The organism is Paenibacillus sp. FSL A5-0031 (assembly GCF_001956295.1).
GTDB lineage: Bacteria > Bacillota > Bacilli > Paenibacillales > Paenibacillaceae > Pristimantibacillus.
In genome coordinates this window covers 115,343-173,013 of sequence record NZ_MRTD01000005.1, presented here as the reverse complement: position 1 = coordinate 173,013, position 57,671 = coordinate 115,343, and the positions used below count along the sequence as shown (strand labels likewise).

General features: G+C 44.7%; 58 protein-coding genes (2 of these 58 running past the window's edge). 12 read left to right on the top strand and 46 right to left on the bottom strand.

Annotation, left to right across the window (positions count from 1 at the left end; translation table 11 throughout):
• Positions 1-510: the start of an NAD(P)/FAD-dependent oxidoreductase gene (locus tag BK120_RS11135; RefSeq protein ID WP_076267566.1), read on the bottom strand. The gene continues 684 nt to the left of window position 1, outside the view; 510 of the gene's 1,194 nt are visible here — the first part of the coding sequence; it begins with the start codon at positions 508-510; the stop codon falls past the left edge of the window.
• Positions 511-843: 333 nt separating this feature from the next.
• Between BK120_RS11135 and BK120_RS11130 the strand changes: the two genes are divergently transcribed.
• Both BK120_RS11130 and BK120_RS11125 read left to right on the top strand, forming a co-directional pair.
• Complete coding sequence (locus BK120_RS11130; protein WP_076267565.1) at positions 844-1,845, top strand: NAD(P)/FAD-dependent oxidoreductase; 1,002 nt, start codon at positions 844-846, stop codon at positions 1,843-1,845.
• Positions 1,846-1,962: 117 nt separating this feature from the next.
• Positions 1,963-2,202, top strand: coding sequence for a hypothetical protein (locus tag BK120_RS11125; protein WP_076267564.1), 240 nt, complete (start codon positions 1,963-1,965; stop codon positions 2,200-2,202).
• A gap of 31 nt (positions 2,203-2,233) precedes the next feature.
• Here BK120_RS11125 and sda read toward each other — a convergent pair whose 3' ends face one another.
• The 7 genes from sda to BK120_RS11090 form a co-directional block, all read right to left on the bottom strand.
• Positions 2,234-2,377, bottom strand: coding sequence for a sporulation histidine kinase inhibitor Sda (gene sda, locus BK120_RS11120; RefSeq protein ID WP_076267563.1), 144 nt, complete (start codon positions 2,375-2,377; stop codon positions 2,234-2,236).
• A gap of 429 nt (positions 2,378-2,806) precedes the next feature.
• Positions 2,807-3,637: a metallophosphoesterase family protein gene (locus BK120_RS11115; protein ID WP_076267562.1), complete on the bottom strand. Its 831-nt coding sequence runs from the start codon at positions 3,635-3,637 to the stop codon at positions 2,807-2,809.
• Positions 3,638-3,664: 27 nt separating this feature from the next.
• Entirely contained in the window at positions 3,665-4,006 is a 342-nt protein-coding gene (locus BK120_RS34875) for a DMT family transporter (protein ID WP_076267561.1), read from the bottom strand.
• Entirely contained in the window at positions 3,996-4,790 is a 795-nt protein-coding gene (locus tag BK120_RS11105) for an HAD family hydrolase (RefSeq protein ID WP_076267560.1), read from the bottom strand. The genes BK120_RS34875 and BK120_RS11105 overlap by 11 nt, the downstream gene beginning before the upstream one ends.
• A gap of 14 nt (positions 4,791-4,804) precedes the next feature.
• The gene (locus BK120_RS11100; protein WP_076267559.1) at positions 4,805-6,151 is read right to left on the bottom strand and encodes an extracellular solute-binding protein; all 1,347 of its coding nucleotides are present in this window, start codon (positions 6,149-6,151) and stop codon (positions 4,805-4,807) included.
• Positions 6,152-6,204: 53 nt separating this feature from the next.
• A complete protein-coding gene (locus BK120_RS11095) occupies positions 6,205-7,047 on the bottom strand; it encodes a carbohydrate ABC transporter permease (RefSeq protein ID WP_076267558.1) in 843 nt (280 codons plus the stop codon).
• A gap of 32 nt (positions 7,048-7,079) precedes the next feature.
• A complete protein-coding gene (locus BK120_RS11090; protein ID WP_256710854.1) occupies positions 7,080-7,949 on the bottom strand; it encodes a carbohydrate ABC transporter permease in 870 nt (289 codons plus the stop codon).
• A 248-nt stretch (positions 7,950-8,197) separates the two neighbouring features.
• On the opposite strand from BK120_RS11090, the gene BK120_RS11085 reads away from it, so the two are divergent.
• On the top strand, positions 8,198-8,764 hold the full coding sequence (locus BK120_RS11085) for a GbsR/MarR family transcriptional regulator (RefSeq protein ID WP_076267557.1): 567 nt from the start codon (positions 8,198-8,200) through the stop codon (positions 8,762-8,764).
• 160 nt (positions 8,765-8,924) lie between these two features.
• On the opposite strand, the gene BK120_RS11080 is transcribed toward BK120_RS11085, so the two are convergent.
• The 4 genes from BK120_RS11080 to BK120_RS11065 form a co-directional block, all read right to left on the bottom strand.
• Positions 8,925-9,596 carry a YheC/YheD family protein gene (locus BK120_RS11080; protein ID WP_076267556.1) on the bottom strand — a complete coding sequence of 224 codons (672 nt, stop codon included), beginning with the start codon at positions 9,594-9,596 and terminating at the stop codon, positions 8,925-8,927.
• Positions 9,597-9,675: 79 nt separating this feature from the next.
• Positions 9,676-10,263 (bottom strand): NAD(P)H-dependent oxidoreductase, encoded by a 588-nt coding sequence (locus tag BK120_RS11075; RefSeq protein ID WP_076267555.1) that lies wholly within the window; start codon positions 10,261-10,263, stop codon positions 9,676-9,678.
• Positions 10,264-10,349: 86 nt separating this feature from the next.
• Positions 10,350-10,961 carry a TetR/AcrR family transcriptional regulator gene (locus BK120_RS11070; protein ID WP_076267554.1) on the bottom strand — a complete coding sequence of 204 codons (612 nt, stop codon included), beginning with the start codon at positions 10,959-10,961 and terminating at the stop codon, positions 10,350-10,352.
• A 203-nt stretch (positions 10,962-11,164) separates the two neighbouring features.
• Positions 11,165-13,330: a DNA topoisomerase III gene (locus BK120_RS11065; protein ID WP_076267553.1), complete on the bottom strand. Its 2,166-nt coding sequence runs from the start codon at positions 13,328-13,330 to the stop codon at positions 11,165-11,167.
• Positions 13,331-13,607: 277 nt separating this feature from the next.
• Between BK120_RS11065 and BK120_RS11060 the strand changes: the two genes are divergently transcribed.
• The gene (locus BK120_RS11060) at positions 13,608-14,756 is read left to right on the top strand and encodes a metallophosphoesterase (RefSeq protein WP_076267552.1); all 1,149 of its coding nucleotides are present in this window, start codon (positions 13,608-13,610) and stop codon (positions 14,754-14,756) included.
• Between the two features lie 159 nt (positions 14,757-14,915).
• Here BK120_RS11060 and BK120_RS11055 read toward each other — a convergent pair whose 3' ends face one another.
• Positions 14,916-15,806, bottom strand: a complete 891-nt coding sequence (locus BK120_RS11055; RefSeq protein ID WP_076267551.1) for a YhfM domain-containing protein — start codon at positions 15,804-15,806, stop codon at positions 14,916-14,918.
• Positions 15,807-15,827: 21 nt separating this feature from the next.
• Positions 15,828-16,190: an iron chelate uptake ABC transporter family permease subunit gene (locus BK120_RS11050; protein ID WP_076267550.1), complete on the bottom strand. Its 363-nt coding sequence runs from the start codon at positions 16,188-16,190 to the stop codon at positions 15,828-15,830.
• A gap of 370 nt (positions 16,191-16,560) precedes the next feature.
• Here BK120_RS11050 and BK120_RS11045 point away from each other — a divergent pair, with 370 nt between their 5' ends.
• On the top strand, positions 16,561-17,310 hold the full coding sequence (locus tag BK120_RS11045; protein ID WP_076267549.1) for an MBL fold metallo-hydrolase: 750 nt from the start codon (positions 16,561-16,563) through the stop codon (positions 17,308-17,310).
• A 54-nt stretch (positions 17,311-17,364) separates the two neighbouring features.
• Here the strand turns inward: BK120_RS11045 and uvrA are convergent, their stop codons facing one another.
• The gene (gene uvrA, locus BK120_RS11040; RefSeq protein ID WP_076267548.1) at positions 17,365-19,878 is read right to left on the bottom strand and encodes an excinuclease ABC subunit UvrA; all 2,514 of its coding nucleotides are present in this window, start codon (positions 19,876-19,878) and stop codon (positions 17,365-17,367) included.
• A gap of 206 nt (positions 19,879-20,084) precedes the next feature.
• Here uvrA and BK120_RS11035 point away from each other — a divergent pair, with 206 nt between their 5' ends.
• Positions 20,085-20,786 (top strand): MerR family transcriptional regulator, encoded by a 702-nt coding sequence (locus BK120_RS11035; protein WP_256710868.1) that lies wholly within the window; start codon positions 20,085-20,087, stop codon positions 20,784-20,786.
• A 3-nt stretch (positions 20,787-20,789) separates the two neighbouring features.
• Here BK120_RS11035 and BK120_RS11030 read toward each other — a convergent pair whose 3' ends face one another.
• The 3 genes from BK120_RS11030 to BK120_RS11020 form a co-directional block, all read right to left on the bottom strand.
• Entirely contained in the window at positions 20,790-21,119 is a 330-nt protein-coding gene (locus BK120_RS11030; RefSeq protein WP_076267747.1) for a low molecular weight protein tyrosine phosphatase family protein, read from the bottom strand.
• Positions 21,120-21,148: 29 nt separating this feature from the next.
• Complete coding sequence (locus BK120_RS11025; protein ID WP_076267546.1) at positions 21,149-22,258, bottom strand: hypothetical protein; 1,110 nt, start codon at positions 22,256-22,258, stop codon at positions 21,149-21,151.
• 84 nt (positions 22,259-22,342) lie between these two features.
• Positions 22,343-23,530, bottom strand: a complete 1,188-nt coding sequence (locus tag BK120_RS11020; protein WP_256710853.1) for a saccharopine dehydrogenase family protein — start codon at positions 23,528-23,530, stop codon at positions 22,343-22,345.
• Between the two features lie 115 nt (positions 23,531-23,645).
• On the opposite strand from BK120_RS11020, the gene BK120_RS11015 reads away from it, so the two are divergent.
• The gene (locus BK120_RS11015) at positions 23,646-24,716 is read left to right on the top strand and encodes a helix-turn-helix transcriptional regulator (RefSeq protein ID WP_076267545.1); all 1,071 of its coding nucleotides are present in this window, start codon (positions 23,646-23,648) and stop codon (positions 24,714-24,716) included.
• A gap of 469 nt (positions 24,717-25,185) precedes the next feature.
• Here the strand turns inward: BK120_RS11015 and BK120_RS11010 are convergent, their stop codons facing one another.
• The 9 genes from BK120_RS11010 to BK120_RS10970 form a co-directional block, all read right to left on the bottom strand.
• Entirely contained in the window at positions 25,186-25,602 is a 417-nt protein-coding gene (locus tag BK120_RS11010; RefSeq protein ID WP_076267544.1) for a VOC family protein, read from the bottom strand.
• Positions 25,603-25,747: 145 nt separating this feature from the next.
• Positions 25,748-26,032, bottom strand: a complete 285-nt coding sequence (locus BK120_RS11005) for a DUF7667 family protein (RefSeq protein WP_256710852.1) — start codon at positions 26,030-26,032, stop codon at positions 25,748-25,750.
• A 178-nt stretch (positions 26,033-26,210) separates the two neighbouring features.
• Positions 26,211-28,289 (bottom strand): glycoside hydrolase family 43 protein, encoded by a 2,079-nt coding sequence (locus tag BK120_RS11000; protein WP_076267543.1) that lies wholly within the window; start codon positions 28,287-28,289, stop codon positions 26,211-26,213.
• 39 nt (positions 28,290-28,328) lie between these two features.
• Entirely contained in the window at positions 28,329-29,135 is an 807-nt protein-coding gene (locus tag BK120_RS10995; RefSeq protein WP_076267542.1) for a carbohydrate ABC transporter permease, read from the bottom strand.
• Between the two features lie 19 nt (positions 29,136-29,154).
• Positions 29,155-30,045, bottom strand: coding sequence for a carbohydrate ABC transporter permease (locus BK120_RS10990; protein ID WP_076267541.1), 891 nt, complete (start codon positions 30,043-30,045; stop codon positions 29,155-29,157).
• A gap of 125 nt (positions 30,046-30,170) precedes the next feature.
• Entirely contained in the window at positions 30,171-31,520 is a 1,350-nt protein-coding gene (locus tag BK120_RS10985) for an ABC transporter substrate-binding protein (protein WP_076267540.1), read from the bottom strand.
• Positions 31,521-31,645: 125 nt separating this feature from the next.
• Entirely contained in the window at positions 31,646-33,277 is a 1,632-nt protein-coding gene (locus BK120_RS10980) for a response regulator transcription factor (protein WP_076267539.1), read from the bottom strand.
• Entirely contained in the window at positions 33,270-35,051 is a 1,782-nt protein-coding gene (locus BK120_RS10975; protein ID WP_076267538.1) for a sensor histidine kinase, read from the bottom strand. Before BK120_RS10975 ends, BK120_RS10980 begins: the two co-directional genes overlap by 8 nt.
• A gap of 128 nt (positions 35,052-35,179) precedes the next feature.
• Positions 35,180-35,767, bottom strand: a complete 588-nt coding sequence (locus BK120_RS10970; protein WP_076267537.1) for an NAD(P)H-dependent oxidoreductase — start codon at positions 35,765-35,767, stop codon at positions 35,180-35,182.
• A 210-nt stretch (positions 35,768-35,977) separates the two neighbouring features.
• Between BK120_RS10970 and BK120_RS10965 the strand changes: the two genes are divergently transcribed.
• Together BK120_RS10965 and BK120_RS10955 are read left to right on the top strand one after the other, a co-directional pair.
• Positions 35,978-36,742: a spore coat protein gene (locus BK120_RS10965; protein ID WP_076267536.1), complete on the top strand. Its 765-nt coding sequence runs from the start codon at positions 35,978-35,980 to the stop codon at positions 36,740-36,742.
• Positions 36,743-36,842: 100 nt separating this feature from the next.
• Positions 36,843-37,226, top strand: coding sequence for a transporter (locus tag BK120_RS10955; RefSeq protein WP_083681866.1), 384 nt, complete (start codon positions 36,843-36,845; stop codon positions 37,224-37,226).
• Positions 37,227-37,296: 70 nt separating this feature from the next.
• On the opposite strand, the gene BK120_RS10950 is transcribed toward BK120_RS10955, so the two are convergent.
• The 9 genes from BK120_RS10950 to BK120_RS10910 all read right to left on the bottom strand — a co-directional run bounded on the left by BK120_RS10950 (position 37,297) and on the right by BK120_RS10910 (position 45,655).
• Positions 37,297-39,240, bottom strand: a complete 1,944-nt coding sequence (locus tag BK120_RS10950) for an ABC transporter permease (RefSeq protein ID WP_076267535.1) — start codon at positions 39,238-39,240, stop codon at positions 37,297-37,299.
• Positions 39,215-39,991: an ABC transporter ATP-binding protein gene (locus tag BK120_RS10945; protein WP_076267534.1), complete on the bottom strand. Its 777-nt coding sequence runs from the start codon at positions 39,989-39,991 to the stop codon at positions 39,215-39,217. Before BK120_RS10945 ends, BK120_RS10950 begins: the two co-directional genes overlap by 26 nt.
• Before the next feature lie 124 nt (positions 39,992-40,115).
• The gene (locus tag BK120_RS10940) at positions 40,116-41,213 is read right to left on the bottom strand and encodes a sensor histidine kinase (protein WP_076267533.1); all 1,098 of its coding nucleotides are present in this window, start codon (positions 41,211-41,213) and stop codon (positions 40,116-40,118) included.
• Positions 41,210-41,950 (bottom strand): response regulator transcription factor, encoded by a 741-nt coding sequence (locus tag BK120_RS10935; protein WP_076267532.1) that lies wholly within the window; start codon positions 41,948-41,950, stop codon positions 41,210-41,212. The genes BK120_RS10940 and BK120_RS10935 overlap by 4 nt, the downstream gene beginning before the upstream one ends.
• A 10-nt stretch (positions 41,951-41,960) precedes the next feature.
• Positions 41,961-43,067, bottom strand: a complete 1,107-nt coding sequence (locus BK120_RS10930; RefSeq protein ID WP_076267743.1) for a PAS domain-containing sensor histidine kinase — start codon at positions 43,065-43,067, stop codon at positions 41,961-41,963.
• A gap of 25 nt (positions 43,068-43,092) precedes the next feature.
• On the bottom strand, positions 43,093-43,749 hold the full coding sequence (locus BK120_RS10925) for a response regulator transcription factor (RefSeq protein ID WP_076267531.1): 657 nt from the start codon (positions 43,747-43,749) through the stop codon (positions 43,093-43,095).
• 119 nt (positions 43,750-43,868) lie between these two features.
• Positions 43,869-44,300 carry a GAF domain-containing protein gene (locus BK120_RS10920; RefSeq protein WP_076267530.1) on the bottom strand — a complete coding sequence of 144 codons (432 nt, stop codon included), beginning with the start codon at positions 44,298-44,300 and terminating at the stop codon, positions 43,869-43,871.
• 478 nt (positions 44,301-44,778) lie between these two features.
• Positions 44,779-45,171 (bottom strand): hypothetical protein, encoded by a 393-nt coding sequence (locus BK120_RS10915; protein WP_076267529.1) that lies wholly within the window; start codon positions 45,169-45,171, stop codon positions 44,779-44,781.
• A gap of 121 nt (positions 45,172-45,292) precedes the next feature.
• A complete protein-coding gene (locus BK120_RS10910; protein ID WP_076267528.1) occupies positions 45,293-45,655 on the bottom strand; it encodes a HesB/IscA family protein in 363 nt (120 codons plus the stop codon).
• Positions 45,656-45,905: 250 nt separating this feature from the next.
• Between BK120_RS10910 and mqnE the strand changes: the two genes are divergently transcribed.
• Positions 45,906-47,009: an aminofutalosine synthase MqnE gene (gene mqnE, locus BK120_RS10905; RefSeq protein ID WP_076267527.1), complete on the top strand. Its 1,104-nt coding sequence runs from the start codon at positions 45,906-45,908 to the stop codon at positions 47,007-47,009.
• A gap of 62 nt (positions 47,010-47,071) precedes the next feature.
• On the top strand, positions 47,072-48,139 hold the full coding sequence (locus BK120_RS10900) for an NAD(P)/FAD-dependent oxidoreductase (RefSeq protein ID WP_076267526.1): 1,068 nt from the start codon (positions 47,072-47,074) through the stop codon (positions 48,137-48,139).
• A gap of 9 nt (positions 48,140-48,148) precedes the next feature.
• Here the strand turns inward: BK120_RS10900 and BK120_RS10895 are convergent, their stop codons facing one another.
• Positions 48,149-48,421 (bottom strand): YuzB family protein, encoded by a 273-nt coding sequence (locus BK120_RS10895; RefSeq protein ID WP_076267525.1) that lies wholly within the window; start codon positions 48,419-48,421, stop codon positions 48,149-48,151.
• Positions 48,422-48,507: 86 nt separating this feature from the next.
• Here BK120_RS10895 and BK120_RS10890 point away from each other — a divergent pair, with 86 nt between their 5' ends.
• The gene (locus tag BK120_RS10890; protein ID WP_054026871.1) at positions 48,508-48,753 is read left to right on the top strand and encodes a NifU family protein; all 246 of its coding nucleotides are present in this window, start codon (positions 48,508-48,510) and stop codon (positions 48,751-48,753) included.
• A gap of 120 nt (positions 48,754-48,873) precedes the next feature.
• Here the strand turns inward: BK120_RS10890 and BK120_RS10885 are convergent, their stop codons facing one another.
• The 9 genes from BK120_RS10885 to BK120_RS10845 all read right to left on the bottom strand — a co-directional run.
• Positions 48,874-49,656: an SDR family oxidoreductase gene (locus BK120_RS10885; RefSeq protein WP_076267524.1), complete on the bottom strand. Its 783-nt coding sequence runs from the start codon at positions 49,654-49,656 to the stop codon at positions 48,874-48,876.
• A gap of 19 nt (positions 49,657-49,675) precedes the next feature.
• The gene (locus tag BK120_RS10880) at positions 49,676-50,392 is read right to left on the bottom strand and encodes a Cthe_2314 family HEPN domain-containing protein (RefSeq protein WP_256710851.1); all 717 of its coding nucleotides are present in this window, start codon (positions 50,390-50,392) and stop codon (positions 49,676-49,678) included.
• A 61-nt stretch (positions 50,393-50,453) separates the two neighbouring features.
• Complete coding sequence (locus tag BK120_RS10875) at positions 50,454-51,383, bottom strand: COX15/CtaA family protein (RefSeq protein WP_076267523.1); 930 nt, start codon at positions 51,381-51,383, stop codon at positions 50,454-50,456.
• Positions 51,384-51,539: 156 nt separating this feature from the next.
• Positions 51,540-51,887 carry a thioredoxin family protein gene (locus BK120_RS10870; protein WP_076267522.1) on the bottom strand — a complete coding sequence of 116 codons (348 nt, stop codon included), beginning with the start codon at positions 51,885-51,887 and terminating at the stop codon, positions 51,540-51,542.
• Positions 51,888-51,932: 45 nt separating this feature from the next.
• Positions 51,933-53,552, bottom strand: a complete 1,620-nt coding sequence (locus BK120_RS10865) for a copper amine oxidase N-terminal domain-containing protein (protein ID WP_076267521.1) — start codon at positions 53,550-53,552, stop codon at positions 51,933-51,935.
• A gap of 144 nt (positions 53,553-53,696) precedes the next feature.
• On the bottom strand, positions 53,697-54,878 hold the full coding sequence (locus BK120_RS10860) for a polysaccharide deacetylase family protein (protein WP_076267520.1): 1,182 nt from the start codon (positions 54,876-54,878) through the stop codon (positions 53,697-53,699).
• A gap of 96 nt (positions 54,879-54,974) precedes the next feature.
• Positions 54,975-56,318, bottom strand: coding sequence for a sensor histidine kinase (locus tag BK120_RS10855; RefSeq protein WP_256710850.1), 1,344 nt, complete (start codon positions 56,316-56,318; stop codon positions 54,975-54,977).
• Positions 56,319-56,384: 66 nt separating this feature from the next.
• Entirely contained in the window at positions 56,385-57,083 is a 699-nt protein-coding gene (locus tag BK120_RS10850; RefSeq protein WP_076267519.1) for a response regulator transcription factor, read from the bottom strand.
• A 156-nt stretch (positions 57,084-57,239) separates the two neighbouring features.
• Positions 57,240-57,671, bottom strand: partial view of an ABC transporter substrate-binding protein gene (locus BK120_RS10845; RefSeq protein WP_076267518.1) — the end only. 999 nt of this gene lie beyond the right edge of the window; only the last 432 of its 1,431 coding nucleotides appear in the window; its start codon lies beyond the right edge, outside the window; the stop codon is at positions 57,240-57,242.

Genomic DNA, 57,671 nt, shown 5'->3' with positions numbered 1-57,671 from the left:
TTCGATTCCCGTAAAGCCTGCACCGCCAACAACAAACGTCAAATAATCCGTACGATGCGGCTCACGTTTGAAGCGCGCGAATTGGTACTCGATATGCTCGCGAATCAAACGAACAGAGTTGATGCTGCGAATATTCATTGCATGTTCGCCTAAGCCTGGAATTCCGAAAGTCTCAGGCTCGCCTCCAAGACCAATGACCAAATAATCATAAGACAAAGTACCGTCTTCAAGAATCACTTTTTTATCTTGCGGACGAATTTGAACGACCGTTGATTTCACGAAGTCGATTTTAAATTCATCGATCAATTTCGAAATGCTCACCCGTGCATTTTCCGGATTATCCGTGCCTGCCGCTGGCATATGAAGATGTGTTGTAATATAGTGGTAATCATGTTTATTAACTAACGTAACGTCAGCTTCATTGTAATTTAATTCTTTTTGCAGTCGAAGTGCGGTCAAAATGCCGCCGTACCCTGCGCCAAGAATAACGATTTTAGGTATGTTACTCATCGTTTAATCCCATCCATTCCTTATTTATCTTTGTATTTATACTTTGTGAAAAATTACACATGCTAAACCGAATATTTATAATGATGAGTTCAGTGTGTTCTAATTAAAGTGCTTTTATCAATGAGCCTATGGCATTAAACCGACAACTTTCGACGTTTTATGCAACCACTCCCATGCATAACATACATCAGAAATTCTACAGAGTTTTCGGGCAAAGTTCAAGGGCAAAATATACGAAATTGTTTAGAACTCTATACAAATTAAATATTTCCTTCTTATATCTGGAAAGTTTATAATTGAAGTCGTAAAGCTTATAACGTGGAGGTGGCTACAATGTCAAACCCTGAATCAGCAGTAGATCCCGTCGATATTTTAATCATCGGAGGCGGGCCTGCAGGAATGTTTGCTGCTTTCTATGGCGGTATGCGCCAAGCTTCAGTTAAGCTCATCGAAAGCATGCCCCAGCTAGGCGGTCAGCTTGCAGCGCTTTATCCTGAAAAATACATTTATGATGTTGCTGGATTTCCTAAGGTAACGGCACAAGAACTAGTTGACCGTCTAAGAGAGCAGCTTACTCATTTTCAGCAGGAAATCTGCCTTGAGGAAAAGGTATTAAACGTAAACAAGCTTGATGAACGTCTCTTTGAAATTATAACAGACAAAACAAAACATTATGCTAAAGCGGTCATTATTACTGCCGGTGTTGGTGCATTTGAGCCGCGGAGGCTTGAATTGCCTGAGGCCGCTGGATTTGAGAAGAAAAACCTTCATTATTTTGTGGGTGATTTGCAGCGTTTTCAGGGGAAAAAGGTGTTGATAAGCGGCGGCGGCGACTCAGCTGTTGACTGGTCGCTCATGCTGGAGCCCATTGCTGAGAGCGTTACGCTAATTCATCGTCGTGACAAATTCAGAGCGCATGAGCATAGCGTTGAGAATTTAATGAATTCGAAAGTTAACATCCTTACACCAAAAGAAATTACAGCGCTTCATGGTGAGGAGAGCATTACGAAAGTCACGTTATCCGACGTCAAAACATTAGAAACAATTGAACTTGAAGTCGATGCCGTCATCGTCAACTTTGGTTTTATTTCCTCACTCGGTCCGATTGCTGATTGGGGTATTCAAATTCAAGGCGGGTCGATTATCGTTGATACCCGTATGGAAACGAATATTGCTGGAATCTTTGCTGCCGGCGATGTGACTACTTATCCCGGTAAGCTTAAGCTGATCGCTGTTGGTTTCGGAGAAGCCCCTACTGCTATTAACAACGCTAAGGTTTATGTTGATCCCGGAGCAAAGCTGTCCCCAGGACATAGCAGCAACATGAAGCTTTAGCGCATTTATATTGATCATAACGGTAAAAAAATAAACATAAGGGTATCCTAACCTTGGCTTAGCTCATTCATACACCTATTGCATTCATATGCACGGTGAGCCTAGGAGGATACCCTTATGTTTTGTCCTGTTTGTAATGGTTTTCAATATTTGCATGTTCGCTGCTCCTCTTGCGATAGCGCAGTTATCGATTGCGGTCGTGTATCTGATCTTACGAGCCCTTACGCTCCCTATGAACAGATCGAAGACGAGCCGCTCATAAATAGTGTGCATGTGCAAAACTCTTTATCTTGCAAGCATCTTGTATATTGTCAGGCCTGCAAGCATACTGCCGAGGTTTGGGTGAAGGAAATGTAGTCGCTTTGCTATCTTGAAGAATCGCGACTTTTTATGCTGTAATTTTGATGTTTTCTGGTTTGAGTCGTCTGCGTGTCATTTCGATGGCTAACATTCGAATAAACTCGGGTTCCAATTCAAACTGCACAGCTGCATAATAAGTGTCTACTAACATTTCGTCAGACAGTAGCTCCATACTACACACCCTTTCTTCCATACTTTGGTTACTACTTTTTCATAGTAGCATGGCACTATTAGAAGGACAACAGTCCCGGTTATACACAAGATGTTGTGGATACGATGTGAATAGCATGTGTATATACGTCGAATTTTTAGCATTATCAAGGTGGATAATGTGGATAGAGTTATCCACAGGTCTTTTTTACATCCTCTCAATAAAAAACTTTAATCGCTTTATATGAATCTATTAATGGAATATATTGAAACCTCTCCCTATTTCCTACACTAGCCTATATACAATCACACAAGCAAAAACGACTTCGGCGTCCTCTGGATGCTGAAGCAGCTTTGACGGAGAAATATAACCCCTTTATAAGCTAACAAACTTATAAATTCTTATATTTAAAAAAAAGCCCCAATAGGGGCTCATATGAGAAATGATTCCTTACCAATTCAATTCATACTGCTCATTTTCGATCCATGAGGAAGTCGTATAGTCTCTGCCGCGCACAATAATCTTATTTGCGTACACGTCAACCTGATAACCTTGGCTGCCCTCTTTGTACTCATCCTCATTTGTCCATAAATAAGCGACCGAAGCCGTATTAAATATGGTCGCCGTTTCACCTTTTCCTTCAAAGCAGGTATGCCCCGCTTCCAGCTCCCAATGCGTATGTCCGTTAAACATGATTGTCTGAGGATGCTTTTTCAGTATTGCTTTCAATTCTTTGTCCTGAGTTACACCATACCAACCCTGCTCCTCGAGCGAACCGGCAACCGTATCCTTCAGCGGCTGATGCAGGAACAAAAATACCGGCTTTGATGCTGATGCCTGCTCACCAAGACGCTCATCAAGCCAGTCAAGCTGCTCTGTACTCAAATAGGCGAAATCCTTTAATCCTTGCTCCGAGCCTAGAAAAATAAAATGATAGCCCTCCAGCCATTTATCATAATATGGACCTTTCATGCCGGTGCTAGATTCATAGAGTTTAAGCTGATTGCTCCATTCACCTAAAAAAATATCATGATTGCCATACGTAAGCAGCATCTCTGGCAGTCCTGCTTTGTTTGCTTCCCAAATACGGGCAAACTCCTCATATTCAGGTCTGAGTCCATGATCCGTCACGTCTCCAACATGCATTATGCCTATACTGTTAGAGGCATGTGCCGCAATATCAAGAAGCGCTTGCTCGAAATGCTTATTGTGAATATGCTCCCGGTCATTCGTAACATGGGTGTCCGTAATGACTTGAAAACTAATAATTGGAGACAGCATTTTATTCCTCTCCCTTTCTGCTTGCGTTTAATGGTTTTTTACACTCATATTCAAGCCCACTACTCCAACAACGATAACAGCGATCCAGAGCAATGAGGTAATAGGCAGCTTTTCATGAAAAATCGTAACGCTGACAATCGTAATGAGAATAATGCCAATACCTGACCAGATCGCATAGGCAACGCTCACATTCATATAAGATAGAGCGAAGTTTAGCATCGTGAAGCTGACACCATAAAATAAAAACATGAGTACAGAGGGCCAAAATCGTGAAAAGCCCGCTGAATATTTCATAGAAACGGTTCCCGACAGCTCTAATACGATAGCGAGAAGAAGAAATGTCCATCCCCAGCCCATTTCACTCTTCATTCACTCGTCTCCTAATCGTTAGTTCGCTATAAGAAGCAATAACTTCATCTGCATTAGGAAGCGCCTTGTGGACGCGAGAGCCGTCGGCAACATCTGCGATACCAACTTTTACACAAGCTCCAGACGCAAGTCCCATCCGCATATCTCCATTAGTGTCGCCTATAATCGCAGCCTCCGAACAATCAATTCCAAGCTTCTGGCAGGCCAGCTGCATCATATCCGGAAACGGCTTGCCTCGCTGAGCCAAATCAGTGCCGATTACGACATCAAAATAATTGCGAATTCCAAGCCACTCCAAATGTTTATTTGCAGCCTCCGTTTCATCAGCAGTGACAACGCCAAGCCTAATGCCATGCTCTCTGCAGCTATCCAGAAAATCAATGCTTCCAGGCAGCGGGAGAGCTGGGCGCGAGAGCTCCAGCTCAATATCCGCTTGCTTCTTGCAATGCTGAACAAGCTCCATCGCTTCGGCCCACGATACGCCCTGGCTGTACAACTGCCAAGCAATCACTGCATACAAGTCATTCATCGTGCCCATAGCAAGCGGGCCATTTCGATCATAATCGATGATCTTGTTGTCAGCATCATGTTTCGTGCCCCAAAGGCTAGGAATCAGGTCAAGCTGAAAGGGAATTCCACGGTGCTCTAACTGATTCTTTAGCTCAATGAATATGAACTCGCTCCAGCTACCCCACATCCCGATGAAATCCAGCAGCGTACCATCCTTGTCAAACAAGATGCCTGACACCTTGTATGCTCGATTATTTATTATTAAGTCAGGCATATTCGCCATTCCTCCTATTTTAATCTGTCGAGCTCCTTCTGTGCTGCTTCCTTCGCTTCCTTGAGCGCTTTCTCAGCAGAAACATTCCCGATTTGCACTTTATCAGCTGCAATTTTAAGCGCATCGTTTATTTTGCCGCCTGTCGGGTCCTGGAATGGCGCAGATGCATGAGCTGCTTGCATAAGCGGCACTTTAATTTGAGGGTTTTTCTCGCTGAATGCTTTGTATTCCTCGTCCTCAAGTGCGGATGAGCGAACTGCGATATAGCCCGTACCAATCGACCATGATGCGGTATTTTTCGTTTCAGAGAAGAACGTAAGCCATTTGTATGCCGCCTCTTTTTGTTCTTCACTAACGCCAGCTGGAATGCCTGCCATAATTGCACTTGCAACAGGTTTGCCTGCACCTATGCCGTCCCAGCCCGGTTGCTCCATTGCCCCAACGATATTGAAATCAAGATCACCTTGATCGCCGCTTGAGCCCGTATAGCCTGCAGCTTGTCCCTTCATAACATCGTCGATCGTTTTGTACCAATATTCCCACCCTTGGCCGCCGGAGTGGATCGTCATCACTTTATCTTCATGAATCCATTTGCGGAACATCTCCCATGTCTCAACCCATTCCGGAGAGTCAATCAACACGGTTTTGCCATCATCACTTAGAACAGATCCGCCTTTGCCTAATACTGCATCCATCATATTTTCCATGCCCCACATCGGCTCCCAGCCGTAGAAGCTTGTTTTTCCATTCGCTTTAACCGCCATCTTCGATGCCGAAGCAGCTAGGCTTTCCCATGTCTTAAAATCTTCAGTTGTAAGTCCGCTCTTCTCAAGTGCGTCCTTGCGATAATACATGACCTGCGTCGTGCCATACATCGGAAGGAAATATTGTTTGCCGTCCAGCTGTCCTTGCTCAAGAAAGGTTTGTACAAAGTCTTCTTTATTGAAAGAAGAGTCAGCACCAATTAATTCGCTCATGTCAGCGAATAACCCTTTTTTTGCCCAGTTCATATTAGAGGAAAGAACGGCAGCAGGCGCTTGCTTCGCTGCAATCGCAGCTTGAAGCTTCTGCTCGGTTTCGGAGTAATCCGCTTGGGCAATGCCTTTCACGATTACCTCCTGCTGCGAGTTGTTGAATAAGTCGATTTTTTCCTTCATCGTTTCGCCAAGCTTGCCGCCAAGCCCATACCAGAACTCAATCGTAACTGGCTCTTTAGGAGCAGGTGCTTCGCTTGCCTCATTGGTTGGATCTACAGTAGCTCCATTATTCGTTTTCGTATTTCCTGCTGTTTGTCCACATGCTGCCAGTACCGCAAAACTGGTTACCATCATCAGAGCTAAACCTTGCTTCATTTTCAACATTGTAATTGATTCCTCCACTCGATTTGTATAAAACAACAAGCAATGCCTATTTTCTACCCTTTGTTCACGCCAACTGACATATTGAAGCTTTTCATAATCGTCTTCTGCGCAAAAAGAAACAGCACAAGCAGCGGGATAATCGTAAAGGAACTTGCCGCCATAATAAGCGGCCACTTCAAGCCATAGGCTCCTCCTTCCACAAAGAAGCTTCTAAGGCCGGCCGAGACTAGCTGCAGATTCGGATTTTTCGTGATCAGCATCGGCCAAAAATAGTTATTATAATGTTCAATGAACGTAATAAGAGCGAGCACAATGAAGGAGGAACGCGTCACCGGAATAAGAATCGACCATAAAATCCGCATTGATGACGCACCATCGATTTGTCCTGCTTCTACCAGTTCATGCGACACCTGTAAAAAAGCTTGTCTGATCAAAAAAATGGAAAAGACGCTGACGCAGTTGGATAAAATGAGGCCAGCATAGGAATCGAGCAGGTGGAGCTTGGCCAAAATCATATAGCTCGGCAAGTAAACCGCTGTGCTAGGAATCATATAACCAAGCATTATGATTGCAGTGATGGCTTTCTTCAAACGAAATCGCATATGCGTCAAAGCATAAGCCATCATTGCAGAATTCAGTGCCTGCAGCAGAACAATAACTGAAGCTACGAGAATGCTATTCGTTAAATACCGCCAGAAAGGCGCTTCTAGCCAAGCCGCCAAAAAATTGCTCCACTGAGGAGAACTTGGCCAAAAGGTGGGCGGGAATTGCCATATTTCATCATTTGTTTTGAGCGCGCTTGTAATCATCCAATAGAATGGAAAGGCCATAACGGCACTGAAGAGCAGCAATAGCAAATGCCTGATCGTACGTCGAAAAACATTTTGAGCTTGCATAACAATCTTTCTCCTCCCCATGCGGTTGACGATTATGAGCTGTAATGAACGGTTTTACGGCTGATGGCAAAGGATACGATCGACAGCACCATACAGATAGCTACGAGCACAACCGCCACAGAGGAAGCTTCCCCGATATCAAACGACTCAAAAGCCGATTGATAATACATATATAGAAGCGTTCTTGTTGAACCGGCCGGGCCACCCTGCGTTAACACGTTAATTTGGTCATAAGCTTGCAGCGCCGATATCGTTTGTACAATAAAAAGAAAAAAAGTCGTTGGCGATATGAGCGGAATCGTAATATATCGAAGCTTGCTCCATCTTCCCGCCCCGTCCAGCTCTCCAGCCTGCAATAGCTCTCGCGGCAAATTTTGCAAGGCGACTAAGAAAAACACCATCGACCAGCCCATCAGCTTCCAGATGGTAACGATCAGCACCCCTGCAAGCGCCCATCTCGTATCTTGAAGCCAGCCAATTCCGTCAAAGCCGAACCATCTCAGCACCGTATTGGCCATTCCTACCTTAGGTTCGAATATCCAAGACCATACAATAGATACAGCAACCGTTGGTGTAACCCAAGGAGAGAACAATAACGTCCGGTAAATAACCGAGCCCTTCATCTTCCGGTTTAGCAACAACGCAAGCGCAAGTCCAAAAGCCATCACCGGAAGCACACTTCCAAGGCAAAAGAGGAGGGTTACGCCAAGGGATTGATAGAATGCTGAATTATTGAACAAATAAATATAGTTTTCAAAACCTACAAATGTTTTAACGGGACTCATAAAATCCCAATCCGTAAAGCTCAAATAAAAAATAGTTCCCAGCGGGATCAACCAAAATACAATCAATGGAATCATAGCCGGCAGCGTGAACAATAGAGCCTTCCATTCCTTAGCCATATCGCGTTTTATCATCTCCTGTTTATCGTACAATTTTTTCTTAATGTTTGCTATAATTATCATTAATAACTCGTTTTCACCTCTATTGTTCAAAAATTATTGTACACTCAGTTTAGAACAGCCACATTATCTGAACGTTAACGTCTGATAAAGATCTTGTAAAAGAGTTGTTTTCCTGAAAGATTCACTTTCAACTAATATTGTTGCTGTATAATGAATCATAAAATCTTAATCTTGTAGGTGATGTTGTGAAAAGAGCTTCCACCAGCGATCAGAATAGTTTGCCCACGACTCAGGAGCAAATAAGAGGAAAAATAATAGACGCTATTGCCCAGACGATGGATTTATATGGTGCTAATTATTCATTCGGGCAGCTTTACGGCATCATGTTTTTTGAAGATAAACCGATGACACTTGAAGAAATGAAACAGCAAATGAATATGAGCAAAAGCAATATGAGCTATGCCGTTCGATCCTTGATGGATTCAAAGATGATAATGAAATTGGATGAAAAACTGGAACGAAAAGACTTATATGTAGCGGAGACTGACTTTTTCCAAGCCTTCCAAAACTTCTTTGCTGCTAAGCTGCAGCGCGAGATCGATGTCATGCTCGGGGCAATAAATGAGGTTATACCTCCGTTATCTGAAATCATCTTAGATATTGATACGGAGGCTGAGGAGCGGCTCCTATGCCTAAAGGACTTGAACAAACTGCGACATGGGATTGAGTATTACAGCTGGCTTCAGCAATTCGTCGATGGGCTTCGTAACGGAGAGTTTTTTCGTCAAAATGAGACCAAGGCCGATCTCTAGCCTATGAATCAAGCAAAAACGGCTTCGGCGCCCTCTGGATGCTGAAGCCGCTTTGACGGAGAAAAATAAGATAAGGATGAGAAAATGATCTTCTTTCTTCTATTGAACAAAAGGATGCTAAGAAGTGATTTCCACTTCTACGCATCCTTTTGTTTGCCCGTTATTGCGGCCTAGTATTCACTTCAAATATCCATATTTTACCTTGTTTATCGATGCCGTAATCAAACCCTAGCTGGCCAATTCCGGGGTATTTGGCTTCAAGCACATTTGTCGATAATACGGTAAGCTCACGCATCTTCCGCTTCTTTTCCCCTACCTGTGCTGAAGATAGGGATCTGCTAATCCCGTCTGCTGCTGAAACCAATGTGCCGCCTCGGCATAAATTAGTTACGAACAGCCCTTTTCTAGCAATTCGCCCTACAATTGCACGATAGACCCAGCCGCTATCCGTCTTCACATATTTTACTCGGTAATCAATAGGCCTACCGTCCACCGTGGCTAAATATATCCCTTTTTGAATAATATAAGCACGGCCTTTACGTTGATTGTTAAGCGATCCTACTAAAGCCGCAAAACTAGCGAATCGTTTCGTCTGCGAATAATAAGTATAGGTATACCCATCGCCGTCTCGCGTAACCTTAATAACGCCGTGTCCGCCAGCACCGACTACTGGCTTAACAACAACCATTTGATGTGTATCCAACATGCTTCTGAGGTTATTGGCCGTAAATCTCCTAGTTGGAGGAATATGCGGTGCGATGCTGGAATGAGAAAGCAGTATTGCCGTCTTAGCCCATTTGCTAGCTAATTGCCTACCCTGATTATCACCCAATGAAATCTATCCCCTTTCCTACCTCTTCATCCATAGCATATGACAGAACACTATCTTTCTCTTGGATGAATGACATAGGTTAGGAGCCTTTATTACCAAGCTTACCAACAATCGCTAGCCATTTGCCTCTTTTCGTATCCGTAGAACCTTTTACTGGACCAATATTCGTAATCCGTACTGGTTTAATTCCACAAAATTGAAGTGTCGCATTCTTCATTGCGCGATGCCCTGGCTGACCGTATACAAAGCGGTTGTACCATACTGGCGTATCCAGTGTAACGATCAAGCGAGCTGTTTTGCCAGACAACAGCTTATCCCACAATATAGAGCCTTCGCGATATTTAAAAGCAAAGCCTGGCAGCAGCACCCGATCCAAAAAACCTTTGAGCAAAGCCGGCTGCGTCCCCCACCAAGTCGGATAAATGAAGACAAGATGATCCGCCCACTTGATCGATGCTTGGGCTTCTAGCAAATCCGGTTCAAGCTCTGTACGCTTCGCATAGCCGAAGGCAAGATTAGGATTAAAGCTTAGCTCATGCAGAAGTATGATTCGAACCTCTGCGCCGCCCTGCACCGCGCCGTCAGCATAAGCCTTGGCCAAAGAGCTGCAATAGCTGGTAGGGTTGGGATTTCCTTGAATGATAAGTATTTTTTTGTTTGAGCTCACTTTGGCTCCACCACCGTTTCTGTTACTAAAATAATTGTAAGAAATCTACTCATCGGTACTTATCCTTGTCGCGATTCTCTTTGACACTATTCAGAAGTTCCGTCTTGTAATATGAGCAGCATAAATTGATAAAAATCTTCTTTCTCGAATGCACGAGCTGGTGATGAAAGCGTGTCGGCTAACATAATGTTCCGAACGCACATGCCGTATGACAGCATTACGCCTTGCTCTGCTGCTTTACGCGCATCCACGGTTTGAGCAATGAGACCCTCTTTTTGTCCGCTTTCTATCCACTCGAGCAAGGTCGCTGTTGAACGCTCGTGAAATTGCTGCAGCACATTTGCAATACCTGGCTTATCCTTCTGACTAAGCAGATATGTTAAGATTTGATTAGCCACACTATCCTTCTGCTGAAGCCGATCAAGCCCCTCAGTAATAGCAAGCAATGGAGCTGCAAGACTGCAGCTTTTCTCTATCGTTAGCAGGAAGGAATCATTAATGAGCTCCACTTGCGAAGCCAATATAAGTCCAAAAAGCTCTTCTTTGCTTTTTACATAATGATAGATGGCACCTTTGGACAATCCGGTACTAAGCATAATTTGCTGCAATGTGGTATTTCGGCAGCCTTTTTCCTGAATGAGCTGCTCTGCTGTTTCCAACAATAATTTATAGCTCGCATTTGCAGTGTAATCTACCATAAGCAGCCTCCTTTATTATTAATTGTTTAATATGAGTTGCAATCGACGATAATTTATACAAAACAATTGCAGACCGTCGGTCGGTTTGTTGATGTCTTTATAATACAGACCGCCGGTCGGTTTGTAAAGTGGCATTCTATTTTTTTTCACAAAAAAAAACCAGCAAGCAGCCCTTAAAGGGTTGGTTGCCGGTTTTCTCTAATTTATTTGCCTGATTGTTTCTCAAGTGCTGCCTTAAGCTTATCTGCCAAGCTATTGGACATCGACGTATTGTCGCTATACTGTTCAATCAGTTTCTGGTTTTGCTTGCGATTCACTTTGCCGCTTTGCTTATCGCCAAGCATTTCGATGACATTGCATGGTTTGCATTGTGCAAATTTCCCTGCTTTGCCGTCTTTAATCTCCATTTTCTTATGGCATTGCGGGCAGCGCTTATTGGAGAGCATTGGCTCTGCTGAACGGCGATAGCCGCATTCACGATCTGAGCAGACGAGCGATTTGCCTCGTTTTCCGTTAATTTCGAGCAAAGGCTTCTCGCATTCAGGACAGCGTGAATGGGTCAAATTATGCGGTTTATATTCCTTCGTCTCAGCAATAACCTCAGAAACCCATTTCGATGCCTGCTGTCTGACATTTTTCATAAAGGCAGCCGGGTCGCCTTTACCTTTCGCAATGCGCTCCAGCTCCTGCTCCCACTTCGCTGTTAAATCAGGACTTCTAAGCTCGTTTACTACAAGTTCAATCAGCTGCTTTCCTTTACCCGTTGGCATCAGCTTGTTTTGCGTCCGAGTTATCGTATCTGTTCCGAGCAGCTTTTCAATAATATCAGCTCTTGTTGCCGGTGTTCCAAGACTGTGCTTCTCCATGCGAGTAAGCAATGTCGCTTCTGTATAGCGTGCTGGCGGCATTGTGCGAAGCTCGCGTACCTTTTCCTGCTTTACGGGGAGAGATTGTCCGATGGATAGCGGTGGAAGCAGCTGAGCAGGCTGTCCGTCGGACTTCCCTTGACCTGAGCCCGCTCCGTCGTCGTCGTCCTCATCTTGAACGGAAGAATAAGCATCTGATTGATAAATTTCCTTCCAGCCCTTTTCTTTCTCGATCTTCCCTTTTGCATATAAATTATCCTTGCCTACAGCAAGCACGACACTCGTCTCATCGTAGCGATAAGGTCCATAAAATAATGAAATAAACCGTTTTACGATTAAATCGTATAATCGGCGCTCATCATTGCTTAGAGCAGACAAATTCACGAATTGTTCTGTAGGAATAATAGCATGATGATCTGTTACTTTACTGTCGTCTACAATCCGCTTCGTTATCGGAAGCTGCATTCTGACAAGCTTGCGAGCCAGCTGTGTGTAGGGGCCAACAGCGATGCTCTCTAAACGTCCCTTTAAGGTTGGAACCATATCGCTCGACAAATATCTGGAATCTGTACGCGGATACGTAACCAGCTTATGCTGCTCGTAAAGCTTCTGAAGCACGTTGGACGTTTGTTTGGCTGAGAAGCCCAGACGTTTATTGGCATCTCGCTGCAGCTCCGTAAGGTCATAGGCCTGAGGATGCGGCTCCGATTTCTCCAAGGTGCGAAGCTTGCTTACCTTTGCAGTTCCCTGCTTGATACGAGCGGCGATCGCATCTGCATCAGCGCGGCTCCATACTCTTCCATCCTGTGCATCCTGCTCCCGCCAATGCGCAGAGAATGAGCCAAAATCAGCGGACACATTCCAATATGGCTGCGATTGAAACGATTGTATTTCTTGTTCCCGCTCCATCAGCATGGCAAGCGTTGGCGTTTGCACGCGTCCAGCTGCTAGCTGTGCATTGTATTTGGTCGTTAATGCTCTCGTCACGTTTAATCCAATCAACCAATCCGCTTCTGCTCGGCAAACGGCCGAAGCATACAAATTGTTATAGTCCTTGCCTGGCTTCAAGGTGTTGAAGCCGTCCTTTATCGCTTTGTCCGTCTGAGATGAAATCCAAAGACGCTTAAACGGCTTGCGCCAATGAACAAGCTCCATAATCCAACGAGCGACTAACTCGCCTTCTCGGCCAGCATCCGTAGCGATAATAAGCTCACTGATATCTTGCCGTTTACAAAGCTGAGCTACTGTACGATATTGCTGTGATGTTTCCTTCATAATTTTTAAGTTCATTTTTGGCGGAAGCAGCGGTAAATCTTCCAAATTCCAAGTTTTATATTTCGGATCGTAATCCTCAGGTTCAGCCAGTGTCACCAAATGTCCCAGCGCCCAAGTTACAACATATTTAGGGCCTTCCATGTAGCCTTTATGTTTCTGTCCGCAGCCGAGTACACGGGCTATTTCCTTCGCCACACTCGGTTTTTCTGCCAGTACAAGCGATTTCATTCGGGTTATTCGCTCCATTCCATTTAGATGCCTCATTCGCATCAATCATTATGACGAAACGATACCATAGGCTCGCAGCCTGCGCAACGCCTGCAGCCTTAACTCCCAGCATGCTGTAAAACGTTTATGCATCGATTTCGCATCCTTCCTATCGTATTGAAACACTTGGCGATTATCTATTCCTGCTATTCTTGTGAATTTTACTGCTATATTCTCGGTGTGATATAGTAGGTTCAGCTTATAAGAAAGCAGATTAAGAGCTAGGGAGCGTTGATGGATGAAGCTGCGTGTTGTTGCTATTGTTTTTGGTGTTTTGCTCTTATACAGCGGCATTTCCTTCTATATTGGCTGGAATGGGTGGCTGTTCTTATCTCATTTATTTCATTTGGAAAATGCGACAGTGTATACGATCATTGCTAGTATCATTGCATTTTCGTACATTATCGGCCGGCTCGCTTACCGTGCGCCTTTTAAACCGGTTGCCGAGGTACTGAAGCTGATTGGTTCCTACTGGTTTGCCGTATTGGAATACGCCGTAATCATTTTGCCGCCTGCCAATGTTGTTGCCCTTATCTTAAAAGCAGCTGGCGCTGAAAAATCAATCTATATTGTCGGTGTAGGCGGGTTAGCCTTGCTTATTATGGCTGTACTCCTTATCCGCGGTTCATGGAATGCATGGAGCCCAATTGTTCGAACCTATCATGTTCAAGTGCCAAAACCTGCTGGAAAATTGAAAAAGCTGCGCATCGCCATGGCTTCTGATCTTCATTTGGGTACAATCGTAGGCAATCGGCATTTAGTTAGGCTGGTGAACAAGGTTAAAGAAATTAAGCCGGATCTTATCCTGCTTCCTGGCGATATTCTTGATGATGATATTGAGCCTTTTCTTCGCAAAAACATGTCAACTGAGCTTGGCAAGCTTAAAGCGCCACTAGGCGTTTACGCCGTAACTGGAAATCACGAATACATTGGCCGGAAAGTGCCGGAATTTATTGCGGCAATGGATGCAATCGGCATTCGTGTCCTTATGGACGAAACGGCGCTCATTGCTGACAGCTTCTATGTCATCGGTCGTAAAGATAAGGCGGCTGCGGGATTCAGCGGCAAAGGAAGGCTCCCTATTCAGGAGCTTGTCGCTCCTCTAGATCAATCTAGACCGCTAATCATGCTCGATCATCAGCCTTCTGACATCGCAAGCGCAGCGGATAACGGCATCGACATCTCCGTATCTGGCCACACCCATCGCGGCCAGATGATGCCTAATCATCTGATTACGAGAAAGCTGTTTGAGCTCGATTGGGGTTATTTAAAAAAAGGCGGACTGCATGCCATCGTATCATCAGGCTTCGGAACTTGGGGACCGCCGGTACGAATTGGCAGCCGGTCTGAGGTTATTCATATCGAGGTAGAATTCACAACCGTCTAAAAGGTTGACGAAAATAGCGGCAGCAATGATGTAAACCACTCTCATTTCCGGCTATCCAGCCTATGACGAGGGTATAAACACATTTGCTGCCGCTATTTTTATATCTTTATTGTAGACTCTGTGTTGCGTCTATAACGGTGTGAATCCGCTAATTAACGATTAATCTACATCAGCTATACGCCATTCAGCACCCTTTTCCTTGCTCTTATGGAACACATACACTGAGCTTCCACCGCTGTCTTCATTGTTCCTGATCTCCGAAACCTGAACGACAGCCTCAAACAACGACTTTTGCTCTTTAATAGCTATTGGTTGTTCGACCTTTATGCTTGTAATGGTGAATCCGGTAAAGCCGCTTGAATCTTCGCGTGACTTGCGTGCACTTTCCGTGTATAAGCTTAAAAAATCATCCCATTTTTTCTCATGCAAATACTTTATTCGCAAATTAATTAGCTCGATAAGCGGCTTCTCTTCTTCCGTGAAAGCTGAGCTTTCCAAATACGCTGGCTCGAGTGCTTCGTTATTCGGCGACTCGGACGACTGTATAGGAATGGGAGTTGGAGACTCGATTATAGGTGATGGCGACATGCTCTGCGTAATCTGCTGTTCACCTTCTACTAGCTCGTCTGCTCCTTCTTTGCTAGAACCACTCACCGAATACGCATCTTCCAGCAAAGTCCAAATCTTCTTCGTGAATGATTTCCCTAATCGATAAAGCGTCCCCGTGTCACCCGGCTTCATGAAATTACCATGCTCGCTGCTCTCCGATATCCAAAGCAGGTAACGCGAGTCCCCTAAGATTACAGAATAGGGTGGTGCCGCGATATCGACCTTTCCCTTCATTTGCTTCCCAAATCGGAACGCATATTCGAATGCTCGAATGGACTCTCGATCCTCCCACACTACTTGCGAGGTCGGCTCTGCCTGCTCGAAATCAAGCATGCGCTGGACGGTAACCTGATTCTCATTTACTCGGAACAAAAACATCAAAATTGCAGCAGCCACAACTACGACGCCAACCAGAATGATGTAGCCACGCTTCAAATGCACACTTCCTTTCTCCAAAAAATTTCACCCGTTGCTACCTGTTATTTCGTGTCCGATATAGTAAATAGATAAATCGAGTGCGATAACCATTATGACGAAGGTCCATGGTAAAAGGTTCCATACATAGGTCCAGCTTGTTCCATAAACTGTTCCGGTCATCCAAATATAGGAGGATCCGGAATAATAGGCAGGAATAAACACAAGCATAAATGTAGTCATCGCCGACAATAAGAAAGCCACACCTATGCCGACTAATACGAGGGAAAAGGAATTTACACCTTTTTTCCAAGCAATCAAATAAATCATCATTCGGCAAATGATCATGGCCGAGCAGGACGCAAGAAAAAAGCTTGCTTCGGTTACAAAACAAGGAAAATGGGTAATCATAAGACTGCTGCCAATTAATTGTCGCCTTTATGGAAATAGTGAACATACCTTTACGTAGTATTCTACTATCGCTTGCAGTTCCAATGTGATGAGCGTATCAACATCCCATTAGTAAAAACAATGCACTTAAGCACATTATCCCGATTCTAGAGAATGGGACCCTTGGGGCCCCATTGGGCGTGAACATATGATTCGTGAGATGAAACGTTTTTTCATCAAAAACGCTACGAATGCATATTGACAAATAATTATTTTTATGTTATAATATAATATTTTACTATTTACATACATTTTAACTACTGGTACGATGTTACTTGAAATGAGCAACTCACCTACAGCAAAAACTTCTAAACAGTAGCGGAGGGTTAAAATGAACATTGCAAGCGGAGTTAATATGATGCCGATATCAGCGGTCATGATGGGGCGAATGGAAACGATTTATCCCACTTTAATTTGGGATAACGACACCGTGATCTTAGTGGATACTGGCTATCCGGGGCAGCTGCCATTAATAAAGGAGCAAATGGAGCGTGCTGGACTTGCGTTTGAGCGTCTTAACAAAATCATTATTACCCATCAAGACCTTGACCACATTGGAAGCTTGCCTGCGATTTTGCAGGAATTGCCTCATAAGGCGGAGGTGCTTGCGGACAAAGTAGAAGCTCCTTACATTCAAGGTGAAGCACATTTGCTCAAAGTTACACCAGAATCGATTGAGCAAGCTGTCAAAGCCTTGCCAGCTGAGGTGCCTGAGGAATGGCGAGCCGCATTCAGGAAGACGCTGGAAAATCCGCCTAAAGCGAATGTCGATGTTATCATTACGGATGGGCAACAATTGCCGTATTGCGGAGGCATTATCGTCATTGGCACTCCTGGGCATACGCCCGGACATCTTAGCCTTTATCATACCGCTAGCAAAACTTTAATTGCAGCTGATGCCCTGATCGTTGAAAACGACCAGCTGCTAGGTCCGACACCACATTATTGTCTCGACCCGGATACCGCAAAAAAATCCATCAAAAAATTAACGCAATACGACATAAACACAGTCATCTGCTACCATGGCGGGTTATATTCTGATCATGTGAATGAGCGGATTTTAGAGCTCGCTGCCGAATAGCGAATAAGGGAGCTGCCAACGCAATCGACGTTGACAGCTCCCCTTTATATATTTCTACAATCCGCCAGCCAGCGCTTTTTTCAAAAACTGTCCTGTATAGGAAGCAGCAATACCCGCTACTTGCTCTGGCGTTCCTGCTGCGACAAGATTGCCGCCTTCAGCACCGCCTTCGGGCCCTATATCGATGACCCAATCGGATTCCCGGATAAGTTCCAAGCTATGCTCAACCAGAATGACCGTATTGCCGGCATCCACTAATTTATTGAGTAGAGCAAGCAGCTGTTCAACATCTGTTGGATGCAAGCCCGTTGTTGGCTCATCCAGCAAATAAAGGGTATGCTTGTTCGATCTCTTGTTCAGTTCCTTAGCCAGCTTAATTCGCTGACCTTCTCCGCCTGACAACGTTTTTACCGACTGTCCCCACTGCAGATAACCTAACCCCACTTCACACAGCAGCTCGGTCATGCTGGCAATTTTTGCTTTATTTTTAAACACAGCTCGGCTCTCTTGGACCGTCATATCAAGCAAATCCGATATCGAATAACCCTCGTAGGTGACTCGCAGCACTTCATCTTTAAATCGTTTTCCTTTGCAAGCCGTGCAGCGAATTTCGAGATTAGGGAGAAAACTCATGTCTACCGATAATACGCCAAGTCCTTGGCAAGTCTCGCAGCGTCCCCCTGGTGTATTGAATGAAAAATGCTTCGAGGTAAGCTGATTGCGCTTCGCCTCTGGCAGCCCTGCATATAAATTTCGCAGCTGTGTAAATACTTCTGTATAAGTTGCAATATTTGAGCGCTGCATACGACCTAATGGTGACTGATCGACCGTAATTTGATTTCCGATATGCTCAAAGCCCGTAATGCTGTCGCAACCCGCAATACGTGGTTTCCCCTGCCCTCCCTCCGCAAGCAAATCAAATAACAAGGTCGATTTGCCTGAGCCAGACACTCCCGTCACCGAGATGAGACAGCCAAGTGGAAAAGCAACGTCAAACCCTTTCAAATTACGAGCATGTGCATGGACGATCGACAGCTGTTTACCGTCGCCTGACCTTCTTGTCCGTACTGCCGCTGGCAAGCTTTCCTGACGTAAATAAGAACCTGTAACGGAACTCTCACTTGCGATCAGCTCCTCCAAGCTGCCTTCACCAACGACAGTCCCACCTAAATATCCTGCTCCTGGACCGATATCAATAATATGATCTGCAGCTCTCATGACCTCAATATCATGCTCAATAACGAGTACCGTGTTGCCCAAATCACGCAGCTGCAGGAGAACGCGAAGCAAACCTGCTGTATCGCGCGGATGTAGACCTGTTGTTGGCTCATCCAATATATAGAGCACACCAGTAAGTCCAGACCCAAGGAGTGACGCTAATCGCAGACGCTGAGCTTCCCCGCCTGACAGGGAGACGGTCTGTCGATCCAGAGATAAATAACTAAGGCCAACATCGATGATTCTCTCTATACGTATCGGCATATCGGTCATGACAGGCGCAAGCAGCGGCCGTCCCTGAGGAGGCACAGCATCCTGAAGCTGCTTGGTCCAAATAAGCAAATCCTCCAATGACCAAGTGGATACTTCTGATATCGAAGCTCCTGCCACTAAAGCTGACCGGCTTTCTTTTTTTAGACGCATGCCCTTGCAATCCGTACACCCATCTTGCTTAAAATAATCGTTTTCCTTTTCTGCTGCCCCTTGCTCGCTTTCCTTCTCTTTATACCTTCTCCACATACCAGTTACAATGCCTTCAAACTTGCCTTTTCCGACTGTTTTTGGCGGTACGGCAAGAGGAAAATGCCTCATGAATGCATCGCTCTCCACGCCGTAATAAAGCAGATCACGCTGGATTTCCGTATAATTCTTTAATGGCAGGTCGAGATCAAATGTAAATCCATAATGGTCTCCTGCAGCCTTTAAAATGACAGCATAATATTCGAGTTGTACTTCGTACAGGTAAGTCACACAGCCGCCGCGGAAACTCAGCTCTTGATTGAATACCGCTTCTAAGTCAAGCGTAGCAACATGTCCTAACCCACTGCAGGTCTCGCAGGCTCCCTCCGGCTTATTGAAAGAAAAATGAGCCATTCCGAGCTTCTCATGTTCCTTCTTGCAGCCCGGGCATACGATCGTCTGGCATCCCTCCTCTTCCTCTGCAGCTGCGATATCATTCTCTTCATCGAATACAGGCGGTATAGTTGTACCGCAGCTGCTGCATACACGGCTGCTAAGCCTGGAGTAGACAAAACGCAAATACGTATAAATATCTGTAACCGTACCAACCGTAGAACGCGGATTGCGATTGGTGACGTGCTGACCGATGCTGATGGAAGGAGAAAGTCCAGCTATCGATTCCACCTTCGGCTTGCTTATGGAATCCGATACCATCCCCATTGACTCCATATACTGCCTCTGACATTCCCTTTGCAGCGTGTCCATGGCAAGCGTTGATTTGCCGGAGCCTGAAGGTCCTGTCAACACAACCAATTTGTATTTGGGGATTGAGAGTGAAATGTTTTTCAAGTTATTTTCGCACGCTCCTGTAATGACTATCGTATCGTTCATGCATGTCCTCCTCATTGACAATAAATTTTTGGGGTAAGCAACGCTTCGCCTATTTAGAGCTCTTTTCCAGCATTTATTCCAGCATACTACATTGATGCAAGTGAGAAAGTTACGCAAATAAATACCCTATTTAACCCGTTTCGTTGACAAAAAGGTTCTCTTGGTTGTTTAATGTTTTTAGAAAATGTTCGGAGGTGTTTTTTGTGATGATTCGGCCGATTGATATTGCCAGGAGATTAAATATTAGTACTAACGCGTTGAGGCACTACGAGGATTGGGGCATCATTCCACCGGTTAAACGAGGGACAAACGGTTATCGCATATATACAGCAGAACACGTCGCTTACTTTGAGTGCATAAGAGCGATGAATGAAGGTTTTGGAATGACGCTTACCAAAGAAGTGATGATTAAACTGATCGATGGCGAGATTGATGAGGCGTTATGGCTTGTAAACAGTGCACAGGCAGAGCTTCACCGTGACAAAACGATCGCCGATAAAACGATTCTTGCGCTGGAGACCGATGAAATTCATTTGCTGCATAAAGCAAGGAAAAGAAATGGGATGACCATTGGGGAAGTATCCGAGGCAACAACCATACCTAGCTCCGCTATTCGTCACTGGGAGAAGATGGGTCTCCTTATTGTTAATCGCAACAAGGAAAATGGTTACCGCATCTTCAGTCCAGCAAATCTGCGTCAAATCTTAATTATTCGCACCTTCAAGGCGGCGGTATGGTCGCTTGAGATCATTCAGCAGGTGCTGAAAGAGGTTAACGATAACCAGGTAGAAAATGCGATAAAAATAGCGCGTGAATCGATGCAATTTCTAAATCGAGTCAATAGAAACCAACTGCTCGGAGCCCATTCTTTGTATAAGCTTCTGCTCGTCATCGAACAAAAACATTAATCATTATGCCAGATCGCTGACATAGGAAGCTGCACTTGATCGAAGCAGATCGATTAAATCTTCGTTCATATATTCGAATTCATCTGGTACATGAAGACAGATTAACTTCTTGCCCGAAAGCTCATGGCCAAACTTGCTTTGCAGCCTTCGAATATGTTTTTTCTCCATTGCAAAAATATAATCAGCCCAGCCAATATGACCTGCTGTCACCTTAATCCGAGCATTCTCTTCCGTACCAGCAGACCTCACCTCATGGCCGCCAACACCTTGAAAAATCGTTTCCGCAGTCAAGCTTCGCCACTTGTTTCTGCTGCATACAAATAATAGATTTATCGAGAACACACTCCTCATTGATATATAATTTATTGGTCAACCAGTTCAAGCAAATTACTCAGCTCATGATATAACTCCAGCTCCGACAATACGCGCTTGCAGCGTCTGAGCATCCGTCTGTCTTCCAAAATTAACTTCTTGTGCTGCGCATCACGAAGGAAAGCAAGCTTTCTCTCTGCGCTCGCATCTTCAACAATAGCATCGAGCGCCCGCCTATCATTCCAATTAATAGAAAGCGGCCCCTCAGCGGTATAATCAGCCTGACCCGAAAGCGGTACAACGCCAATCGAATCCAGCGTTTGCATACAAATTGCTTGCGCCCTTTCCTCACGTACACTTTGGATATACTGTTCCAAGTCAGTAATTTCACGCAGTCCAAAAAGCTCTTTCAGCCTTTGCAGCGCCGCTGACTGCTCCTCCGCCAAGCTTTCATTTTTCTGCTCTCGCATCTTTTTAAAGAAATCATCAAATGACGCAGGATTATTATACAGTAGACTTCTATCCGTAATAATAAGACGAAGGAAATCCTTAATATTTTTGGCAACAAGCCATATTTCCGAGTCAAAATCCATTGGCGATACGACAGCTATATAAGCTTGCTCCAAATCTTTGACAGCTCCAAAATCCGTTACAAAACAATAATGAATGCCATCACTACCAGAGCTGGCGAAAGGAATAAAATCGGGCGGCGTACATGGATAGCGAAAGTCATATTTTTGCATAATAAGCCCCAGCTCTAGATCCATTGCTCTTCCGAGCTCAGTCTCCAGCTCGTACAGCTGATTAATCGCCTGCGGCACCTCGTAGTTGCCATATTGCCGATGAATACGCGGCTTATCCCATTTTTGTTCAGTTTCAATGATAGGCCCAAACGATATTTTCGATGGCAAATTCGCCCTATCGATGCTGGCATAAGCTTGAATAATATCCGGTACGTATTCACGAGTCATTTTATGGCCGGATAGAATTTGGTACAGCTGCGTAAGGTCATCTTCTTCCCACGTCGACAAGCTCTCCAACGATATACCGCCCTTATGACCGGATAAACGCAAAATAATCGCATCAAACTGTGCGCGGTTATCCTCCTTTACGAACGCATATTCTTCCAAAATGAAAGCAATCATCGATTGTTTATCCATGCTCAGCTCCATCTCCCTATCTTAAATCCGATTCAGTATTTTAGGCATTTAATGCTAATTATACCAAATGAATCATCTGAAAAACTACATATTCATCCTAGTCCAGCTCTCGATATTCGAGATGGCAGCGATTGAAAGCTTGTTCTCGTCCTCTTTTAAACGCAGCTCAAGCTTTGTTTCATACAGATCGAGCTCAAATAATTGCTCAATATGAAAAACTCCTTTTGGCAGATTCGAGCTGTATACAGCCATGGTTACCGCAATTGCCGTTTGTGCTGTAATTTCTGCCTCCTCTGTACCCTGCAGTCCAAATTCGATTAACGTCTCTGCTCCTGATTTAACACCGTAACCTGTTATTTTTACCGCGTAACGAGCAGAACCGACTCGAAGCTTACCAAGCAGTTGAATCGCCAAACTTCTCATCGGTTTTAATCGCAGCAGACGATCGAATCCTAATCCCTTAAAGAGTGCTATCGCACTGGTGACGATCCGCGAATCAAAGCATAACCTCGTAGATACTGATGGTACGCCTAATGTATGAGGTAGTGTTTCTTGGTCGGAAAATGGGAAGCGATAGGCTGTTCGGACTTTTAAATCAGCGCCAAAATCTGTTTTAAGCCCTTCCGTAAAGCTGCTGACTCTTCGTGCGCTGCCTGATTCCGTAATATGAAATGACCGTGAGAGACTATCGACTGTCCATTCGATTGCCGCTTTGCCGTGCGCATCTCCGAGTCCCAGCATAATGCCGATATCAATCCGTTGCACTTCATCCATCGACTGCACGGCTTTAAGTGCCAGCAGATTCGTCAGGCCTGGCGCCAGCCCGACGCTTAATACAGCAGTACCTTGCTGATCGTTCACTCTTTTATTCAATTGCTCCATCGCTGCAAAAAAAGCACCATTCGCCGATACGTCTACATAGTCCGCGCCAGCGAGCAAACAAGCTTCCGCAAAGGCAGTATCCATCTGATCCAAACACATCACAACAAGCTTTACTCGTTCAAGCTGTTGTTTCTTAAGCGGTTCTTCCACTGAAATGCGAAGCGGCTTTACCTTCCCGCCACCGCTCTGGCAAAATTGCTCAGCTCGCGCTAAACTTCTGCCTGCCGCATACACGTTGCCTGGATAATGAATCGCAAGCTGATTGCATATTTTCCCGCCCACATGGCCGTAGCCGCCTACTACAATGATGTCTGTTTTCATAGCTGTCCCCTTATCCTCTCTTAAATCAACATAGCCGTCTACTATATAAGCAGCAGCAAAGCTGTTCATCGTCTCATCCATTATGTAAAATGAATTAAGAATTATTCTCAATTATAGTGGAGATAAAATAAACGACCATCCCATAAATGTGGGATTCCGAATACAGAAATGAAGGAGACTGCGTATGTCTTTAACTATAGATACGGTCAAGCAGCGATTAAATAAGTTGTCCGTTGCTTCAATAACATCACAGGCTTATCGCGAAGCGGCCTTATCCATCATCAGAGAAGCCGTGCCTTATGCAGGAGCCTGCTGCACCTCTGTTGATCCGATGACTCTGCTCTCAATCGGGGCGACTACAAATGAGTCCGTTGAGGCAATTCATCATCATTTATTTGAATATGAATATTTGCATGAGGATTACAACAGCTATGAGCAGTTAGCTCAGGCAGAAATGGCAGCAGCCTCCTTAAGCGAAGCCACTGAGGGCCACTTGGGGCGCAGCGGTCGTTACCAAGAGGTTCTACTGCCTGCTGGATTCGGAGACGAGCTGCGTGCTGCTTTGCTCTGTGAGGGTTCATGCTGGGGATATTTGACGTTGTTCCGTAAGTCAGGGGAGCCTTTTTTCCTTGAGTCGGAAATTTTGTTTATCGTCGCTGTCGCTCCGATTTTAGCCAAAACATTAAAGAAATACGCTTTGGAGCTTCCGTCGACCGAGGGCGTTGCAGGCTTAGAGGAGCCTGGCTTCTTGGTGCTGTCCGAGCAGCTTCAATTAAATTCCTCCAATCAGGTTGCCCGCCGCTGGCTTTCCGCCTTAAGAGGCTTAGAGCAAATAGAAGACGATACACTGCCAAGACCAATCAGAGCCATTTGCTCTCGGGCGCTGGCGAAGCCAGCCTCTTCATCGGGTGAATCAAAGTTAGCAAAAGTATGTATTCGGATGCCGAGCGGTCATTATTTATCCTTGCATGCGAGCAGGCTGGATGGGACAAATGGTTTGACCCAGCTTGCGGTCTTTATCGAGCCGGCTAAACCATCCGATATTGTTCCGCTCATATCAGAGGCATACGCCCTCTCTTCTCGCGAGAAGGAGGTTATAGAGCGGATCATCAAAGCATTTTCTACTAAAGAAATTGCTAAGTCTCTTCATATTTCTGCCTATACCGTTCAAGACCATTTAAAGTCGATTTTCACAAAAACCGGCGTAAACAGCAGGCGTGAGCTTTTATGGGAACTGTTTTCACGTCATAACTAATAACCAGAGGTTGATGTCATCTTCAAGGGGTCTTATTCTTACAAACTGGGAACGAGATGCTGGCTAATCCTCCCCAGATCACAACTCTAACGAACTGAATCATGCTTATTGTGAACAAAATCCCATGTTTTGAATACTAACGAACCTTATTGACGTTATCGCATGTTTTATAGGATGTTCTGCGCTGTTTTTCTCGAAATAAGGACGCTGGAGTTCGCTACATTTATAATTCAATACAAATGGTTTAAATAAGAGCTGCTGGGTTCGTTAACTGAAAATAGTGGTGCAATCCAGATGGTAGTGAGTAGTGAGTAGTGAGTAGTGAGTAGTGAGTAGTGAGTAGTGAGCGCATCGCCGGCAGAGCAACGCTTAGGGATTCACGCAGTCTAAGCTCCATTAACAAAACAAAGCAGGGGCTGTCCAAAACGCACATAAATCTACGTTTAAGACAGCCCCTGCATTATTCCGCTTACCCTTGTTCAATCACACTTGGGTCCATATACACTAGTTCCCATAGATGATTATTTATATCTTGAAAGCTCCAGTTATACATAAATCCATGGTCTATTGGATCTTTAGCAGGTTTACCGCCAGCTTCCAAAGCCTTATTCACAATCTCATCCACTTGCTCTTTGCTTTCGGCGGATAATGTCAATATGACCTCAGCTGTTTTTGATGGATCTGCAATTTCTTTATCAATAAACGTTTGGAAGTATTGCTCAACCAGCAGCATAGCAAAAATATTAGGTCCGATGATCATACAGGTAGCTTTCTCATCCGTAAATTGGGGGTTGAACTCAAACCCTAATTTAGTAAAAAAATCGACTGTCTTATTCAAATCTTTAATCGGTAAATTCACAAAGATGTTTGCGGACTGAAAAGCCATAACCTATCACCTCTTAATTAGAATGCCCTACATGTAAATCATCACTATCATAATAACCTATATTCTAGCTTTATTACTAGTGAATGATCGTTTGACGATTTCTTTTTTCATACCAATACACGCTCATTAATAAGCCGTTTCTTGCTTACTTTTCCGTTTTGCCTTCAAAAAACAAAGGACGCTTGCATTCATGAGTTCTCTCCAGCTTGTCAATTTCGACTGCGATTTCCTGAAGCCAAACCTCATCACCTGTCATGCTCGCCATATAGCCAAAATTATATTGTTCGGCAAGTCTTTGTGCATACTTGGCATTCAATTTCATGCAGGCGTTTAGCTCTGAGCTTTCTTGCTCCGTTAAGCTCCGTTTCTCCTGCAGCAGCCACAGCTCAGCAAGGCGCCAATGAACATTCATCATATCGATCATTCCCATCGTTCTATTAATGACCTTCTCCTCTATTCTTTCCCAGTCGCAGCCAAAATAATCTCCTTGCTATTAAAACTCACAAAAAATTAGTAGATTTGCTATAAAAAAAGAAGAGCCCGTCCCTCTAGGTCATTGGCGACCTAGAGAAACAGACTCAATATTTCATAAACCAGCATGATAACATTTACTTATTAAGCATCGTATACCGCGTTTCACGGAATGAGGCTTCACCTGCGCCCACCAGACCAGGCAAGCCTGCAAGGCTGGATACAGCTCCTGCAAATACGACTTGATCGTCCAGTCGAATGGTCAAGCAGCCGTTAACGACCGTACTCGAAAGCGTATGCCAGACTGTCCAATCGAAGTTTGCCGCATCTAAAGTAACGCTGGATAAAACAGATGCCTCCCCATCAATACATGACGATACGGTTACGGAACCGGCTGTACGATTCAATACCGCTTCTACCGAATTTCGCTCATCCGTATAAGCGGCATAGACGCCATATTCGGAACCGCGCTTCACGAGAATATCGGTATCAAAACGGTAAGCCTCGCCTGAGGCTGCATCACCTAAAGAATCCAATAACCAAGCTGTACGCAGCCCTTGCTTGCTGCGGCAGTGAAGCTCGCCGCCGCTAACACGGCAGATGCCATCGCCGCTTGTCCGCTCTAGCTGCTCAGCAAATGCGGTGCTGCTCGCATCCGTTAACGCCAAATGGCGCGTAACCTCAAAACCTGCAAAGGAAGCAGCTGTATAACGCGTTTGTAAACCTACGCTGCCACTGGTAATCGGGAATCGCTTATCTATTACCTTAACCTCATCAAGCTGAATACGATAGTTGTCTCCTGTTTTCTCCACACGCAGCAAATGGTATACGGCGAAGTTAAAGCTCTCTGGCAAAGCATGCTCGATAGCTTCATGCTGAATCCCTTTATAGGCGGCATGAGCACGTAGTACTCTACGTCCGACATCCAATAAGACCGACACGTAATTGCTTTCGTCTTGATACGCGGCATAAATGCCATATAAACCGCCGGTATGATCCTTCGACCATTTCACGCTTGCTTCAAGAACATAGTGGCTGTATGCAGACTTCGTGACCGCCCCGGCGATAACAGCACGGTTCGTCTGAAGGGCTTCGCCATTTGCTCTTGTCCAGCTGCCCGCAGCTGCTTGCCACAACTCGCCAAGACCTTCTTCCCTGCCATCAAACAGATCACGGAATGTTGGCTGCGCCGGCGCTGTCTGCGGCGTATAAGTCGGGCCGGCAATATAGAGGCGATCACCGCTCCAAAGCAGAGGATCTGCTCGCATCGTCCGCTGCTCACGGTCCATGTCAAGAACATCGTCAGCATTCCGGCCATGGTAAAATACCCATGAATCCACATTGTTTGGAGCTCTCACGACGGAATTGTGGCCTACACCCTCGACACCATCATTTTTGCGAAGAAGCGGCTCGTATTGATCATCGGAAGGATACTTGTTCCATTCCAGCTCATGAAGCGGCTGGCCTTTGCTGCCGTCTGCCACCGAATAACCCAAAAAATAATTCGGACGTACATACGCATTTCCGCTGTACATCATATAATGCTTCGTGCCGCGCTTCAAATAAAAAGCACCCTCGATCGTATGCCAGTCACGGCCGTCGCCAAACCGATTTTCCTCATAGATTTCCTCATCAATAGTAGGCAATACGACAATTTGCGGATCACCGGCTGGCGTAACCATATCCAGCATTTTATCGACCAGGATGACTGTGCCCGCACGATCACGATCCACGCCCGAATATTCATTATTGGAGTAAAACATATAATAATCGCCTTGCTCGTCCTTCACAACATGCGCATCCAATGAAAACGTATCATAAAACGTACGCACGTATTCGAATGGGCCCTCCGGCGTATCTGAAACGGCAACCATCAATCGCTCTTCATGCACATCTTCTTCCGTAATCGGCATGGATGATACGTATAAGTAAAAGCGGCCATTCTCATATACAGCGGCTGGCGCCCAATATTCCTTATGCCCTTCCAGCTGAAATCCATAGCCTAAGTGCTCCCAGCTTACAAGATCACTAGAGCGCAGCACAACTACGCCAGCTTTCGCGGTTGCATAGGTATAATAACGACCGTTAAATTTCAAAAGGTAAGGATCGGGATGCACGAGCGTCAGCGGCTCCTGTTGCCCTGCGCCCGCTCCGATCTTCAGCGGATTCAAATACGATGCGCCGCCATGATGCGGCAGTCCGATGTTTTTATCCAAAATAATAGTCCTCCTCTAGCTTATCTAATAGCTCATTAATTAGCTTTTTACTGCGCCCGCCGTTAAGCCTGATTTCATTGCATTCTGACCGAACATATAAACAATAATGGAAGGAATAGTCATCAAAATAAGCGCTGCATAAAGCTGTGCGACCATTTCTGGCGTCTGATTTGTTGTACCCGTAAAAAATTGCGTAGCCAGCGTAACGGTATACATCTTTTCATCACGAATGAGGAGCAGCGGAATGATATAGTCATTCCATGAGTAGATAAATGTAAGCACTGCAATATTAATAATAGCAGGTATGCCAAGCGGGATCATGATCGTTCTGTACATTCGGAAGGATGTGCAGCCATCAATCATGCCCGCTTCCAGAATCGCATTCGGAATGGAATCGAAATAGTTTTTGAGAATAAGAAGCATGAAAGGTGCGTTGAATGCGACCAATGGCAAAATGACGCCTGAATAGCTATTCATAATGCCAAGTGTTTTTGCTGTAAAAAAGAGCGGTGACATAACCGCTGTCGCAGGAATAGCCAAGCAGGCAACCAGCGAATAAAACAGGACGTTTTTCATCTTGAATTGCATTTTTGAGAAGGCATAAGCAGCCAGTGTAGCTAGCAAACCTACTGCGAGAGTTGTGCATACCGCAATAAAAAAGCTATTGAAAACGACTAGGAAATAATTGACCTTTGGGTGATTGATAACGGCAAGATAATTGCCAAACCCATTGATGCCGAGCGATTTAATGACGGATTGTACAAGCGGATACAACCAAACGACCGCAACTATGGCTAACACGGCTTGAATGATCCATTTATCTAATTTGCGTAAATTAATAAACATTTGAGCTCACCCCTTACGGTTATAAATCACCTTGTTGACGGTTCGTATACTGAATTTGCAGCACGGCAAGTATGAGAGCGATGATGAGAATGGTAACTCCTGCAGCAGCGGACATCCCGCCATTAAACTCCTCAATCGCCTTCTTATACACATACGTAGTCAGAAACTCTGTCGAGCGCCCCGGTCCGCCGCCAGTAAGCAGCGATACGATGTCGAACGTTTTGAGCGAGCCGACAATACCAAGAATGACGAGTGTAGACGTTGTGCCGCCAACGAGCGGAACCGTAATTTTGAACAGCGTCCTCCAGAAGCCGGAGCCGTCAATTTTTGCTGATTCATATATTTCATCTGGAATGGCTAGAAGCGCTGAATAATATAGCGTCATACTAAAGCCCATCCATTCAAATATATTGACGATAATAATCGACATAAGTGCATATTTGGGATCGCCAAGCCAGGATACAGCTAGAAAATCAAGTCCTATAGCTCGCAATCCTTCATTCAGACTTCCGAAGTTTGTATCCATAATGATACGGAATATAGCTGCAATAATGATCGGTGCCATAATGGTCGGTATGAAATAGACTGATCTGAAGATAGAATGACCCCGCAGCTTCGCGCGAAGCAGTATCGCCAGCATTAACCCAAGCGCCGCTTGAATGCCCACTGTAAAAATAAAGAACACGAGATTATTCCGCAGTGCGATATGGTAAGACTTATCGTCAAACAGCTTGATATAGTTATCAAAGCCGATATATTTCATCTCCGAGTCAATGCCGTTCCAAGAATGAAAGCTCGTATAAACCGTAAATCCTATGCAATAGTACAAAAATAAACCCGATACGATAAGAATTGGTAAAATATATAAATAAGCTCTCCATCCGGAAAGAACAGAACGATTGCCGTTCATGGTGTATCACCCCTTCATTTACCTATCAAATATAAGGTTTTGAGTATAAGAAAGAGCATGAATACCAACACGCATATCCATGCTCTTTATCTGCTCTAAATCTTATTGCTTGCTAAAATTCGAATCTACTTGCGGTCGATCCCGTCAGAAACCTTCTGGATATCTTTAAGCGAGGTTTCAATGCTTTTACCTGCTGCAACATCCTGCATCGCTACACCAATCGCATTCGTAAGCTCAGGGTAATCAAGCAGACGTTTGCCTACTGCATTTTCGATTGCATCGTTTACCGTTTTGATCGCTTCACGCTCGGATTCGAATTTAAATTGATCAAGCGATTGAATTTCAACGCCAATCTTAGCTGGTGATCCTTGAATGAAATCAGCCATAATTTGTTGGCCTTCGCCTTGTGTCATAAACTCAAGCAGCTTCCAAGCCGCTTCCTTGTTTTTGGAGTTTTTGTTGATTGAAAGTGCTGTATCTACGCTGGCAACCGCTTTGGATTCGTTTGGTCCGATTTGCGGAAGCAAGAAAATGCCCGTTTCATCGTTTTCAATCGCTGTTCCGTCTTTCTCTCCGCCTGGAAGGCTGAAGCCTGCATGCCAAGAACCAGTCAAGAACATCGCTGCTTTACCAGAATAGAAGTATTGGTCACGAGCATCTGGGTAAGTAGACAAGCCCAAAGCTCCGTCTTGCATCACTTTATCAGTGAATAGCTTGCTCCATGCTGTCATCGTGTCAACGAAAGCTTGATCGGTCCAAGCTGCTTTGCCTTGCTCTGCTTCATAGATTTTGCCTGGCGCGAATTGATTGCTAAGCGCTACGAACATATCAACGTCATGCCAAATGTCCTTCGCTCCGAAAGCTACTGGCACGATGCCGTTGCCTTTCTCACGAATAGTCGCATTTACAGACAACCACTCTTCATACGTTGTCGGCACTTTTGTAATGCCCAATTTATCAAAAATCGTTTTGTTGTAAAGAACAAATTCTTGGCCAGTCAAGTTAAGCGGCAGTGCAACCATTGTGCCGTCTTTTGCTCTTACTTGATCGATAGAAGCTTTAACGAACTTGTCCTGCCAGCCAGTACCCCAGTTCGTATCCGCAAGCGCTTCGATAGGCTCTAACGTGTTGGCATATTGGTTCAGCATGCCTCCAACTTGCATACCAAGTAGATCCGGACCTTCGTTGGCAGCCATCGCTACTTGAAGCTTCTTCTGAAAGTCTGTTTGCTCACCGCGCCAGTAATCTACTTTAATGTTCGGGTTAGCTGCTTCGAATGCCGCAATCGCTTTCTCCGCTTGAACATCCGTAGGAACCCAAGACCAGAAAGTAACCGTTTGCTGTTCCGTAGAAGTTGATCCACTATTCTTGCCGTTGTTTGTGTCTGTGTTTTTGCTGCCGCAAGCAGCAGCCGTCAATGTTAAACAAATGGATAATGCCAATACAAGCGCAAATCTAAAAGATAATTTTTTCATTGTTCCATCTCCCCTTAGATGTATGTTTGTCATCTTGCCTCTTCATCATAGAAAAGAAGAGCCCACACGTGGACTCCATTATTTTTACATTTACTCTATCTTTTTTACTTTTCACTCAAATAATTTTATTTTTGTTGTTTTTCATACTCGATTGGCGTGTTTCCAGTAATTTTTTTGAATACCGTAAAGAAATAATTGTAATTGTTAAAGCCAACCTGCTTCACAACATCCTTTAAATCAACATCGCCTGACCTGATCAGCAGCTTAGCTTGTTCCACTCGCACATGGTTGACATAATCAGCGAAGCCTTGACCGCATTCCTCCTTGAACATTCGGCTCAAATAAGAGGAATTGACTCCAATGACATCTGCGGCCTCCTGCAAAGTGATTGGCTCTGAGAATTTTTTCCGAACCCACTCCATAGTACGGCGGGTATTTTCAGAATAAAGATTGTCATGCACATACGGACGAAGCGCCTCGACAAGCTTCTTATACACCCCAACAATCCATTCCTTCAGATCGGAGAGCGTATCAAATTTACCAATCGCCAGATAAGGATTCTGGTCGCCCTCGAACAAATCCTTGTCTGCAATGCCAGCTTCCTTCGCCTTGCGATTAACAAGATGAATGAGTTCTACCGCAACCATTTGAGCCATTTTATGCGGTGCGCGCGCTTCATTCATTCGAGTAAACAGCTCTTCGATTTTGATGACCAGATCCTTTTCATTGGATGCTGCGAGAAGCGACAGCAATGTTCGCTCCAGCTTCACATCAACGGAGAAGCTTGCACCAGAGTCAGCCCCTGCCTTTCGCTGTATCCCCGGCCAAATGACGACATCGCCGCCTTCATAAAACCTCTCCTGCAGCGCTTTATCCGCCTCATTGAAGTATTCATGCAGCACATTCACTTTGCTGCACATTTCACTTACGCTGAAGCTTAACATGAGGTTAAGCTGCCGTTTTGCGCTTAACCTAATTCGGGAGAGCGCTTCCGATATAATCGTGTGCCAAATAAATTTGCTGTTTGTATCAAATGAAAATAAAATGGCAAACTTCCCATTTTCAATCGGCGTCATATAAGCGTTTCCTGTATCTGCAAGGATATTGTCTGTAATATCCATAAAAGTGCCCATAATATAGTCAAGCTCTTTGGCGTTATATTTATCATGAAGCATGCCCCGGCTATCCCACTCAGCAACGACGACGGTGAGCATCCTTAGGTTCAGAGCTAAATCAAGCTTGTCCATCTGCACGAGAAGCTCTTCTTCGCTATTGTACGTGTACTGAACAAGACTTCGAATGACCCCCCTGATCAGCGTCGTTTGATTCTGCTGAATTTGCCGCTGCAAATCCAGCGTCTTCGCCTGCTCCTCCTGCTCTATCGCAAACCGCTCCCGTGCGCTTGCAAGGGCAGCAGCCAATGTTTCTGCATCCAGCTCATGCTTCAAAATATAGTCGACAGCGCCCTTTTTCATACTGTTCTTCACATAATGAACATCGCTGTAGCTGCTGATCGCTATCACTTGAATATGCGGATAATGCTCCTCCATATAACTGATCAGCTCTAAACCATCCATTCCCGGCATACTCATGTCCGTAATGACGATTTCAGGCTTTCGTTCATCCAAAAGCTTGATCGCTGCATAGCCGCCGCTGGCTTCTCCGCATAAATGAAAGCTGCCCGCTTCCCAGTTCATGATGTTTTTCAGCTTGCTCAACATAGGCAGATCGTCATCGACCAGCAAAACATTAATCATGCTTTTTGTCTCCCTTCACTTCAATCGGAATACGCACGGTTACCGTCGTGAATAAACCGGGCACGCTCTCGATTTGCAGGCCATAGCCTATTCCATAATGGAGCTTCATTCTCTCCTGTACATTTACAAGCCCAATACCGCTAAATCTAGAACGATTTTTTTCAGTGACTTTATTAAAAATAGTTTTCAATCGCTCTTGCTCGATGCCTACACCATTGTCTGACACCTGTATTACGATATGTCCATCATCCTCATATCCTTTAACCGTGAGCTGTCCTCTTCCCTTAAGCGGCTCTAAGCCATGAATGAGGGCATTCTCAACGATAGGCTGCAGCAAAAACTTCAACATACGCACCTGCAAAATCTCTTCCTCGATGTCGAATACAGCGACAAACTTATCGTAATAACGAAACTGCTGAATATTCAAATAATGCTCCAAATATTGCTGTTCCTCTTGAACGGTAACATACTCTCCGCCTTTGCCCATGCTGCTATGCAGGAGTGTAACGAGAGAGGTAACAAGCTGCTTAATATTGTCGGCTTTCTGTACATCTGCCAGCCATTTGATTTGATTTAATGTATTGAATAAAAAGTGAGGATTGATCTGCGCCTGAAGCGCCTTAAACTCAAGAATCCGCTTTTGCTCCTCCGTTTGCTTCACATCATCAAGCAGCAGCCGCAAGTTGGTAACCATCGCGTTAAAGCCATGGCTCAGCTCCTCCACCTCATCGCCTGATGAAATGGCAATAGGATCAGATAAATTGCCCTCACTGACCTTCTTCATGGCCTGCCTTAAACGGCCGATATTAATCGTAATTTGATTGGACAAAATCGTAGCAACAAAAAGGGCAACAATGAGGGTCACCATAGGAATAATCATAATCGTATTGGCTGCTTTTCTGCTCTCTGCAAGCAGCTCACCCTGCGGAATTAGCCCCACTGTCGTCCAATTTGTAAAATCGGAAGTATGATAAATAACAAGATGCTTCTCTCCGTTTATGTTCATGCTCAGCTTGCCCGAGCTGCCCTTCAGCTCAGGGAGTACATCTGCATAAGCTGTATTTGAAATCGGTTGATTAATATCCTTGTTGCGCGGTGAGTAGACAAAATTCCCTTTTTCATCAATCAGAAACAGCTGACTTTTATTAGGCAGAGGGGTATTGAAAATGCGCTCAACAACCTCATAACTGAAATCAACCATGACGTAACCTGCAGCCTCCGAGCCGTCCATGATTGCCCTCGCAATAGAGACGACGTTTTGGTTCACATAGGAAGACACATAATTAAGTTTTTTATTGGAATGAGTCGTAATAAATATTTTGTTTCCTCTTTGCTCAAGCAGCTGCTCGAACCAGCTCGACTCCATAAATTCATTGGTTGGAACCGTGGCCCCCTGCGAGTAGCTGCGGCCTCCCAAACTCGCTACTTGTATGCTCGATATGTAATATTTGTAGCCATATAAACTAGAAATGAAGTTATCAAGCTTACGATCCTTCTCGAGTCGATTAATTAAACTTTCAGAGGGATCAGGCAAAAGCACATCAATCACGTTGGGCCGGTTGAGAGAAATGATCGTACTAATATAATCGATGTCCTTGAGCGTAAGCTCGAAGCTTTTATTCGCATCCAGAATGGTTCGGGACATAAAGCTCTCAGCCGCTTCGCGCTGGCTATCATAATATTTGTTGTACCACAACACGCTAACTATCGTCAGCGAAACAATGATTACTACAGAGAAGCTTGTGAATATCTTGGTGCGAATGCCGATTCTCATTCCAAATCTCCAATTCTATACATTTAGGCTTTTGGACTATATGATACTCCTCAACCTCGGACAGGACAAGCATGCTTTAAAAAAAGGAAAAGCTGATCGCATCGTTGCGACCAGCTTTTCTTGGCTTTCTATTCGAATAAGCTGACTGCCTTGCCCCGCACTTCTTCAAGCATCTTCTTTCGGGCTGCATCATCAATTTGCGGCACGCTGCCAAAAAAGATATGGCCAACTGACTTGATGCCGCAAAATTCATAAATACCCGTATCCGAAGTTTTTTTCAGCCCATCGTACATGCCAGTCTGGCTGTAAATTTCCGAAGGCGTTCCATGTGTATTAATAATAAGCCCCTTCTTGCCTGCAAGCAGCTTGCTGATCGTTCCATCCTCACCATAGGCATAAGCGAAACCATACGAGAATACCCGATCAATGTAGCCTTTAATAAGTGCAGGCAGCCCCGTCCACCATATAGGATATACCATCGTAAACGCATCCGCCCATTTCACATGCTCTTGCTCCGTTTTAATATCCATAGGTGTGTTGCCTTCGCGCAGCGCCTCAAAATCGCTGGCTTTAAGCACAGGGTCAAATCGCATCGCGTACAAATCTCGGACGACGACCTCATGGCCTTGCTCCTTTAATGATCCAATAAAAGCATCCACAATGGCGTTATTAAAGCTGTCTGGATTAGGATGACAATAGACGATTAAGTGCTTCATAAAAAGGCTGCACCTCCGTAAGTATATAGACATCAGTCCGCATTAGTGTTGCCTAATCATCTTGCAATATGTAATGCCTGAATGCTCTCTTTTCAAGCGATAGCCTGCTTTGGTTTGTTTGCCCGCATCTAGGCATTCGCACAGTCCAATCGCAAGGAATTGGCATAGGTATAGACAGAAACCATGTATTTTAGGCTTGGAGGAATAGTTATGCACTCGTCTTTTCATACACATAGGTACCAGCCAGATCGGTTAGCAACAGACGAATATTTGCTTGACATGAAACAAGGAGATGTAACTGGTGACGGCATACCTGATCAGATTTATTTAATTGGTCATAAACCGGATGGACCATCCGGTATATTCGCAGATCATATTACGCTAGTCATTCAAGATGGATATTCACAGCAGCGCACAGTCGTTCCTTTACAAAACAATGCCGGTTATAACGCTGTCCTGCTGCTCGGCGACTTTGATAAAAATCAAATACCTGACATTTTGATCAGTATCGATTCCGGAGGAAGCGGCGGTTACGGCATTTTTTACATTTACTCCTTCGCTCACCATGCGCTTCACAAGCTGTTTGATTCAGACAGCTACAATCAACAATACAAGTTTCGCGTCCAGTATGAAGATATGTACAAAGTATCGGTATCAAGTGCTCAGCTTGATTTGCTGTTTATCATTGATATAAGCAGCAAAGGGGCCGCTTATTTAGCCACTTATTACAACGAAAACGGAATGCTGAAGCAGCCTCTGCAAGGCGAAGTGCTGGCTATCGCAGCATTAAATCCAATCATAACTGCCGAGAACCGGGCATCCTTCGATCTGCAGGCTCTTCAGCGCATCATTGGACCTACAAACGCTGATACGCTCGGTTATGTAGAGAATCTGCTGACATGGAATGGAAACAGATTTGATTCCTCTAGATTAAACGTCGCTATAATCGGTACTCCGCTCCAATCACATTTTTAAATTTTTTCAGATTGAATCGCTGACAATGATCGTTCGCCCAATCGTTGCTAGGTATTTCTGCATAACATGCATTAGCCCAATTGATAAGGAGTGATTTTGCATGGCATTTATGCCTCCAATAGGCCCTCAGGGGCCAATGGGACCGATGGGGCCTTTCGGACCATTTGGACCGCAAGGTCCACAAGGTCCACAAGGACCGATGGGACCAGGACAACAAGGTCAACCAGGTATGTCGGGTCCGACCGCTCCGCCACCACAATTCACGCCGCCGCAGCCAGCTGTTTCGTCATTTGCAGTTGATCCAGGCGCTATTTCCGGCTGTTTGTTCCGCAACACTTACGTATGGTTGGATAATGGTCATGGTTTCTGGTTTTTCCCTGTATTTGTTGGACGTACATCTGTCTCCGGTTTCCGTTGGTTCGGAAGATCATGGGGTTACACCGGTATAGATTTACGGAGAATCAGCTCTTTCACTTGCTTCTAAATGTTCATATGAACATAAAAAAAACGACTTCTCCTCATTTTCTGAGGAAAAAGCCGTTTTTTTAATTTTATTATGCTTTTGCCCCGCGAAGCATACTCTTCATGTAGCTGCTGCATGCGGTTATGAAGTACAACGTCTGCATCACGATATAAATGCCGATAACGACGAAAGAGTAAATCCAGTTAGATGATTCCATAATGTTGTCGAGTGCTTTCATCGCGAACAAGGCGTGACAAATGCCAACAATGACAGGAACAAAGAAGACGATGCCGACCTGCGTTACAACAATTTTGCGAATCTCGCCCTTCGTCATGCCGATGCGGACTAAAGCTTTAAACTGGGCTTGGTCTTCTTGCAGCTCAGTGAACAGCTTGAAATAAATCATGCTTCCCGATGCAATAAAGAATAGCAAACTAATGAACATACCGATGAATAAAGTCAAAGAAACCGTTTGATTCATTTCTTGCAGCGTTTTTACACGGCTAAAATCGGTTTGGGATTGAAATTGTTCTGGCACAAGCTTGCTAAGCTTCTCAACCGTAGCTGCTGTTTTCTCCCAATTACTTAATTCATAGCCATACATCACATAAAGCTCATCTTCCGGCACACTCGTTAGCAGCTGCATGTAGGAAAAGTCATCCATTACGAAAGTAAAATAGTTGCTATCGAGATAATTCATTACATGTGCTTGTACCGAGCCGCTAATATCGAATGCCGTTTCCTTACCGTTAATGCTGCCTTTTACAGTACCTGCTTGTTCTCTTCCTTTTGATAAATAGGACTTTATAAGCGTTAGCTTGCCATTCTCAGGCTGAATGCTCGGCTGACCCGTCAATGCTGCTAGCTTGTTGTAGTCGGTAGCTGAAATAACCAAAGCAGCATAATCATAATCACGCGCCTTTTCGTCTCCCCATTTAACCGAAAAGCGATTCAACAGTACGCCAGCTGCCTTTGCTTCACGCACAATTTTGTAGCCGTCCTCTTTGACTACTTGTCTAAGCTTACCTGGGTCAATAACCTCATGTGTATTCAAGCCTTTTTCACTATAAGCTAGCGAGAAAGGAGAGTATTCTATCATATTTTTTTTGGCACCGATGTTCATCACATATACCGTCCCAAGGGCAGTCATAACGATCGCGCTAAGAATTGATACAATAAATAAAATACGCGCATTATCCTTTATCTTATAGCCGAGCTGTGCAAACACGATCATATTGGTCCGTTTATAATATATCGATGATCTTTTTTGAATATAGCGGAGCAGCAAAATGCTCAGCTGAGTAAAGAGAAAGTAAGTCCCGATAACGACAGTAATTAGTATTGGCAAGGCTAGGAGCATGAAATTTCCATCGTTCATAACCAAAGCCATGCCATATGCAGCCGATAAGCAAACGACAGACACAGCAACCAGCCAAGGCGAGAATACGAGCTGTCCTTTTGGCTTGCGAGCCGCTTTCAGCAAATCAATAATTTCAGTTCGTCCAATGCGAAGTGCTGTCCAAATGGAGATCAGCATGAACAGAACAAAAAAACCGCCTGCCGTTAAGCCAATGGCTTTGATTGGAGCCGCAAAAGATATCGCTTCCTGCAAATTAAGAAGCACCGTTAGAGCCATAAAAAACAGCTTGCTGAACAGCATGCCAAGACCGATGCCTACAGCGATGGCCAGCGCAGCGATCGCCGCATTTTCATAAATAACAAGCTTTCGTAGCTGAACTTTTGTCATTCCGAATAAAGAGAACAAACCAAATTCCTGTTGCCTCGTTTTGAGAAATGCTGAATTAGAATAGAGTACAAACAAAAACGAGAAGATGACAATAATATATTCACAAAACACCATGCCTGTACGAATTTTTGATGCCGCCATAATGTGGCCGCTCGTTACTTCTGGATGGTATAGAAACGCTGCATAAATATAAAAGATCATAACAGAAAAGACGCTGCTCAGGAAAAATGCGCTGTACGACCGCCAGTTGCCCCGAATGTTACTAAGCGCGAGCGAACGGAACGTCATCAAAATTACCTCCCAGCACGCTGAGCGCATCTAATATTTGTTGGAAAAACGCTTGCCTGTTCGAGCCGCGGCGAATTTCCGAGAAAAACTTGCCGTCTTTGATGAATACGATGCGCTGACAGTAGCTCGCAGAGAATGGATCATGCGTTACCATCAATACGGTCGCCTTAAAACGCTCATTCATATCCTTCAGTGAATCCATAACATCCTTCGCTGATTTGGAATCGAGATTGCCCGTCAACTCATCTGCAAGCACGAGCGAAGGCTGATGAATAATAGCACGGGCGATTGCTGCGCGCTGCTTCTGGCCGCCAGACACCTCATACGTCCGCTTATTCAAGATTTGTTTGATTTGCAGCAATTCAGCGAGCGAATCCAGTTTTTGTTCAATTAGCTTCGGTGCCATGCCCTCCATTACGAGCGGCAAAATGATGTTTTCCTTGATTGATAATGTGTCTAGCAAGTTAAAATCCTGAAAGACGAAACCAAGCTCGCGGCGGCGGAATAAGGCCAGCTTCTTATCGGTTAGCTTACTTGGGTTTACGCCGTTGATTTCAATTTGACCAGAGGTTGGACGATCGATCGTGGACAATAAATTCAGCAGAGTTGTTTTTCCGCTGCCTGAGGGCCCCATTACCCCTACGAATTCTCCCGCTTCCACTTGAAGCTCTATATCCTCAAGCGCTTTGTAAGCGACGTTGCCTTTACTGCTGTATATTTTGCCAAGCCCTTCTGCTTTTAGTACGCTCATTGCTTTGTTCCTCCCCAGATCTATCTGTAATGTGCTTCATTACCGTTAGTATAGACGAGGGGAAGAGGTTAAACCCATCGATTTCCCTTTCATTCACACCCTGCCAACCTTACAAATTTGTCACCTAACCTGAGCTTCCGTTACCTCCGCTGCCCATAATATGAATGCCGCGCGGTTTGAAGGCGACACTGACCGTCGTACTTTCTCCGAGAACCGAGGAAACGGTCATCTCATGACCTAACCGATTGCATACCTGCTTAGACAAATAAAGCCCCATTCCTGTTGACTCGCCCGCCGTACGTCCATTCTCACCTGTGAAGAAAGGATCAAAGATGCGTGGAAGATCATGCGGCGCAATACCAATGCCTTCATCAGTCACCTGCAGCCTGCCTCCTCCGCCACTGAACGCCTCCAATTGAAAGAGCAGTTTTTTGCCGCCTTCTTTGCTTTTACTATATTTGATTGCGTTGCTAATGAACTGATTGAGCACAAAGGTCATCCATTTCTCATCGGTTTCCACGAATGCTTCCCCCTCGACACGAGGAAAAATGGAGTACCGGATGCAAAGCTTCTTATGGGCGTTGATGACCGAGCGCACAAGCTCATGAAGCGCTACCTGCTTGACATGCAGGTCGATTTCAAACTTATCCAGTCGAGCTGTATACAGCATCATCTCAAGCCCACGCGTCATCCGATCGGATTCCTCCTGCATACTTAGCGCCAGCTGCTGCTGTTCCTGCTGCGAGGACGAGTTCTGCTGCAAAACCTCCTGTGCGAGCAAATCGATGACAGATACAGGCGTCTTCATATGATGCACCCATTGCAGCACAAAATGATTATGTATTTCCTGCTGCCTTCGATATTTGCCAAGCTCGTTCAAATAAGCCCTGCTCTGCTCCTCCAGCATTTTAGCGACAAGCTTCTGCTCCTGTGTCACTGTAGCTTGTACGATTGTTGAAGCTTGCAGTTCTTCAGACCGTGCAATCGCCTCTAACATTTGCTTAAAGTACGTGCGCTGCCGCAAATAATCAACGACCAGCCACGTCCCTAGCAAAAATAAAGCAATAACAATAAAATAATAAATCGTACCCAGCTCGACTAACCCTGGGTATCGCTCACGCTCAAGGAGAAGCAAGGTGACGGCGAGTAAAATAATTAAACAAGCCATAAATATAAATAACAGACGATCACGTAAAAATAACGCCAGCGATAAGCCTCTCATCGTGACGTTTCTCCTACTGCATTTTCGATTACGAGCTTATAGCCCTGTCCCCGCACCGTTTCAATCGCTTTAGGAAGCCCAAGCTCCTCCAGCTTTTTCCGAAGTCTAGTCACATTGACCGTAAGCGTATTATCATCGACGAATTGCACATCGTCCCAAAGCGCTTCAAGCAGCTGCTCCCGCGAAACAACCATGCCTTGCCGCTTCATCAAGCATTCAGCCAGCAGCTGCTCGTTTTTTGTCAGCTCAATGCGAAAGTCTCTCCATTCAAGCTCATTACGGTTCAAGTAAAGACGGAGATCACCAGCTGACAGCTCCCCTGTTTGCGAGGCAACGCCCGTTTCTGCTGCTGCAGACCCGGATGCCGCATATTCCCCGTAAGCTCGCCTTAGCACACTCTTCACCTTTGCCATTAATAAATCCAAATGGATAGGCTTTGTAATATAATCATCGCCGCCGTTCTCTATAGCCATAACTTGATCCATCTCGCCAGCACGGGCAGAAATAAAAATAATAGGGAGGCTTGAACGTGCTCGAATTTGTCTGCACCAATAATATCCATCATAGTAAGGCAAATTAATATCGAGCAAAATGACATGCGGATCAAAAGCCTCCAGCTCCGGCATAATTTCACGAAACTGTGTAACAACGGCTGCCTCAAATCCGTATTTATCCATATTTTTTTTGAGAATTGAAGCAATCTTATCGTCGTCCTCTATGATGAAAACTCGATACATGAAATTCCTCCTATAGGTTTACGCCTTTTCCTTCCGAATTCTTATCTTTAGGAACAATAAGCTTCACCTTTGCTCCTTTGCCAGGCTCCGAAACAATATCCAAATAACCGCCGATGCTGCGAGCTCTCTCCTCCATGCTGAATAAGCCTACACCGTGGCCGATGCGATCAGGACTGAAACCGAGCCCTTGATCTGTTACGCTGACGACGACCTCTTCCTCCAGCTCCTCAACCACCACTTCAGCCTCGCCTACATCGGCATACTTCGCGATATTCGTTAATGCTTCTTGAATGACACGATAAATAGCTGTTTCCTTCATAATGCCCAGCCTGCTCTTTAAATTGCATGTGAGCGTCAATCGAATGCCAAAATGCTGTGAATAATTGTCCACATAAGTTCTTATTGCCGGAACGACACCTAAATCATCGAGAACTGATGGCCTCAGCTCCCAAGCCAGACCACGAATATCCTCCATCACGCCTGATATATCGCTGCGAAGCGCGCCCAGCTCAGGAATATCATCGTGATCTCCAATGATGCGGTCAAGCTGAATAAGCAGCGAAAAGAGACTTTGGCCAATCCCGTCATGCAGCTCTCTCGATATTCGTTTTCGCTCTTCCTCTTGAATTTCAATCACCTTAACCATCATTTCCTTCAGCTCTTGCTCAGCCCGCTTCCGCTGCGTCACTTCACTGCGAATGGCTAAATATTGATAAGGATTGCCCGCTTCATCAACGAAGGGAACAATCGTCGTGTTAACCCAGTAGTAGCTGCCGTCCTTGGCACGATTTTTAATTTCGCCACGCCATACTTCGCCGCTTGAAATAACTTCCCACAGCTTGCGGAAGAAATCGCGCCCATGAAATCCGGAGTTAATAATCCGATGATCCTTGCCAATTAACTCTTCACGGCTGTACTTAGAAATTTCACAAAACTTATCGTTTACATATTCAATGCGGCCTTTATGATCCGTTACCGCAACGATTGACGATTCATCCAGTGCAAACTTCACATCTGCAAGCTGCTTAAGCGATTGATTAACTTGCGTAAGCATCGACTTATCGTCAATCTCATCCTCCAGAACGGATAGTAGATAATCGACGTCTGATCCAATCATTCGCCGAAAGTTGTTACCGCCATGCTTAATCAAAATGCAGCAGCCCCTTCTCTAGCGCAAACTTAATGAGCTCCGGCCTTGTTCTAAGCCCGAGCTTATCCATCACATGGCTTTTGTGAGTCTCGACTGTCTTTACGCTAATAATTAAACTTTCTGCTATTTCCTTATTTGAGTACCCTTTGGCGATCCAGCCCAAAATCTCCTTTTCGCGCTCAGATAACGTATTGTAAGGGCTGTTGTCCTCCCCGCCTTGCTTCAGCTTGACGAGATATTCGCTCATCAACCGCTTGGTAGCCGTAGGATAAAGATACGCATTTCCTTGCGCTACCGACTGGATAGCTGATATGAGCTCATCATGAGGCGCATTTTTCAAAATATAGCCTGAAGCTCCGATATGAATCGCACGGAACAAATATTCGTCATCGTCATGCATCGTCAAAATAAGAACCGCCGTCTCAGGCAGCAGCTTCTTCAGCTCCGTCGTTGCTGTCATCCCGTCTTTGCCATGCGGCATACTAAGATCCATCAATACGACATCCGGCACTAATTGCTGTGCCATCTGAATGGCTTCGTCCCCTTCCGAGGCTTCCCCTACTACCTCGATATCATGCTTGCCGTGCAGCAGCATTGCTAGACCCGATCTGACCATGGCATGATCATCACAAATAAGCAGCTTAATCATCTTGTTCTCCCCTCACTGGAATGATACCTCTGTCGATATGAGTCTATCATTTCTATTATCTATACTAGTATAGCTTACATTAGGCAGTGAATTGTATTTATAGTCAAAAAAAGCCATCATCAAACGAGCATTGATGAAAGCTCTACTGTAATATGTGAAGCCTTCTCCAGCTCTTCGGCGACATAGGTCTTCTCCGAGCGTCTACCGATAAGCAGAACGCCGCAGATGCCTTTAGGCGTTTGAATGGGTACGCTTGCAGCAATGCGCAGCTGCTCCGTCAGCAGAATCGGCTCTCCTAACTTGAACCGCACCGTATCGGTCATAGCCGAGCTTGTGCTTGCGGTTCTGCCGGAGCGTATCGCAGTACCGGACAAACCCGCAGACGACTTCTGCTCAACTAGCGGTGTGCGCTCACTTATGCTGCCTGACGCCTTGGACCAGCGCAGCTTACGTTTGCCCGTATCGATCAAGCCGAGTATAGCGAAATCGCTGCCTGTCTCCCTCTTCAATCGCTCGATGTATGCAGCGATTTCCGCTTCTATCGTCTTCATCCTCATTCCTCCTTCAGGAAATACAAGCAATCTCTAACCTTATTATAAAGCTAAGAAAATGCTTTGTATGTCAGGGAATTCCCTGAATTAATGCCATCCAAACCATCATTGCCTTAAGTGCACCGCGATTTCGGCATAGAAAAAAGGAGCCCTTTTACAGGCTCCTTCTTCGACGGTGTTTGATCGTACGAGTCTTCACATCTAACACTTCACATTGTTAAGATTACTTGGGCACCGCTTGTACACATTCCGTTTTAATGGATTGCGCTTAGCGTGTGTGTTCAGAGATGCTCTGCGACACAACCCCTCGCTTTCATAAAAGCTTAGTGATTAAATAAGTTCCTCCTGTAGCCCTAGCACCAAAAGGTCCAACGGAACCACACCTCTCTTCACACCGTCAAATCTAATATGCACATCATTTTACTGCCTTATACCTGTTTTGAAAATTTTTTTGATGCCTGCATTCATCCCATAATGATTAGAAGTTCTCCTGCGTTTGAACAACAATAAGGCTGGATGACTCTTTCTCTGCATCGTGTTGAGCGCTCTTCTGCTCCGCTTCATTTTTGCTTAGCAAATAGAACATTTCGCCGGCAAAAAATACGATCGTAAAACCAATGACTAACATTAGCTTAATCGTCGTCGCTTTATTTCTTTTCATCATTTCATTTTTTTCTGTTTTCATGGTTGTCCATGTTCTCTTGTCCTTTATTGCCGTGCTCGCCAGGTGACCGCAAGCACATTGGATCGGTGAATGGAACGCATAGCCTTCTGAGGAAATCGTATAGTTGTCTGTTTGAACTGTATGCTTTCTATTGCATGATGTGCAGCCTACCTCAATAAACTGTCTATAATCACGAATAAATTTCATGCGCTGTTATCCCCCAAGATGATCGATTTATAGACTTAAAGCCAAACCGACAACAAAAAAAACTTCCGGAATGCATATGAATTTCATACGCATTTCGGAAGATAACATTCACCGCTCGTTATTAGCACTCGCCTGCTGCAGCTGGTTTTCCTGCTTCCTTCGCTGTGCGGAACGATGAACCGCAGCCGCAAGTTGCACTTGCATTCGGGTTCTCGATCGTAAAGCCGCCGCCCATTGCCGATTCCTTAAAATCGATAACAAGACCGTTTAAGTATTTAACGCTGTCTCCATCTACAACCACTTTAAGGCCTTCCATATCTAGAGCCTTATCGCCTTCATGCTCTTCATCATCAAAGCCCATGCCGTAAGAAAAACCACTGCAGCCGCCTTCTTTTACGCCTATGCGCAAGAACATTTCAGGGCCGCCCTCTTCAGCAAGCATTTCTTTTATTTTGTCAGATGCTGTATCACTGATTGTGATCATGCTACATCCCTCCGTTTATCCATCATTCGTTTTAATTGCTGTTTACTTTTCACTTACTTATTTGTAGTATACTCCAGTTTGTTCAGTTGCTCAATAGAAGCATGCCCACAAATGAAATTTACAATTTGTGTAAATGCCAATACTTTTCTTATTGCCCCTGCTACGTATGAGGTTTATAATAGTTACAGCTTCTTTAATCGGAAAAGAAAGTTATTTTTTTCACAAACTACTTAAATCAGGAGGCTTAGCCATGAACGTTATAATACCGACAGAGGATACAAAGATGCAGCACATTATTGAAAAAGTGCGTCATGGGCAGCGTTTAACGCTTGAAGATGGTGTTTTCTTATATCAATCAGACGATCTGCTTACAATTGGACAGCTCGCAAATGAAGTTGCCCTGCGCAAAAACGGCAAGAAGGTTTATTTTATTGAGAACATGAGTCTTTACTTTACGAACGTATGTGAAGCCCATTGTGCATTTTGCAACTTCCGCAAGGATGAAGGCGAGGAAGGCTCCTACACGCTTAGCGGCGAGCAAATGATTGAATATGTAGAACAGCATTTCCACCCTGGCGTTCGGGAATTCCATATCGTAGGCGGTCATAATCCGAATGTTCCTTTCCAATATTATGTAGATTCTTTGAAAGCATTAAATGAGCGTTATCCCGACGTAACTCTTAAGGCTTATACAGCAGCGGAGATCGACTTTTTCTCCCGAATCAGCGGCTTAACTTACCGCGAGGTGCTTGAGGAGCTCATGAAAGCCGGCCTGAAGTCGCTAACAGGCGGAGGCGCAGAAATATTATCAGATCATTACCGCAAAAAAATGCGTGTAGACAAAGCCGACGTTACACAATATTTGCAGGTTCACCGGACTGCTCATGAACTAGGCCTGCGCACGCACACAACCATGCTGTATGGTTCAATTGAAACGAAAGAAGACCGCATCCGCCACATGATGCATATTCGTGATCTTCAAGACGAAACAAACGGCTTCCAAGTATTTATTCCGCTTTCTATGCAGCCGATTAATCCAAGAGCCGGCATTCGCAGACGTAATTCAGCATTCGAGGATCTTAAGACGATTGCAATCAGCCGTTTGATGCTCGACAACTTCCAGCATATTAAAGCTTACTTTATTAACATTGGTGTACAGCTTACTCAAGTTGCATTAACGATGGGAGCATCGGATGCGCATGGTACGATTGTGAAGGAAAAAATCAGCCATGCTGCAGGTGCCCTAACTCCTGAAGGCATAACACGCGAAGATCTCATTTGGCTCATTAAAGGCGCAGGACGAATTCCGGTGGAACGCGATACTTTTTACAATGAAATTAAAGTTTACGAGTGAGTAATCTACAACACGAACGCACAAAATAGACCATCATCAAGAAACGTGGAGTTGGAAATCATATGAGAAAACTTATTATTTTGGGCGGTGGTTATGGCGGTCTTGCCATAGCTAACGAGCTCTTAGAAAAACAGTTGCCGATCGATGTTTCCATCGTACTGATTGACCGAATGCCTTTTCAAGGCTTAAAAACGGAATATTACGCGCTTGCTGCTGGAACCGTCTCAGACCTGGAGCTTCGCGTAAAGTTTCCCGTTGATCCAAGAATTTCACTCGCTTACGGCGAGGTCACCGATGTGGATATGGAGCTGAAGCTTGTTCATATCGAAGGTCAAGAATCGATGGAGTATGAATGGCTTGTTATTGGCCTAGGTTGTACGGACAAATATCATGGGATTGAAGGCGCTGAGCAGTATTCTACGAGCATTCAGACCTTCTCAGCCGCTAGACAAACCTACGCTCAGCTCAATGACGTTAAACCTTATGGCCAAGTGTCCATTGTAGGCGGCGGGCTAAGCGGTGTCGAGGTTGCAGCGGAACTGCGCGAGAGTCGTCCTGATCTTAACATTCGTATTTTGGATCGCGGGCCTAAGGTGCTTTCGGCTTTCCCGAGCAAGCTGCAATCCTTTGTAGCGGAGTGGTTCGGAGAGCATCATGTTGAAATGCGCGGCCATGTCGGACTTACAAAAGTCGAAGGCGGCATTTTGCATGATGGCAATTCTTCAACACCTATTTATACAGATGTAACGGTATGGACAGCAGGCATCCAGCCTGTACCGCTCGTGCAGCGAATGGAATTGCCGAAGGATAATCAAGGCAGACTTATCATTAATGAATACCATCAATTGCCCGATCATACCGATGTATTTATCGTTGGTGACTGCGCAGCACTGCCGCTGTCGCCAAGCGGTCAAGCCGCAGGTGCCCAAGGCAAGCAAATTGCCGAGGTACTGCAGGCTATCTGGCATGATAAGACACCTCGTCTTGGCAAAATCAAGCTAAAAGGCGTTCTCGGTTCACTCGGCAAAAAAAGCGGCTTCGGCTTGATGGGCGGAACCGCTATTATGGGCCGTGTGCCACGCCTTGTTAAGAGTGGAGTGCTTTGGAGATCTAAACGTCACCTAGGCTAGTACAACGTATTACAAATCATCGAGCAGCTTATCCAGCGCATCTTGATCTGCCTTTTGCTGCTCAATGGCTTTCAAAATATTGTCGTGCAGCTCGTCTACCGAGTCTGCGGATACGATTGCACCCTCAACTAACGCAAATGGGTTTAAATAACATTCGCCGCAGTTGCCTAAGCAGCCATATTCGGTTACTTCGTATTCATCATTTTGCTCAAATAATTGCATTATACGATCAGTGCCGTGGTGCATATTACTGGCACAAAACTCAATCATTGTTTTAAACATGAGGCCTCACCTAACTTTACTAAGTTACTATCCATTTTCAATTGCTTCACTTTGTACTATAATAGGGGAGAAAGGAGATGATTGCAATGAGTGAACAAGTACAAGACACGATGTACGATGAAGTATTGGACGTACTCGATAAGCTTCGTCCGTTTTTGCAGCGCGACGGCGGCGATGTTGAACTAGTCGATGTTGAAGGCGGCATCATCAAGCTTCGCCTAATGGGTGCATGCGGAAGCTGCCCAAGCTCGACGATCACGCTTAAAGCGGGTATCGAACGCGCACTTCTTGAAGAAGTTGAAGGTGTAATCGAAGTCGTTCAAGTATTCTAAAAATATAAGAACGAATCATGATTGCTCTAGGCATGACAAATGATGAAGAGTCTTATCGACAGCATAGGAGCAAGCTCCGAAGCTTAACGATAAGACTCTTTTTTTTAAAATCCTATAAGATCAGAACATCCCTTTAATATTGGCGACGATTGGATCAAAGCCGCCCGTGACATCAATTACATTGCCCGTTAAGAAATTCGATTGCCGGTCACATAGAAACAGCACCACACGCGCTACATCCTCGCCAGTACCTGGACGTCCGATCGGCGATTCTTTATCGTAGTCTTCCTCAACCTCAGCAATAGATCGTTCCTTGTTGACGCCCCGGATATCTCCAGGCCCAATTAAATTAACGGTAATGCCATGCGGTGCTTCTTCGACTGCTAACGACTTCGTAAACGAGACAAGTCCTGTCTTCGCAGCGGCATATACCGCTCGATGCGGCCAAGCCCGCGCTTCTCCTGCATGTCCGAAGCCAAAGTGAACGATACGTCCCCATTTGCGCTCTCGCATGCCAGGCAGCAGGCGATGATCCAGCAGCATAACGCCTAACAAATTGCCGTGGAGCAGTCTAATAATAGTCTCTTCATCATATTCGCTGAATAGACGCCGCTTGCGGACAAATGGGCCTGCGTTGTTGACCAGTATATCTACGCCGCCAAATGAACGCTCAGCCTCGTCAGCAAGCCGCTCAACGCCCTCAGTCGTAGCAATATCAGCTTGCACGGTAATTGCCTTTACACCAAGCTGCTCGATCTGTGCCTTTACCTGCTGTGCTTCAAGCTCGCTCTCGTAGTAGTTAATGACAACATTGCAGCCTTGCTCAGCAAGCTGGAGCGCCGTTCGTTTGCCGAGTCCCTTAGCGCTGCCTGTTACTAATGCTGTTTTCCCTTTGAGTCCCACGAGTTTTCCCCCCTCGGGATTATGGTTGCTTGTTTCGCATCAATCCGCATGCGTATTGATACGTGAGCCGCAGCGATTCCATCGCTAAATATAGACCCTGCGTCAAATCAGCGGATTGCTCTGCTACATTTTCCAGCTTGATCTCTTCACCGTACATACGGCTGCTTTGAATAAGATCATCCTGCATCTCCGAGTTCATAAAATGAATCTCGGTGTTTCTGCGCTTGCGCATCCTTGTTGTTGATTCCTTGTATTTCTCCTTCACATCATTCAGCTTCCAAGTAAGCCCTGGATGAGCTTTCTTCTCCCGCATGTTGCGCAAAACGGTGAAATAGGAAAAATGCGGCTTTATCCGCTCCGTTCTCATATCGAGAAGTTCATTAAGGAACGTACCAAGCTTATCCAGCAAAGAAAATACACGGATAAAAGCGTTTTTATCAAAGTAGATATAACGATTATAATGGATACGTTCCTCATCTGTCATTTGTTTGAGAGATGAGGAAGTAATTTTATGTTGAAAATGAAGGGCGACATAATGGCTTTGCTCTAGCTCGTCCAATGAAGAACGAAGTCCAAGCGTCCAAATCTCATATTTGCGCAGCTTTTGAACGTCAGCTCCGCTCTCAGCCATTTTTTTGGACAAAATGGAGATGAACTGATCCATGAAACGATACGTTTCTGCAAGGGTTCCTTCCGCTTTTCTTAAGGGTTCATCAAACAGGAAACGCAGCATCATCGAACAGTCCCTTCTACATTAACATGCCTATTGCTGACTTTGATCATTTCAAATGCTTTTACTATCCTTTGCGCCCTTCTCTGAGGCGCCATGAACGAATTAATATGTCCATTAATAATCCAAACAATCCGGTTACAATCAGATTGTGCAATAAATTGGTGAACAGAAACCACTCTGAGTTTGTAATCGTAGCTGTCAAAAGCGCGCCGCTGAAAATTTGAGTAATGACAAGTCCGAGCGTCCACGCAGCAGGCTTCGTTAAACCAGCTCCGCCATGGCTGACCTTACGAATATGGAGATACAATCCTGCAAGGCTGATACCAAGCAGCAAAGCAGCCACACGGTGGATAAATACCGCTCCTGTTGCTCCGCTAATCTCTGGAATCACTTCACCATTACAAAGCGGCCAACCCAGACATCCGCCGCCAGACTCCGTATGCCTAATGAATGCTCCCAAATATACAACAACGTAACAAAAGATAGCCGTAAGCAGGACGCGAGGGAAAATAGAACGCGGTACTTTAAACTCCACTGGCGGTCCGTCTTTCGCTCTAAACGTCCAAATGACTAACAACAGTGTTGCTGCAAAAGCGATTAATGAAATACCAAAATGTATGGCCATAATAGGTGGCGATTGAGGCCACATGACGGCGGCCGCCCCCATTAACGCTTGGATGATTGTGAATAACAATGCACCGCCAGCATAAAAAAATGGCTCTTTGTAGCTTTTTCGGTTTTGCCTAAATTTACGGAACATTGCAACGGCAGTAGCGAGAACTAGAAGACCTTCAAAACCTGTCACAAGCCGATGTGAATATTCAATCATGGATTCAATTGTATAAGCAGGAATAAATTTGCCATGACACAAAGGCCAGTCATCACCGCAGCCTCGTCCAGAATCCGTATTCGTCACTAATGCTCCGCCGAGCAGTACAAGAAGCATTCCGATGCACGCAGCGAGAGCTAACGCGCGAAAACGCCCGGTTACCATAATAAAATCACCTTATTTCATGTTTTAATAACAGTTCAATTATAGCCATAAAAAAAGGCAAAAGCCATGTTGAAAATGTGACACTTCAAGTAGAAGCACTGAAAAAAAGGAAAGCCCGCGCTGAGAGAATGAATTCTCTAAGGCGCGGACTAACGATTACTTTTGAGCCAGCGCGTCGCTGACTTGGATGGCACGATCGACGAATTCCTCGATTTCCTCGCGTGATTTGCGCAGCTTGCTAACGAATCTAACTAGCTCCTTGCTTTCACGGAAAGCGATAAAGCTCGGTATGCCCAATATGTTCAGTTCGGAGCAAAGATCAGGTAAATCGTCGCGATCCAACTCGATGAAAGTAACCTTGCCCTCATAATGACGTTCTAAATCCGGCATAAACGGATCGATAAAATGGCAATCCTTGCACCAAGTCGTCTTAAATACTGCAATCGTGAGCCCTTCGCTTGCCACTGCTTCGCGGAAAGCCTCATCTGTCGTTAACCTTTTCATCTCGCACCTCTGCACATCGTTGTATTTAACTTGATCTTATGCTGCTTAGACTTCCCGATCCAGCGTAAATATTCTCATGTCATCGCCCATGTCGATCCAGCCAATCTTTGCTTTTAATGCTGCAGCCAAATTACGCGCTGGAACATAAGTCGTACCGTTAATAACGGTTACCGGGAACGCCCATTTTACATTTTTACCGTTAACGATGGCTGTATCGCTGCCATTTTTTAGAACAATGGTCGTATTTGTAGCTCCATCATTAACTTTTAAGCTTTTTGTTTTTGCGTCATACGTCAGGGTAGCACCCAACTGCTCAACCGTATCGCGGAGAGGAATAATTGTAATATTGTCGGCAGTCAAAATGACAGGATTATAATAATCAGAAGGATACCATGTGATGTTCTGCTTGCCGATATGCAATTTATTTTTCAATAAATCATAAGCAAATGATTTTTCATCAAATTGCTTCAATACTTGATAACCTTGCATGCCAAGAAGCTTATCTAAAGAAATATCCGTCTTGGATGCTACAGGCGCATCTGCCTTTACATCGCCGTTTACATTCCAAGTTTCGCTTTCAACCTTGATTGTCAGCCCTTTAACCGGCAAAATACCGTATTCTAGATCCACTGTTGGAACATAAGAAAGCTCATAGGCTTGCTTCCGAATATCTAGCTTATTATCGAAATAAACATCTGCTTTGATGGTTAAGTCCTTGCTGAAAATTTCATCTAATGTTTCATCCGGCTCTTCCTCAAGCAGCTTCAGCTCGCCCTGCAGCTCCGTTAAGAGAAGAGCGATAGCGTCCGTTGCTTCCTTGATCGCTTCCTTAGGATCCTCGGCATCTAATCCGCTGCCTTCAAACGGGTTAATCGTACCTGCAGCTGCCCACACATTTGGATTGCTCTGAAGAATCTCAAACACGCCTGTTATCATCTTGTCTAAACCAGCACGATCAGCAACAAGTGCATCAACATATTTTTTCACCCATGCCCAAATTTCAGGACCATCGAGGTCAACATGCACTTTCATCAATGAAGTCGGCGAACCATTAATGGATTCATTTACTGGCTTCACTTCAATTCGTTCTGGATTTGGCAGGTTATGTATAACATACGAGCCAATCGTATCCAGCATCTGGTGGCCAAGCGCAGTTAGCGCCGCTTCATCAACTGCCGGAGCTTCAGCAGATGCTGCTCCCGCTGGCAAGCCCGTCAAATCTGATACCCCAGTCAAACCAAGCAAACCCTCGCTCGTCAGATCAAGCACAAAAGGATGCTTCGCTCCCTCAAGCTCCATCACAGCAAGTTTATCAGACATTTTCAATGAGAATTTAATACTTGCCGTTTCTCCAAAAATGAGGCTGCCATCCATGGAGATATTTGAGCTGTCCTGCGCTTTAACATGATCCAGTTGAAGCTTCATATTGGAAACCAGCTTCATAATGGCGAGTTCCTCTTCAGGAGCACCTTCATAGGCTTCCTCATCTAGCAAAAGCTTAAATTCTAACGATTGCTTGCTTTCACTCGAAGTAACTTTAAGTGAATTTTTGAGCGCCGTATTAAAATCAAGATTGGAAACCGCTTGACAACCGGCAACGAAAATAAGTGTTAAAGCTAATAAAAGAATCAATAACTTGCTTGGTCTTGCTAAAAATGATTTCATCCACTCGTCTCCTTTGTTATCGAACATCAATAAGCAGGTTATTGTTATTCACAAACTCTACTCATTGTACAGGAGACTCTATTTGTTGTAAATGTATGGAAAGCACTAGTTTTGTCGAATTTTCAAGCCTTTTACAAGCAATGATTACGATTGTTTTGTTTGGATTTCCACTTGCTTTGTTTCACGACGCCAATTGATTTTCCAATCATAATAATTTGCAATGTCTCGCAAAGCAATCATTTGCACCTCAGTACCAGATTTCTCGGAGAAATGAATGTCAGGAACCTCTTTCTCGTCTATAAGCAGCTTAGCAGAATGATCGCCCTTCAACTTACGGATAAGCTCTTCTTCGGTTTCACCTGCTCTTGCCCCGTTGATTCGAAAGCCATTGTGATGAAACTTAGCGTTAATGCCTTCTTTCGTCGTAAACGTAATAGGTACGCCTACCGCTTTTGTCAGCTCCAGAACAACTTCACTATAAGCACCATATGGAAAAGCAAGCGCACTCACCTTATTGCCGAGTTCACTCTTCAGCCGATCCTCAGCCCTAAGCAAATCTTTTTTCAACCGTTCAACGTACTCCGCCTTTGTTTCCATCTTTTTCTTTTGTTTATCATAATTAAGCTTGGACATGACAGGCGCTTCATTACCGTGTTCATTCACTGCTCCATAACGATGCATATCAAAGGTGTGGCTCATAAAGCTCATTCCCGCTTGCTGCATTTCCCTCATCTGATCCCAAGTCAGCTTGGGCGTTCCCGGCTTCGTACGGTCATCGATCGTCGAGACGATTACAAAATTGACAGCAGGATAACCGTATTCCTTCAGAATCGGATAAGCAAGCTTATAAAAGCTTTCATAGCCGTCGTCAAATGTAATCAACAGCGCATTGTCCGGCACATGGCCTTTTCCTTGCATGAAGTTAATATATTGTTCAATAGTAATAACTTGAAAGCCGTTTTGCTTCACGAGCTGCATTTGTTTTTTAAATCGCTCCACAGCAATAATGCCATCAGACTGAGGTTTTATTGCGATATCATGATACATAAGGACGGCGACCTGCTCTGAATAATAAACACTCTTTTTACTGGAAAACATACTGAATAAATCAAACTGCTCGTCAAACGCTTGCTCCAAATATTGCGCCGACACCATCAAGCGGTCGTTTTGAATCATAGCAGGCGCCTCGCCCTCTAGCTTTGTACCATTTACTATCAATTGAACGCTGTTTACCTTGTTCTCATTTGAACATCCTGTCAGCAGCCATCCAACCATCATAGCGACAGCAATGACGATTGCTAGTGCTGCTTTTTTCTTTTGATCCATTATGATTTCCCCCTCAACTACCCAACTAATGGATAGTGTAGAGGAGAAATCTTATCGACTGCGTTTATAGCCGCTTAACATATGCTTAAAGAAATCTTAAGTTTCAAGATGCGCCAACGGGAAGCTCATCTCGAATATCGTTTCCTTAGTGGAACTGCTAACCGATATTCGTCCATTTTGCGCTTCGATAATACTTTTGGTAATCGCGAGTCCAAGGCCCGTTCCTCCAGACCCCGATTCAGAAGATCGTGATCGGTCAACACGGTAGAAGCGGTCAAAAATAAAAGGAACATCTTGTGCCGGAATTTGCTCGCCGTAATTAATAACTCGAATGACAGCTCGATCTTCTATATTCTCGATCTGCAAATCGATAATTTTGCCTGTGCTGCCATATTGCATGGCGTTCGTCATTAAATTATCGAAGGCGCGCGCCAGCATATTCCCGTCCGCCATAATGAACAATGTGTTTTCCTTGGTTTGAATATTGCAGGTCATCTTTGCCTTCTCTAGGCTTGGAACGAACTCCTCCGTAAGCTGAAGTGCGAAGCCGACAATGTCTAGTTCATCAAGCTCCAGCGGCATGCCGTTGTTTAGCTTTGTGTATTCAAACAGATCATCGATCAATCGTTTCAGATGCTTCGATTTCTCATAGGCGATGTTAACGAAATATCGAAGCTCTACCTCATCCTGATAACGATCCTGATCGATCAGTTCAAGGAATCCTAAAATGGACGTAAGCGGTGTGCGCAGATCATGAGATACACCCGTAATTAAATCATTTTTTGATTTTTCGGCATTTCGCTCATCCTGCAGCAGCTGATTGAACTGCTTGCCTAGACCATTTATGCTGCTTGCAATTTCTCCAAGCTCATCCGACGCTTTGACAGGAATAACATAATCAAGCTCCCCAGCACCCAGCTGCTGCAGGCCAAATCGTATTTCCTTCAAATAGTTAATCATGTTCCTGCTTGTCCAGAAAAATAAAGCTAGAAAAAGCAGACATCCAAAAATAGCAATGACAGGGGCAGAACCGATATTGTTTACGATCCAAATTAATGTACGATTATACGATGTGTATTGTATAAGAAAATAGGCAAGCAAATGCCCTGCAATGACGCAGCATAACATAAGACCTAAGCTTTGCAAGAAAGCAATGATAAAGGATAAACGAATGGTACGGAAAAACTTATAGCCTTTCGGATTATCACTCGCCCCACGCTGGTCAAGCTTCCTGTAGCAAATTACAAAGATCAATAAACCCGCAGCAGCTGCGATTGGCGTTGATCCGATGTTCTCAATTGCCCATTTGATTGTCTTGTCGTATGGGTTTATATCTAACATAAACCACAGCAGCATCCAGCCAATCACAGCAAACAGCACCGCTGCTCCTAAACTTGCTGCAGCTGCCTTTAAGTTGAATTTGTTCTTTTTCTTCATCATTTCAGCACCTTCATTTGCGAGGTTTGCATCTAAATAGGCAGGTGGAAGACGTGGTTTACACGATGCCTATAGCGCATCCATTTTATAGCCTATTCCCCAAACGGTTTTGATAAATCTCGGATTTTGGGCGTCCTTCTCAATTTTCTCTCGAATTTTACGGATGTGAACCATAACGGTGTTTTTGGATTCCATAAAAGGCTCGTTCCATGCGTTCTCATATATTTTGTCCATACTGAGGACAATACCGCGATTGACAGCCAGCAGGTTAAGAATAGAAAATTCACGAGGCGTTAGTTTAATTTCCTGCCGATCAACGGTTACCGTGTGCGTAGCTGTATTTATAATGAGATCATCGATGATGATTTCATTGTCATTATGACTCGCTTTCGAATGAAATTGCTTTGCTCTGCGGATATGCGATTTGACGCTGGCAAGCAGTACCAGCGGGCTGAATGGCTTCGTCACATATTCGTCCGCCCCGAGGCTAAGACCCGATATTTTATCAATATCCTGCGATTTTGCGGACAGCATAATAATTGGAATATGGTTTTGCTCCCGAATTTTCATGCACGCTTCAAGCCCGTCCATAACAGGCATCATCACATCAAGTATAATAAGATCCACCTTATGCGTATTAAGCTTCTCCAGCGCTTCAAGCCCATTGGATGCCTTTAGCATCGTAAATCCTTCATTTTTAAAATAAATTTCCATTAGGCTTAGTATTTCCTTCTCATCATCTACCATTAGTATCGTTTCTCTATTCATGTCTCTGTACTCCCTCCTGCGGTGTGCTACTCATTAAATATAACATGATCTGTATCCATTGGTTCATTTATGTATGTTAGAGAGTGGCGCCGCAAATAAAAAAAGGAGCAGACTTCGCTTGATGGCGCAAGCAAGCTCCCCTTTATAATTGATTCCTTACTCCGTTTTGGACGATGCTTCGCTGCTTTCACCTGCAGCTGAGCCATCCGCCCGTGCTGGATCTTCTTTAAGCATTTCTTGGCCTTTCACCTGCAAAATACTAAGTGCCGAGTTTAGATCCTGTGTGTCTTCCTTCACCTTTTTCATCTCTTCCTTAACCGCCTTTGTGAATTCCTCATAGAAGTTGTCAGGCAGCTTGTTAAAATTTTTGTAGCCATTAAAAGGACTTGGCTTTAACTCATAGAATGCAGCATAATTATGTCCTTCAACATCCGTAATATATTTGGTGCGAACCGGCAAACCATTGTAGTTGTTCGACTTGGATTTTACTCTTGCATAATCATCGCTTGTCACATACTTGAGAAAATCCCATGCGACCTCCTTGTTTGGAGAGTCTGCTCGAATTGCAAACAAATTATTAAATGACAT

Excerpts from the sequence above, each read along its gene's own strand:
- BK120_RS10995 (WP_076267542.1), bottom strand. The coding sequence starts at position 29,135 with ATGTTTATTAATTTACGCAAATTAGATAAATGGATCATTCAAGCCGTG.
- BK120_RS11105 (WP_076267560.1), bottom strand. The coding sequence starts at position 4,790 with ATGCCTGACTTAATAATAAATAATCGAGCATACAAGGTGTCAGGCATC.
- BK120_RS10975 (WP_076267538.1), bottom strand. The coding sequence starts at position 35,051 with ATGAGAATCGGCATTCGCACCAAGATATTCACAAGCTTCTCTGTAGTA.
- BK120_RS11020 (WP_256710853.1), bottom strand. The coding sequence starts at position 23,530 with ATGAACAGCTTTGCTGCTGCTTATATAGTAGACGGCTATGTTGATTTA.
- BK120_RS10930 (WP_076267743.1), bottom strand. The coding sequence starts at position 43,067 with ATGATTGGATCAGACGTCGATTATCTACTATCCGTTCTGGAGGATGAG.
- BK120_RS11015 (WP_076267545.1), top strand. The coding sequence starts at position 23,646 with ATGTCTTTAACTATAGATACGGTCAAGCAGCGATTAAATAAGTTGTCC.
- BK120_RS11095 (WP_076267558.1), bottom strand. The coding sequence starts at position 7,047 with ATGCAAGCTCAAAATGTTTTTCGACGTACGATCAGGCATTTGCTATTG.
- BK120_RS10950 (WP_076267535.1), bottom strand. The coding sequence starts at position 39,240 with ATGACGTTCCGTTCGCTCGCGCTTAGTAACATTCGGGGCAACTGGCGG.
- BK120_RS10910 (WP_076267528.1), bottom strand. The coding sequence starts at position 45,655 with ATGATCACAATCAGTGATACAGCATCTGACAAAATAAAAGAAATGCTT.
- BK120_RS10865 (WP_076267521.1), bottom strand. The coding sequence starts at position 53,552 with ATGAAATCATTTTTAGCAAGACCAAGCAAGTTATTGATTCTTTTATTA.
- BK120_RS10920 (WP_076267530.1), bottom strand. The coding sequence starts at position 44,300 with ATGAAGACGATAGAAGCGGAAATCGCTGCATACATCGAGCGATTGAAG.
- BK120_RS11060 (WP_076267552.1), top strand. The coding sequence starts at position 13,608 with ATGAAGCTGCGTGTTGTTGCTATTGTTTTTGGTGTTTTGCTCTTATAC.
- BK120_RS10945 (WP_076267534.1), bottom strand. The coding sequence starts at position 39,991 with ATGAGCGTACTAAAAGCAGAAGGGCTTGGCAAAATATACAGCAGTAAA.
- BK120_RS34875 (WP_076267561.1), bottom strand. The coding sequence starts at position 4,006 with ATGAAGAGTGAAATGGGCTGGGGATGGACATTTCTTCTTCTCGCTATC.
- BK120_RS11050 (WP_076267550.1), bottom strand. The coding sequence starts at position 16,190 with ATGATTACCCATTTTCCTTGTTTTGTAACCGAAGCAAGCTTTTTTCTT.
- BK120_RS10855 (WP_256710850.1), bottom strand. The coding sequence starts at position 56,318 with ATGATGAAGAAAAAGAACAAATTCAACTTAAAGGCAGCTGCAGCAAGT.
- BK120_RS11130 (WP_076267565.1), top strand. The coding sequence starts at position 844 with ATGTCAAACCCTGAATCAGCAGTAGATCCCGTCGATATTTTAATCATC.
- BK120_RS10925 (WP_076267531.1), bottom strand. The coding sequence starts at position 43,749 with ATGATTAAGCTGCTTATTTGTGATGATCATGCCATGGTCAGATCGGGT.
- uvrA (WP_076267548.1), bottom strand. The coding sequence starts at position 19,878 with ATGAACGATACGATAGTCATTACAGGAGCGTGCGAAAATAACTTGAAA.
- BK120_RS11125 (WP_076267564.1), top strand. The coding sequence starts at position 1,963 with ATGTTTTGTCCTGTTTGTAATGGTTTTCAATATTTGCATGTTCGCTGC.
- BK120_RS11090 (WP_256710854.1), bottom strand. The coding sequence starts at position 7,949 with ATGGCTAAGGAATGGAAGGCTCTATTGTTCACGCTGCCGGCTATGATT.
- BK120_RS11045 (WP_076267549.1), top strand. The coding sequence starts at position 16,561 with ATGAACATTGCAAGCGGAGTTAATATGATGCCGATATCAGCGGTCATG.
- BK120_RS10970 (WP_076267537.1), bottom strand. The coding sequence starts at position 35,767 with ATGAAGCACTTAATCGTCTATTGTCATCCTAATCCAGACAGCTTTAAT.
- BK120_RS10980 (WP_076267539.1), bottom strand. The coding sequence starts at position 33,277 with ATGATTAATGTTTTGCTGGTCGATGACGATCTGCCTATGTTGAGCAAG.
- BK120_RS10850 (WP_076267519.1), bottom strand. The coding sequence starts at position 57,083 with ATGAATAGAGAAACGATACTAATGGTAGATGATGAGAAGGAAATACTA.
- BK120_RS10935 (WP_076267532.1), bottom strand. The coding sequence starts at position 41,950 with ATGTATCGAGTTTTCATCATAGAGGACGACGATAAGATTGCTTCAATT.
- BK120_RS10990 (WP_076267541.1), bottom strand. The coding sequence starts at position 30,045 with ATGAACGGCAATCGTTCTGTTCTTTCCGGATGGAGAGCTTATTTATAT.
- BK120_RS10870 (WP_076267522.1), bottom strand. The coding sequence starts at position 51,887 with ATGAAAAGGTTAACGACAGATGAGGCTTTCCGCGAAGCAGTGGCAAGC.
- BK120_RS10860 (WP_076267520.1), bottom strand. The coding sequence starts at position 54,878 with ATGGATCAAAAGAAAAAAGCAGCACTAGCAATCGTCATTGCTGTCGCT.
- BK120_RS10880 (WP_256710851.1), bottom strand. The coding sequence starts at position 50,392 with ATGATGCTGCGTTTCCTGTTTGATGAACCCTTAAGAAAAGCGGAAGGA.
- BK120_RS10915 (WP_076267529.1), bottom strand. The coding sequence starts at position 45,171 with ATGAAATTTATTCGTGATTATAGACAGTTTATTGAGGTAGGCTGCACA.
- BK120_RS10955 (WP_083681866.1), top strand. The coding sequence starts at position 36,843 with ATGGCATTTATGCCTCCAATAGGCCCTCAGGGGCCAATGGGACCGATG.
- BK120_RS11065 (WP_076267553.1), bottom strand. The coding sequence starts at position 13,330 with ATGAAATCGCTTGTACTGGCAGAAAAACCGAGTGTGGCGAAGGAAATA.
- sda (WP_076267563.1), bottom strand. The coding sequence starts at position 2,377 with ATGGAGCTACTGTCTGACGAAATGTTAGTAGACACTTATTATGCAGCT.
- BK120_RS10965 (WP_076267536.1), top strand. The coding sequence starts at position 35,978 with ATGCACTCGTCTTTTCATACACATAGGTACCAGCCAGATCGGTTAGCA.
- BK120_RS11070 (WP_076267554.1), bottom strand. The coding sequence starts at position 10,961 with ATGGTAGATTACACTGCAAATGCGAGCTATAAATTATTGTTGGAAACA.
- BK120_RS11115 (WP_076267562.1), bottom strand. The coding sequence starts at position 3,637 with ATGCTGTCTCCAATTATTAGTTTTCAAGTCATTACGGACACCCATGTT.
- BK120_RS10895 (WP_076267525.1), bottom strand. The coding sequence starts at position 48,421 with ATGTTTAAAACAATGATTGAGTTTTGTGCCAGTAATATGCACCACGGC.
- BK120_RS11005 (WP_256710852.1), bottom strand. The coding sequence starts at position 26,032 with ATGGGAATGATCGATATGATGAATGTTCATTGGCGCCTTGCTGAGCTG.
- BK120_RS11025 (WP_076267546.1), bottom strand. The coding sequence starts at position 22,258 with ATGGATAAACAATCGATGATTGCTTTCATTTTGGAAGAATATGCGTTC.
- BK120_RS11100 (WP_076267559.1), bottom strand. The coding sequence starts at position 6,151 with ATGTTGAAAATGAAGCAAGGTTTAGCTCTGATGATGGTAACCAGTTTT.
- BK120_RS10985 (WP_076267540.1), bottom strand. The coding sequence starts at position 31,520 with ATGAAAAAATTATCTTTTAGATTTGCGCTTGTATTGGCATTATCCATT.
- BK120_RS10875 (WP_076267523.1), bottom strand. The coding sequence starts at position 51,383 with ATGGTAACCGGGCGTTTTCGCGCGTTAGCTCTCGCTGCGTGCATCGGA.
- BK120_RS10890 (WP_054026871.1), top strand. The coding sequence starts at position 48,508 with ATGAGTGAACAAGTACAAGACACGATGTACGATGAAGTATTGGACGTA.
- BK120_RS11010 (WP_076267544.1), bottom strand. The coding sequence starts at position 25,602 with ATGGCTTTTCAGTCCGCAAACATCTTTGTGAATTTACCGATTAAAGAT.
- BK120_RS10900 (WP_076267526.1), top strand. The coding sequence starts at position 47,072 with ATGAGAAAACTTATTATTTTGGGCGGTGGTTATGGCGGTCTTGCCATA.
- mqnE (WP_076267527.1), top strand. The coding sequence starts at position 45,906 with ATGAACGTTATAATACCGACAGAGGATACAAAGATGCAGCACATTATT.
- BK120_RS10940 (WP_076267533.1), bottom strand. The coding sequence starts at position 41,213 with ATGAGAGGCTTATCGCTGGCGTTATTTTTACGTGATCGTCTGTTATTT.
- BK120_RS11035 (WP_256710868.1), top strand. The coding sequence starts at position 20,085 with ATGATTCGGCCGATTGATATTGCCAGGAGATTAAATATTAGTACTAAC.